This window comes from Tumebacillus flagellatus (genome assembly GCF_000714935.1).
GTDB lineage: Bacteria > Bacillota > Bacilli > Tumebacillales > Tumebacillaceae > Tumebacillus > Tumebacillus flagellatus.
This window is the reverse complement of sequence record NZ_JMIR01000032.1, coordinates 1-55078: the sequence shown is the minus strand read 5'-3', so window position 1 is coordinate 55078 and position 55078 is coordinate 1. Positions and strand designations below refer to the sequence as shown.

The 55078-nt window shown below is 55.4% G+C and carries 69 protein-coding genes, 1 tRNA gene, 1 pseudogene and 1 other annotated feature (1 of these 72 cut by a window edge); of the genes and pseudogenes, 1 reads left to right on the top strand and 70 read right to left on the bottom strand.

The annotated features are described in order from the left end of the window. The 70 genes and pseudogenes from EL26_RS18360 to EL26_RS18015 form a co-directional block, all read right to left on the bottom strand. On the bottom strand, positions 1–81 hold the 5' end (the start) of the coding sequence (locus EL26_RS18360; protein ID WP_038092339.1) for a DNA-directed RNA polymerase subunit alpha. The gene continues 864 nt to the left of window position 1, outside the view; 81 of the gene's 945 nt are visible here — the first part of the coding sequence; it begins with the start codon at positions 79–81; its stop codon lies off the left edge, out of view. Between the two features lie 86 nt (positions 82–167). Beyond that, positions 168–800 carry a 30S ribosomal protein S4 gene (gene rpsD, locus EL26_RS18355; RefSeq protein ID WP_038092336.1) on the bottom strand — a complete coding sequence of 211 codons (633 nt, stop codon included), beginning with the start codon at positions 798–800 and terminating at the stop codon, positions 168–170. An 83-nt stretch (positions 801–883) separates the two neighbouring features. Beyond that, positions 884–1291: a 30S ribosomal protein S11 gene (rpsK, locus tag EL26_RS18350; protein ID WP_038092333.1), complete on the bottom strand. Its 408-nt coding sequence runs from the start codon at positions 1289–1291 to the stop codon at positions 884–886. 20 nt (positions 1292–1311) lie between these two features. Further along, positions 1312–1680 carry a 30S ribosomal protein S13 gene (rpsM, locus tag EL26_RS18345; RefSeq protein WP_038092330.1) on the bottom strand — a complete coding sequence of 123 codons (369 nt, stop codon included), beginning with the start codon at positions 1678–1680 and terminating at the stop codon, positions 1312–1314. Between the two features lie 85 nt (positions 1681–1765). Then, entirely contained in the window at positions 1766–1879 is a 114-nt protein-coding gene (gene rpmJ / locus EL26_RS18340; RefSeq protein ID WP_018131305.1) for a 50S ribosomal protein L36, read from the bottom strand. A gap of 26 nt (positions 1880–1905) precedes the next feature. Further along, positions 1906–2124 (bottom strand): translation initiation factor IF-1, encoded by a 219-nt coding sequence (gene infA, locus EL26_RS18335; RefSeq protein WP_038092324.1) that lies wholly within the window; start codon positions 2122–2124, stop codon positions 1906–1908. A 46-nt stretch (positions 2125–2170) separates the two neighbouring features. Next, a complete protein-coding gene (map, locus tag EL26_RS18330) occupies positions 2171–2917 on the bottom strand; it encodes a type I methionyl aminopeptidase (protein ID WP_038092322.1) in 747 nt (248 codons plus the stop codon). After that, complete coding sequence (locus EL26_RS18325) at positions 2914–3564, bottom strand: adenylate kinase (RefSeq protein ID WP_038092320.1); 651 nt, start codon at positions 3562–3564, stop codon at positions 2914–2916. Before EL26_RS18325 ends, map begins: the two co-directional genes overlap by 4 nt. Before the next feature lie 28 nt (positions 3565–3592). Next, positions 3593–4885: a preprotein translocase subunit SecY gene (gene secY, locus EL26_RS18320; RefSeq protein WP_038092317.1), complete on the bottom strand. Its 1293-nt coding sequence runs from the start codon at positions 4883–4885 to the stop codon at positions 3593–3595. Continuing rightward, entirely contained in the window at positions 4885–5328 is a 444-nt protein-coding gene (gene rplO, locus EL26_RS18315; RefSeq protein WP_038092314.1) for a 50S ribosomal protein L15, read from the bottom strand. The genes secY and rplO overlap by 1 nt, the downstream gene beginning before the upstream one ends. Positions 5329–5360: 32 nt before the next feature. Beyond that, positions 5361–5546 (bottom strand): 50S ribosomal protein L30, encoded by a 186-nt coding sequence (rpmD, locus tag EL26_RS18310; protein WP_038092311.1) that lies wholly within the window; start codon positions 5544–5546, stop codon positions 5361–5363. 15 nt (positions 5547–5561) lie between these two features. Beyond that, on the bottom strand, positions 5562–6059 hold the full coding sequence (gene rpsE / locus EL26_RS18305) for a 30S ribosomal protein S5 (protein ID WP_038092308.1): 498 nt from the start codon (positions 6057–6059) through the stop codon (positions 5562–5564). A 26-nt stretch (positions 6060–6085) separates the two neighbouring features. Then, the gene (gene rplR, locus EL26_RS18300; protein ID WP_038092305.1) at positions 6086–6454 is read right to left on the bottom strand and encodes a 50S ribosomal protein L18; all 369 of its coding nucleotides are present in this window, start codon (positions 6452–6454) and stop codon (positions 6086–6088) included. 66 nt (positions 6455–6520) lie between these two features. Then, positions 6521–7060 carry a 50S ribosomal protein L6 gene (gene rplF, locus EL26_RS18295; protein ID WP_038092302.1) on the bottom strand — a complete coding sequence of 180 codons (540 nt, stop codon included), beginning with the start codon at positions 7058–7060 and terminating at the stop codon, positions 6521–6523. A gap of 30 nt (positions 7061–7090) precedes the next feature. Beyond that, positions 7091–7489 (bottom strand): 30S ribosomal protein S8, encoded by a 399-nt coding sequence (gene rpsH, locus EL26_RS18290; protein ID WP_038092299.1) that lies wholly within the window; start codon positions 7487–7489, stop codon positions 7091–7093. Between the two features lie 34 nt (positions 7490–7523). Then, positions 7524–7709, bottom strand: coding sequence for a type Z 30S ribosomal protein S14 (locus EL26_RS18285; protein ID WP_038092297.1), 186 nt, complete (start codon positions 7707–7709; stop codon positions 7524–7526). Positions 7710–7741: 32 nt separating this feature from the next. Further along, the gene (gene rplE / locus EL26_RS18280) at positions 7742–8275 is read right to left on the bottom strand and encodes a 50S ribosomal protein L5 (RefSeq protein ID WP_052036547.1); all 534 of its coding nucleotides are present in this window, start codon (positions 8273–8275) and stop codon (positions 7742–7744) included. Between the two features lie 35 nt (positions 8276–8310). Beyond that, positions 8311–8640 carry a 50S ribosomal protein L24 gene (rplX, locus tag EL26_RS18275; RefSeq protein ID WP_081857322.1) on the bottom strand — a complete coding sequence of 110 codons (330 nt, stop codon included), beginning with the start codon at positions 8638–8640 and terminating at the stop codon, positions 8311–8313. A gap of 40 nt (positions 8641–8680) precedes the next feature. Beyond that, positions 8681–9049, bottom strand: a complete 369-nt coding sequence (gene rplN / locus EL26_RS18270) for a 50S ribosomal protein L14 (protein WP_038092292.1) — start codon at positions 9047–9049, stop codon at positions 8681–8683. 46 nt (positions 9050–9095) lie between these two features. After that, positions 9096–9359, bottom strand: coding sequence for a 30S ribosomal protein S17 (gene rpsQ / locus EL26_RS18265; protein WP_038092289.1), 264 nt, complete (start codon positions 9357–9359; stop codon positions 9096–9098). Between the two features lie 35 nt (positions 9360–9394). Then, positions 9395–9592, bottom strand: a complete 198-nt coding sequence (gene rpmC / locus EL26_RS18260) for a 50S ribosomal protein L29 (RefSeq protein ID WP_038092287.1) — start codon at positions 9590–9592, stop codon at positions 9395–9397. Further along, positions 9582–10016: a 50S ribosomal protein L16 gene (gene rplP, locus EL26_RS18255; protein ID WP_038092284.1), complete on the bottom strand. Its 435-nt coding sequence runs from the start codon at positions 10014–10016 to the stop codon at positions 9582–9584. Before rplP ends, rpmC begins: the two co-directional genes overlap by 11 nt. 3 nt (positions 10017–10019) lie before the next feature. After that, the gene (gene rpsC, locus EL26_RS18250; RefSeq protein ID WP_038092280.1) at positions 10020–10691 is read right to left on the bottom strand and encodes a 30S ribosomal protein S3; all 672 of its coding nucleotides are present in this window, start codon (positions 10689–10691) and stop codon (positions 10020–10022) included. A gap of 21 nt (positions 10692–10712) precedes the next feature. Beyond that, positions 10713–11054 carry a 50S ribosomal protein L22 gene (rplV, locus tag EL26_RS18245; RefSeq protein WP_038092276.1) on the bottom strand — a complete coding sequence of 114 codons (342 nt, stop codon included), beginning with the start codon at positions 11052–11054 and terminating at the stop codon, positions 10713–10715. Between the two features lie 33 nt (positions 11055–11087). Then, positions 11088–11366, bottom strand: a complete 279-nt coding sequence (rpsS, locus tag EL26_RS18240) for a 30S ribosomal protein S19 (RefSeq protein ID WP_038092273.1) — start codon at positions 11364–11366, stop codon at positions 11088–11090. Positions 11367–11400: 34 nt separating this feature from the next. Then, entirely contained in the window at positions 11401–12231 is an 831-nt protein-coding gene (gene rplB / locus EL26_RS18235) for a 50S ribosomal protein L2 (protein ID WP_038092270.1), read from the bottom strand. Positions 12232–12260: 29 nt separating this feature from the next. Beyond that, positions 12261–12554 (bottom strand): 50S ribosomal protein L23, encoded by a 294-nt coding sequence (gene rplW / locus EL26_RS18230; RefSeq protein ID WP_038092267.1) that lies wholly within the window; start codon positions 12552–12554, stop codon positions 12261–12263. Further along, on the bottom strand, positions 12554–13177 hold the full coding sequence (gene rplD, locus EL26_RS18225; RefSeq protein ID WP_038092265.1) for a 50S ribosomal protein L4: 624 nt from the start codon (positions 13175–13177) through the stop codon (positions 12554–12556). Before rplD ends, rplW begins: the two co-directional genes overlap by 1 nt. 32 nt (positions 13178–13209) lie before the next feature. Next, positions 13210–13833, bottom strand: a complete 624-nt coding sequence (gene rplC, locus EL26_RS18220; protein WP_038092262.1) for a 50S ribosomal protein L3 — start codon at positions 13831–13833, stop codon at positions 13210–13212. Positions 13834–13864: 31 nt separating this feature from the next. Next, positions 13865–14173 carry a 30S ribosomal protein S10 gene (gene rpsJ / locus EL26_RS18215; RefSeq protein WP_038092258.1) on the bottom strand — a complete coding sequence of 103 codons (309 nt, stop codon included), beginning with the start codon at positions 14171–14173 and terminating at the stop codon, positions 13865–13867. Positions 14174–14558: 385 nt separating this feature from the next. Further along, a complete protein-coding gene (gene tuf / locus EL26_RS18210; RefSeq protein WP_038092255.1) occupies positions 14559–15746 on the bottom strand; it encodes an elongation factor Tu in 1188 nt (395 codons plus the stop codon). A 35-nt stretch (positions 15747–15781) separates the two neighbouring features. Then, entirely contained in the window at positions 15782–17857 is a 2076-nt protein-coding gene (gene fusA / locus EL26_RS18205) for an elongation factor G (protein ID WP_038092251.1), read from the bottom strand. Between the two features lie 99 nt (positions 17858–17956). Next, the gene (gene rpsG, locus EL26_RS18200; protein WP_038092248.1) at positions 17957–18427 is read right to left on the bottom strand and encodes a 30S ribosomal protein S7; all 471 of its coding nucleotides are present in this window, start codon (positions 18425–18427) and stop codon (positions 17957–17959) included. A 54-nt stretch (positions 18428–18481) separates the two neighbouring features. Next, positions 18482–18901 carry a 30S ribosomal protein S12 gene (gene rpsL, locus EL26_RS18195; RefSeq protein ID WP_038092245.1) on the bottom strand — a complete coding sequence of 140 codons (420 nt, stop codon included), beginning with the start codon at positions 18899–18901 and terminating at the stop codon, positions 18482–18484. A 108-nt stretch (positions 18902–19009) separates the two neighbouring features. Continuing rightward, positions 19010–19258 carry a ribosomal L7Ae/L30e/S12e/Gadd45 family protein gene (locus EL26_RS18190; protein WP_038092242.1) on the bottom strand — a complete coding sequence of 83 codons (249 nt, stop codon included), beginning with the start codon at positions 19256–19258 and terminating at the stop codon, positions 19010–19012. Positions 19259–19459: 201 nt separating this feature from the next. Continuing rightward, entirely contained in the window at positions 19460–23125 is a 3666-nt protein-coding gene (gene rpoC / locus EL26_RS18185) for a DNA-directed RNA polymerase subunit beta' (protein ID WP_038092239.1), read from the bottom strand. A 23-nt stretch (positions 23126–23148) separates the two neighbouring features. Beyond that, a complete protein-coding gene (gene rpoB, locus EL26_RS18180) occupies positions 23149–26685 on the bottom strand; it encodes a DNA-directed RNA polymerase subunit beta (RefSeq protein WP_038092236.1) in 3537 nt (1178 codons plus the stop codon). A 222-nt stretch (positions 26686–26907) separates the two neighbouring features. Continuing rightward, positions 26908–27519 carry a class I SAM-dependent methyltransferase gene (locus tag EL26_RS18175; protein ID WP_038092233.1) on the bottom strand — a complete coding sequence of 204 codons (612 nt, stop codon included), beginning with the start codon at positions 27517–27519 and terminating at the stop codon, positions 26908–26910. A gap of 123 nt (positions 27520–27642) precedes the next feature. After that, positions 27643–28008 carry a 50S ribosomal protein L7/L12 gene (rplL, locus tag EL26_RS18170; protein ID WP_038092231.1) on the bottom strand — a complete coding sequence of 122 codons (366 nt, stop codon included), beginning with the start codon at positions 28006–28008 and terminating at the stop codon, positions 27643–27645. 52 nt (positions 28009–28060) lie between these two features. After that, the gene (gene rplJ / locus EL26_RS18165) at positions 28061–28549 is read right to left on the bottom strand and encodes a 50S ribosomal protein L10 (RefSeq protein WP_038092229.1); all 489 of its coding nucleotides are present in this window, start codon (positions 28547–28549) and stop codon (positions 28061–28063) included. 22 nt (positions 28550–28571) lie between these two features. Then, positions 28572–28716, bottom strand: a sequence feature (ribosomal protein L10 leader region). Positions 28717–28785: 69 nt separating this feature from the next. After that, the gene (gene rplA / locus EL26_RS18160; protein WP_038092227.1) at positions 28786–29472 is read right to left on the bottom strand and encodes a 50S ribosomal protein L1; all 687 of its coding nucleotides are present in this window, start codon (positions 29470–29472) and stop codon (positions 28786–28788) included. Between the two features lie 106 nt (positions 29473–29578). After that, on the bottom strand, positions 29579–30004 hold the full coding sequence (gene rplK, locus EL26_RS18155; RefSeq protein ID WP_038092224.1) for a 50S ribosomal protein L11: 426 nt from the start codon (positions 30002–30004) through the stop codon (positions 29579–29581). 113 nt (positions 30005–30117) lie between these two features. Further along, positions 30118–30654, bottom strand: a complete 537-nt coding sequence (gene nusG / locus EL26_RS18150) for a transcription termination/antitermination protein NusG (protein WP_038092400.1) — start codon at positions 30652–30654, stop codon at positions 30118–30120. A 68-nt stretch (positions 30655–30722) separates the two neighbouring features. Next, complete coding sequence (secE, locus tag EL26_RS18145; protein ID WP_052036546.1) at positions 30723–30968, bottom strand: preprotein translocase subunit SecE; 246 nt, start codon at positions 30966–30968, stop codon at positions 30723–30725. Positions 30969–31000: 32 nt separating this feature from the next. Then, positions 31001–31150, bottom strand: a complete 150-nt coding sequence (rpmG, locus tag EL26_RS18140; RefSeq protein ID WP_038092222.1) for a 50S ribosomal protein L33 — start codon at positions 31148–31150, stop codon at positions 31001–31003. Positions 31151–31349: 199 nt separating this feature from the next. Next, a tRNA-Met gene (locus EL26_RS18135) sits at positions 31350–31425 on the bottom strand. Positions 31426–31520: 95 nt separating this feature from the next. Further along, positions 31521–32168 (bottom strand): RNA polymerase sporulation sigma factor SigH, encoded by a 648-nt coding sequence (gene sigH, locus EL26_RS18130; protein WP_081857319.1) that lies wholly within the window; start codon positions 32166–32168, stop codon positions 31521–31523. An 86-nt stretch (positions 32169–32254) separates the two neighbouring features. Next, on the bottom strand, positions 32255–32767 hold the full coding sequence (locus tag EL26_RS18125; RefSeq protein ID WP_038092220.1) for an NYN domain-containing protein: 513 nt from the start codon (positions 32765–32767) through the stop codon (positions 32255–32257). A 15-nt stretch (positions 32768–32782) separates the two neighbouring features. Next, positions 32783–33517: pseudogene (gene rlmB, locus EL26_RS18120) on the bottom strand (23S rRNA (guanosine(2251)-2'-O)-methyltransferase RlmB); the annotation flags it as partial. Positions 33518–33793: 276 nt separating this feature from the next. After that, entirely contained in the window at positions 33794–34243 is a 450-nt protein-coding gene (locus EL26_RS18115) for a Mini-ribonuclease 3 (RefSeq protein WP_081857317.1), read from the bottom strand. 5 nt (positions 34244–34248) lie between these two features. Further along, a complete protein-coding gene (gene cysS / locus EL26_RS18110; protein ID WP_038092217.1) occupies positions 34249–35637 on the bottom strand; it encodes a cysteine--tRNA ligase in 1389 nt (462 codons plus the stop codon). After that, entirely contained in the window at positions 35618–36292 is a 675-nt protein-coding gene (cysE, locus tag EL26_RS18105; RefSeq protein ID WP_038092215.1) for a serine O-acetyltransferase, read from the bottom strand. Before cysE ends, cysS begins: the two co-directional genes overlap by 20 nt. A 340-nt stretch (positions 36293–36632) precedes the next feature. Continuing rightward, on the bottom strand, positions 36633–38075 hold the full coding sequence (gltX, locus tag EL26_RS18100) for a glutamate--tRNA ligase (RefSeq protein ID WP_038092211.1): 1443 nt from the start codon (positions 38073–38075) through the stop codon (positions 36633–36635). Between the two features lie 50 nt (positions 38076–38125). Further along, positions 38126–38602 (bottom strand): 2-C-methyl-D-erythritol 2,4-cyclodiphosphate synthase, encoded by a 477-nt coding sequence (gene ispF, locus EL26_RS18095; protein ID WP_173424629.1) that lies wholly within the window; start codon positions 38600–38602, stop codon positions 38126–38128. Beyond that, complete coding sequence (ispD, locus tag EL26_RS18090) at positions 38599–39297, bottom strand: 2-C-methyl-D-erythritol 4-phosphate cytidylyltransferase (RefSeq protein WP_038092207.1); 699 nt, start codon at positions 39295–39297, stop codon at positions 38599–38601. The genes ispF and ispD overlap by 4 nt, the downstream gene beginning before the upstream one ends. Before the next feature lie 105 nt (positions 39298–39402). Further along, a complete protein-coding gene (locus tag EL26_RS18085; RefSeq protein WP_152559316.1) occupies positions 39403–39780 on the bottom strand; it encodes a hypothetical protein in 378 nt (125 codons plus the stop codon). Between the two features lie 68 nt (positions 39781–39848). Beyond that, the gene (locus EL26_RS18080; protein WP_038092202.1) at positions 39849–40325 is read right to left on the bottom strand and encodes a hypothetical protein; all 477 of its coding nucleotides are present in this window, start codon (positions 40323–40325) and stop codon (positions 39849–39851) included. 49 nt (positions 40326–40374) lie between these two features. Continuing rightward, positions 40375–41130, bottom strand: a complete 756-nt coding sequence (locus EL26_RS18075) for an enhanced serine sensitivity protein SseB C-terminal domain-containing protein (RefSeq protein ID WP_038092199.1) — start codon at positions 41128–41130, stop codon at positions 40375–40377. A gap of 38 nt (positions 41131–41168) precedes the next feature. Continuing rightward, complete coding sequence (locus EL26_RS18070) at positions 41169–41609, bottom strand: hypothetical protein (RefSeq protein WP_038092196.1); 441 nt, start codon at positions 41607–41609, stop codon at positions 41169–41171. 15 nt (positions 41610–41624) lie between these two features. Then, complete coding sequence (locus tag EL26_RS18065; RefSeq protein WP_038092194.1) at positions 41625–43280, bottom strand: WXG100 family type VII secretion target; 1656 nt, start codon at positions 43278–43280, stop codon at positions 41625–41627. 115 nt (positions 43281–43395) lie between these two features. Then, a complete protein-coding gene (locus tag EL26_RS18060; RefSeq protein WP_038092191.1) occupies positions 43396–44496 on the bottom strand; it encodes a PIN/TRAM domain-containing protein in 1101 nt (366 codons plus the stop codon). Between the two features lie 98 nt (positions 44497–44594). After that, the gene (locus tag EL26_RS18055; protein ID WP_038092189.1) at positions 44595–45083 is read right to left on the bottom strand and encodes a CarD family transcriptional regulator; all 489 of its coding nucleotides are present in this window, start codon (positions 45081–45083) and stop codon (positions 44595–44597) included. 174 nt (positions 45084–45257) lie between these two features. After that, positions 45258–45986: a CDP-diacylglycerol--serine O-phosphatidyltransferase gene (gene pssA, locus EL26_RS18050; protein WP_052036551.1), complete on the bottom strand. Its 729-nt coding sequence runs from the start codon at positions 45984–45986 to the stop codon at positions 45258–45260. 47 nt (positions 45987–46033) lie between these two features. Next, positions 46034–47113, bottom strand: coding sequence for a DNA integrity scanning diadenylate cyclase DisA (gene disA, locus EL26_RS18045; RefSeq protein ID WP_038092184.1), 1080 nt, complete (start codon positions 47111–47113; stop codon positions 46034–46036). 6 nt (positions 47114–47119) lie between these two features. After that, positions 47120–48496 carry a DNA repair protein RadA gene (gene radA, locus EL26_RS18040; protein WP_038092181.1) on the bottom strand — a complete coding sequence of 459 codons (1377 nt, stop codon included), beginning with the start codon at positions 48494–48496 and terminating at the stop codon, positions 47120–47122. A gap of 195 nt (positions 48497–48691) precedes the next feature. Then, positions 48692–51139, bottom strand: a complete 2448-nt coding sequence (locus EL26_RS18035) for an ATP-dependent Clp protease ATP-binding subunit (protein WP_038092178.1) — start codon at positions 51137–51139, stop codon at positions 48692–48694. 71 nt (positions 51140–51210) lie between these two features. Then, positions 51211–52281 (bottom strand): protein arginine kinase, encoded by a 1071-nt coding sequence (locus EL26_RS18030; RefSeq protein WP_038092175.1) that lies wholly within the window; start codon positions 52279–52281, stop codon positions 51211–51213. A gap of 3 nt (positions 52282–52284) precedes the next feature. After that, on the bottom strand, positions 52285–52869 hold the full coding sequence (locus tag EL26_RS18025; protein WP_038092172.1) for a protein-arginine kinase activator protein McsA: 585 nt from the start codon (positions 52867–52869) through the stop codon (positions 52285–52287). Positions 52870–52905: 36 nt separating this feature from the next. Further along, positions 52906–53370: a CtsR family transcriptional regulator gene (locus tag EL26_RS18020; protein WP_038092169.1), complete on the bottom strand. Its 465-nt coding sequence runs from the start codon at positions 53368–53370 to the stop codon at positions 52906–52908. A gap of 166 nt (positions 53371–53536) precedes the next feature. Beyond that, positions 53537–54193 carry an HAD family hydrolase gene (locus EL26_RS18015; RefSeq protein WP_038092166.1) on the bottom strand — a complete coding sequence of 219 codons (657 nt, stop codon included), beginning with the start codon at positions 54191–54193 and terminating at the stop codon, positions 53537–53539. A 121-nt stretch (positions 54194–54314) separates the two neighbouring features. On the opposite strand from EL26_RS18015, the gene EL26_RS18010 reads away from it, so the two are divergent. Beyond that, on the top strand, positions 54315–54890 hold the full coding sequence (locus tag EL26_RS18010) for a TetR/AcrR family transcriptional regulator (RefSeq protein ID WP_038092164.1): 576 nt from the start codon (positions 54315–54317) through the stop codon (positions 54888–54890). Positions 54891–55078: the final 188 nt, after the last annotated feature.

Sequence of the window (55078 nt, the reverse complement as noted above, 5' to 3'; positions counted from 1 at the left end):
CGGTTCTACCACGAATTTCCCATACGAACCGTTTTCGTTGATTTCGACAGTCTCAATTCTCGGCTTTTCAATTTCAATCATGCACGTAACCCTCCTTCACGACAACTCGAACAATCTGGTGTGAGACCAAGGCTTTGAGGGTGAAGATCTGCCGAGTCACTCAAATCTTAGCGGGAGTAAAGTTCGACGATCATTTGTTCTGCAACAGGAACGTCGATCTCGTCACGTGCCGGAACGCGAACGATGCGCGCAGACTTGGTGTTCAGGTCTCTCTCGAGCCAGGTCACGGCTGCTTTGGATTCAGCAGCTTCCACGAGTTCCTTCACGCGCGGAGACTCGAGGGACTTCTCAGCGAACGAGATAACGTCGCCGACATTGGTCAAGAAGGACGGAATGTCTACGCGTTTGCCGTTCACGAGGAAGTGACCGTGCTTGACGAGCTGACGAGCTTCCGGACGGGAAGCAGCGAAGCCCAGACGGTACACCACGTTGTCCAGACGGCTTTCGAGGATCTGAAGCAGCGTTTCACCCGTAATCCCTTTGCGGCGGGATGCTTCTTCATAGTACCCACGGAATTGTTTTTCCAAAACGCCATATACGCGGCGAGCTTTTTGTTTCTCGCGCAACTGAGTGCCGTACTCGGACACTTTCTTGCGAGCCGATGCAGCGCCATGTTGGCCCGGTGCATACGCACGGCGGTCGATGGCACATTTGTCGGTGTAGCAACGTTCGCCCTTCAGGTAGAGTTTCACACCTTCACGGCGGCAGAGACGGCATACAGAACCGGTGTATCTTGCCATTCTAGTTTTGACACCTCCTGTTAGGATTATACTCTCATACCGAAAGTTTCCCGGTCAAAAAGATGGGCGAAGCGCCCGCGCGATTAAACGCGGCGGCGCTTCGGCGGACGGCAACCGTTGTGCGGGATCGGGGTTACGTCCTTGATCATGGAAACTTCGAGACCAGCTGCTTGCAGGGAGCGGATTGCAGCTTCACGACCTGCGCCCGGACCTTTGACGAAGACTTCGCAGGTCTTCATGCCATGTTCCATTGCAGCTTTCGCAGCGGTTTCAGCAGCCATTTGCGCAGCGAACGGAGTCGATTTACGGGAACCTTTGAAGCCGGAGCCGCCGGCGGTTGCCCAGGAAATCGCGTTGCCTTGCAAGTCGGTGATGGTGACGATGGTGTTGTTGAAGGTGGACTTGATGTGAGCGACGCCAGCTTCAACGTTCTTACGGTCACGGCGCTTGGTGCGGGTTGCGACCTTACCACGTGCTTTGACTTTTGCCATTTGCTAAATTTCCCCCCTTATTATTTCTTCTTACCTGCTACAGTGCGGCGCGGACCCTTACGGGTACGAGCGTTGGTCTTGGTGCGTTGACCGCGAACCGGAAGACCACGACGGTGACGGATGCCACGGTAGGAACCGATCTCGATCAGGCGCTTGATGTTCAGCGCGATTTCACGGCGGAGGTCGCCTTCAACCTTAACGGTTTTGTCGATGTACTCACGCAGTTTGTTCACTTCTTCTTCGGTCAGATCCTTGACGCGTGCGTCTTTGTTAACGCCGGTCGCTTCGAGGATTTGGTTGGCGGTCTTACGGCCGATGCCGAAGATGTAGGTCAGAGAGATCTCGACGCGCTTGTCGCGCGGAATGTCGATACCAGCAATACGTGCCATGTCCTTGATTACACCTCCCAAGAGTTTGGTTCAATGATGAGATTTATTGAAAACAACGAGCGGCAGCCGCAGCGCAAGTTGCGGATTAACCCTGTTTTTGCTTGTGTTTCGGGTTTTCGCAGATAACCATAACGGCACCTTTGCGACGAATGATCTTGCATTTTTCGCAAATCGGTTTTACAGACGGCCGTACTTTCATCGCGATTTCCTCCTATCCGTAAGTCCTTATTTGTAGCGGTAGGTGATCCGTCCGCGCGTCAGGTCGTACGGAGACAACTCAACGGTCACACGGTCCCCCGGTAGAATTCGGATGTAGTGCATCCGGATCTTGCCAGATACGTGTGCGAGCACTTTATGACCGTTCTCCAGCTCCACACGGAACATTGCGTTCGGGAGGGGTTCGATTACTTTCCCTTCCACTTCGATGACATCGTCTTTCGCCACCTGGTTCACTCCCTTTCGGACTTCATCTGTTAGTCTGGTCTCCCAATTATGCCTTCGTGAGAATCTCCGCGACATCTTCCCCGACAACCACTGTATGTTCAAAGTGAGCTGCTAAGGAACCGTCCGCTGTAACAACGGACCAATTGTCTTGGAGAGTGCGGGTTTCGTGACTTCCGACATTCACCATCGGTTCAATCGCAAGTGTCATGCCCGCCGCGAGCACGGGGCCGCGCCCAGCAGGGCCATAGTTGGGGATAGACGGGTCTTCGTGCATCTTTTGCCCAATGCCGTGACCAACGTATTCGCGCACGACCGAAAAGCCGTTGTCTTCCACGTACGTCTGGACAGCGTGGCCGATATCAGAGAGCCGGTTGCCGTCGCGTGCCTGCTCAATCCCTTTGTAGAGAGATTGCTCCGTCACATCCAACAACTTTTGTGCCGTCTCACTGATCTCGCCAACACCCCAAGTCCAAGCCGAATCACCGTGGAATCCATGGATGTTCGCGCCGATGTCGATGGAGATGATATCTCCCTCTTCAAGTGCGCGGTTTCCCGGAATACCGTGGACCAACTCATCGTTCACAGAAGCACAGATAGAAGCCGGATACCCGTGGTATCCCTTGAAGGAAGGAAGCGCCCCTTGTTTGCGGATGAAGTCATCTGCAATCTGGTCAAGCTCCTTCGTGGTAATCCCCGGTTGAAGTGCAAGGCAGCACTCCTTGTGAGTCAACGCCACGATCCTTCCGGCATCGCGCATCAGATCCAACTCTACCTTGGACTTACTGACGATCATTCTACACCTCGTAGAATGGAAGAGATTTGGCTGTAGACCTCATCGATGGACTGTTCGCCATCAATCGTGCGCAGCAGTTCCTTTCCGTCGTAGTACGACAGAATCGGTTCCGACTGCTTGATGTTCACATCCAATCGCGTCGCTACGACATCTTCGGTATCGTCCGAACGTTGGAACAGTTCACCGCCACATTTGTCGCATTTGCCTTCCGTTGCCGGAGGGTTGAACACGACATGATACGTAGCTCCACAGGACTTGCAGATCCGACGACCTGTCAATCTCGCCAGCAAGTTTTCACGCTTCACGTGCAAGTTGATGACGACATCGATCTTACGACCGAGGTCGTTCAGCATTGCATCCAATGCTTCCGCTTGTGCCAGAGTGCGCGGGAAGCCGTCGAGCAGGAAGCCTTTCACAGCGTCCGGCTTTTGAAGACGGTCTCGCACGATCCCGATGGTCACCTCATCCGGCACCAACAGACCCTGGTCCATGAACGATTTAGCTTCAAGCCCAAGAGGAGTAGATTCTGCAATAGCCGCCCGGAACATGTCTCCGGTAGAGATATGCGGGATCCCAAACTCGGCTACGATGCGCTCCGCTTGCGTCCCTTTCCCTGCACCGGGGAGACCCATAAAGATGACTTGCATTTCTTCATCCCTCCATGGATTCTATCCATTATCTGTTCCGGATAAAACCTTTGTAGTGGCGTTGCAGGAGCTGGCTCTCGACTTGTTTCATCGTGTCCAGCGCAACCCCGACCACGATCAGAAGACCTGTGCCGCCGAAATACATATTCAATCCGGATACATTCATGAAAATAACCGGCAACGCCGCAATCGCAGCGAGGTAAATCGCGCCTGCGAGCGTGATGCGGTTCATGACCCGAGTGATAAACATCTCCGTCGGTTTCCCTGGGCGAATGCCCGGTATGAAACCGCCGTTCTTCTTCATACCGTCTGCAAGTTGTTGCGGATTGATCTGCACGAACGTGTAGAAGTATGTGAAGAAGATGATCAAAAGTACTTCGAGCGATACATACAAGGGATGACCCGCGCCCAAATTCGCTTTGATCCAATTCGTCACCGTGTTCGCCGGCAGGAACTGCGCGATCGTCATCGGGAACGTCAGGAGCGAAGAAGCGAAGATGACCGGAATAACCCCGGAAGCATTAACTTTAAGCGGGATGTGCGTCGATTGGCCACCGTACTGTTTCCGGCCGACTACGCGCTTGGCGTATTGAACCGGAACTCGGCGAACGCCTTGGTAGATAAACACAATCGCTGCGATGATCAGCACGACGCCGACAATCAGCAAAGCGAGTTTGACGATAGACATGCCAATCGGTGCATCGCTGGTAAACCAGCCTGCATAGATTTGGCGCGCACCGCTCTCAACTCGTGCGATGATGCCGGCGAAGATGATGATCGAAATCCCGTTGCCGATCCCTTTGTCGGTGATTTGCTCACCGAGCCACATCAAGAAAGCCGTACCCGCCGTCAGCGTGATCGTGATCAGCGCGTACGAAGTCCAGCTCGTGTCAACCAGTAGTCCGGCGACCGTTCTGCTGAACGTTACCGTGAGACCGAAAGCTTGGATCAAACCGAGAACAATCGTACCGTACCGGGTGATCTGCGCCAATCTCTTACGGCCAGCCTCCCCCTCTTTTTGCCACTCCTCAAACTTCGGGATAACACCCATCGCGAGAAGTTGCACGATGATCGATGCCGTGATGTAGGGGGTGATACTCATCGCGAAGATGGAGTAGTTCTGAAGGGCCCCCCCGGAGAACGTGTTCAGCATCCCAAACAGTGGATTGCTGGCAGCCGAAGCGCTCGCCAGAACACTCGCGTTTACATTCGGGACCGGGATAAAGCTCCCGATCCTGAAGACCAAGATCATCAGCAGAGTGAAGAGAATCCGGTTGCGAAGATCAGAGACTTTCCAGATGTTCGAGATCGCCGTGAACATTAGATCACCTCAGCCTTACCGCCAGCTGCTTCGATCTTCTCGATAGCAGACTTGGAGAAGCCATTCGCTTGAACGGTAAGAGCTACGGTGATGTCGCCGTTGCCCAGAATCTTCACGCCGTCTTTGAGAGACTTGACGATTTTAGCTTCTTTGAGCAATTCCGGGGTCACAACAGTGCCCGCTTCAAACTTGTTCAGTTTGGAGACGTTCACTTCTACGAGTTCGGTAGCGAACACGGAGTTGTTGAAGCCACGCTTCGGCAGACGACGGAACAAAGGAGTTTGACCGCCTTCGAAACCGAGTCGAACGCCGCCGCCGGAGCGAGCGTTTTGACCTTTGTGACCTTTACCGGAGGTTTTGCCGGTACCGGAACCAATACCACGGCCGAGACGCTTGCGGGTGTGCTTGGAGCCAGCAGCCGGGGAAAGTTCATGCAGTTTCATGGAGTTGCACCTCCTTTTTCTATAGTACGTACTTATGCTTCGATTTCTTTAGCTTCCACGAGGTGGGAGACTTTGTTGATCATGCCGCGGATCTGCGGGGTATCGTTGTGGACCACGGTTTGGTTCAGCTTGCGCAGACCCAGGGTCTTAACGGTAACCTTTTGATCTTCCGGGCGGCCGATCGGAGACTTCTTGAGGGTGATTTCCAATTTCGCCATTGTAATTTCCCCTCCTTAGCCCAGGATTTCTTCCAGAGACTTACCACGCAGCTTAGCAACGTCTTCCGGGCGCTTCAGGCGCTTCAGACCGTCGATGGTTGCGTGAACCATGTTCATGGAGTTGGAAGAACCGAGAGATTTGGTAACGATATCTTTGACGCCTGCGAGCTCGAGAACTGCACGAGCCGGACCGCCAGCGATAACACCAGTACCTTCTTTAGCCGGCTTGATCAGGACTTCGCCTGCGCCGAACTTGCCGAGGATTTGGTGCGGAACGGTCGTACCTACGAGCGGTACGTACACGAGGTTTTTCTTTGCATCGTCGATGCCTTTGCGGATTGCGTCCGGCACCTCAGCAGCTTTGCCGAGACCAGCGCCTACGTAGCCGTTGCCATCGCCAACGATGACCAGCGCGGAGAAGCTGAAACGACGACCGCCTTTAACGACTTTCGCTACGCGGTTAATCGCAACGACTTTTTCAGACAGTTCGAGAGAGTTCGGATCGATACGCACTGAGTTTTCCCTCCTTCTTACAAAGATTAGAATTCAAGACCAGCTTCGCGAGCTGCGTCAGCCAGAGCTTGGATACGGCCGTGGTAGAGGTAACCGCCGCGGTCGAATACAACTTCCTTCACGCCTTTTTCCAGAGCGCGTTTCGCAACGAGGGCGCCGACTTTTTGAGCCGCGTCGATGTTGCCGCCGTGAGCGATGGAACCTTTCAGTTCCGGGTCAACGGTGGAAGCTGCAGCCAGGGTGGTGCCGGTCGCATCGTCGATCAGTTGAGCGTAGATGTGCTTGGTCGAACGGAATACGTTCAGACGCGGACGAAGAGCGGTACCCGCAACTTTGCGACGTACGCGAACGTGACGACGCTTACGAGCTTTATTCTTGTCACCTTTGGTGATCATCGAGTTTCACTCCCTTCATGCACTCATGCAACCCGCAGAGGAATCGCATGAGAGGCCAGGTGTCTATTACTTCTTACCGGTCTTACCGACTTTGCGGCGGATGACTTCGCCCTCATACTTGATACCTTTGCCTTTGTACGGCTCCGGTTCGCGCAGGGAGCGGATCTTCGCAGCCACTTGGCCGACTTGTTCTTTGTTGATGCCCTTGATAACAACCTTGGTTTGAGCCGGAACATCGAATTCGATGCCTGCTTCCGGTTCGATCTCTACCGGGTGAGAGAAACCGAGGGAGAGGGTCAGTTTGGTGCCGGACTTCGCAGCACGGTACCCGACGCCGACGAGTTCGAGGTTTTTCTCGAAGCCCTTGGTGACGCCTTCGACCATGTTGTTCAGAACGGAACGGGTGGTGCCGTGCAGGGAACGGTGCAGTTTGTTGTCGGTCGGACGTTCTACGACGAGGCTGCCCTCTTCCTGCTTGATGATCATGTCTTTATGGAATTCGCGGGTCAGGGTACCTTTCGGGCCCTTGACGGTGATCACGTTGGCGTTGTTGGTGTACTCAACGCCAGCCGGGAGTGCGATTACTTTTCTACCGATACGAGACACAGTTACACCTCCATTCTTTGAGACAGTTTATTACCAAACGTATGCGAGAACTTCGCCGCCGACTTGAGCTTTGCGAGCGTCTTTGTCGGTCAGGATGCCTTGCGAGGTGGAGAGGATCGCGATCCCCAGGCCGCCCAGGACGCGCGGAATTTCGGTCGATTTCGCGTATACGCGCAGGCCCGGTTTCGAGATGCGCTTCAGGCCGGTGATAACGCGTTCTTGGTTCGCACCGTACTTGAGGAATACGCGGATAACGCCTTGCTTGTTGTCCGGAATGAATTCAGCGTCGCGGATGAAACCTTCAGCTTTGAGGATTTCTGCGATGGCTTTCTTCAGGTTGGAACCCGGGATCTCAACTTTCTCGTGGCCCACAGTGTTCGCATTCCGGATACGGGTCAGCATATCAGCGATCGGGTCAGTCATAACCATTGTGGAATTACCTCCTTCCCTTACCTTCTATCGATTACCAGCTTGCCTTCTTAACGCCCGGCAACTGGCCTTTGTAAGCGAGTTCGCGGAAGCAGATCCGGCAGATGCCGAACTTCCGCAAAACCGAGTGCGGACGACCGCACACGCGGCAACGAGTGTATGCGCGGGTGCTGAACTTGGGCGTACGTTGTTGCTTGACAACCATAGCTTTACGTGCCAATGTCCATACCTCCTGTTCTTTGTTTGCGGAAATTAGGCTTGACGGAACGGAGCGCCCATCAGACGCAGGAACTCACGTGCTTCTTCGTCGGATTGTGCGGTGGTAACGAACACGATGTCCATACCGCGCACTTTGTCAATTTTGTCGTACTCAACTTCCGGGAAGATGAGCTGTTCTTTCAGACCGAGGGTGTAGTTGCCACGGCCGTCGAACGCTTTCGGAGAGATACCGCGGAAGTCACGAACGCGCGGGAGTGCGACGTTGAAGAGCTTGTCGAGGAAGTGGTACATGCGGTCACCGCGGAGGGTAACTTTTGCACCGATCGGCATGCCTTCACGAATTTTGAAGCCTGCGATCGATTTCTTCGCCTTGGTGATAACCGGCTTTTGACCGGAGATCAGCTGCAGGTCTTCAACAGCGGAGTCGAGTACTTTCGCGTTTGCGACAGCTTCACCGAGACCCATGTTGATTACGATCTTCTCAAGCTTCGGAACTTGCATCACGGACTTGTATTCGAATTTGTTCATCAGAGACGGAACAACTTCATTTTTGTAGAACTCTTGCATACGAGCCACGAGGTTTTTCCTCCTTTCTTGCGAGATTACTTATCGAGGGATTCGCCGGACTTTTTCGCGTAACGCACTTTCGTGCCGTCTGCGAGGATCTTCTTGCCGATGCGGGTTGCGCCGCCGGTTTTCGGATCGACAATCGCGACGTTGGAAGCGTGAATCGGCGCTTCCTTCTCAACGATGCCGCCTTGCGGGTTGACCTGGTTCGGTTTGGTGTGACGCTTCACAATGTTCACGCCTTCTACCAGAACGCGGCCTTCGGACGGGTAAGATTCGAGGATGGTCCCCTTCTTGCCTTTGTCCTTGCCCGTAAGAACGATGACGTTATCGCCTTTTTTCACGTGCAATTTTGCTTTTGCCATGGAGCTGCTACACCTCCTCAGGTGTTTTCGTTACCACTTATTAGAGAACTTCCGGTGCGAGAGACAGGATCTTCATGAAGTCCTTGTCACGCAGTTCGCGAGCGACCGGACCGAAGATACGGGTACCGCGCGGGGACTTGTCTTCTTTGATGATGACGGCTGCGTTTTCGTCGAAGCGGATGTAGGTGCCGTCTTTGCGACGAGCGCCGGACTTCGAACGAACGATGACAGCTTTTACTACGTCACCCTTCTTGACAACGCCTCCGGGCGTTGCGCTTTTCACCGAAGCGATGATGATGTCACCGATGTTCGCGCTCTTACGGTTAGAACCGCCGAGCACGCGGAAGCACATGATTTCCTTCGCGCCAGAGTTGTCTGCTACGACCAGACGAGATTGCGGTTGAATCACGTTTGGTACCTCCCTTCAGATTGAGCTTGGGAACCGATCTATACGATTAGAGGATGATAGCTTCCTCTACAACTTCAACCAGGCGCCAGCGCTTGTCTTTGGACAGCGGGCGGGTTTCCATGATCTTGACGATATCGCCGATTTTCGCGGTGTTGTTTTCATCGTGAGCCTTGAACTTCTTGGTTACGATGACCAGCTTCCCGTAGAGCGGATGTTTCTTCTGCTCTTCGATTGCTACAACGATGGTTTTGTCCATCTTGTCCGAAACGACTTTACCAGTACGAACTTTGCGGTAGTTGCGTTCGCTCATCTTTATCCTCCTTCCTTCCACTGAGAGTCAGAGATTTAGCCGATGCCCAGTTCACGCTCGCGGAGGATCGTCTTCGCACGAGCGATATCTTTGCGCACTTCACGAATGCGCATCGGATTGTCGAGTTGACCCGTTGCCAGCTGGAAGCGCAGGTTGAAAAGCTCATCCTTGAGTTCGTTCACTTGCGTTTCGATCTCGACGGTGGACAAGTTACGGATGTCATTAGCTTTCATCTGCCTCACCACCCACTTCTTCACGTTTTACAAACTTGCACTTGATCGGCAGTTTGTGCATTGCAAGGCGCATTGCCTCACGAGCAATTTCTTCAGAGACGCCAGCCAGTTCGAACATTACGCGGCCCGGCTTAACAACCGCTACCCACTTCTCCGGGGAACCTTTACCAGCACCCATACGGGTTTCAGCCGGTTTTGCAGTTACCGGTTTGGACGGGAAGATCTTGATCCATACTTTACCGCCACGACGGATGTAGCGGGTCATCGCGATACGAGCTGCTTCGATTTGGCGGTTGGTAACCCAAGCCGGTTCGAGAGCCTGCAAGCCGTATTCGCCGAAGGAGACGGATTCGCCGCCTTTGGTGCGACCAGCCATCGTGCCACGGTGTTCTTTACGGTGTTTTACGCGCTTCGGGAGCAACATGGATTACTTACCTCCTTCTTCAGCAGCTTCTTTCTTAGCGCTGCGAGTCGGCAGGACTTCACCACGGTAGATCCATACTTTAACGCCGATACGGCCGTAGGTGGTGTGTGCCTCTGCGGTAGCGTAGTCGATGTCTGCACGGAGGGTGTGGAGCGGAACGGTACCTTCGGAGTAACCTTCGGTACGAGCGATTTCAGCGCCACCGACACGGCCGGAGACTTGGACTTTGATCCCTTTTGCACCGGAACGCATGGTGCGTTGGATCGATTGTTTCATTGCACGGCGGAATGCGATACGGCGCTCAAGCTGTTGAGCGATGTTTACCGCTACCAGTGCAGCGTCGAGATCCGGATGCTTGATCTCGGAGATGTTGATGTGCACGCGCTTGCCGGTCATTTGAGAGAGCGTGTTGCGGAGGTTATCAACCTCAGCGCCGCCCTTGCCGATCACCATGCCCGGTTTCGCGGTGTGGATGTTCACGTTGATGCGGTTCGCTGCGCGTTCGATTTCTACGGAAGAAACGGAAGCGTCCTTCAGACGGTTCAGAACGTATTCGCGAACTTTGATGTCTTCATGCAAAAGTTCGGTGTATTCCTTCTTGTTTGCGAACCACTTGGATTCCCAATCGCGGATGATACCCACGCGAAGGCCTACGGGATTAACCTTTTGTCCCATCCTTTTATCCCTCCTTCTTGATTACTTGGTGGTTTTTTCGCCGAGTACCACGGTGATGTGGCTGGTGCGCTTGTGGATACGGAACGCACGGCCTTGAGCACGCGGGCGGAAACGCTTCAGGGTCGGACCTTGGTCAACGAAAACTTCGGTGACGTACAGGTTCTCGAGGTCCAGGTTGAAGTTGTGGTCTGCGTTCGCCAGAGCGGAGTTCAGAACCTTTTCAACAACCGGGGATGCAGCTTTCGGGGTGTACTTCAGAATCGCGAGTGCTTCCGAAGCTTTCTTGCCGCGGATCAGGTCCACGACCAGGCGAACTTTACGCGGTGCGATACGCACGTAACGAGCGACTGCTTTCGCTTGCATGTAATAACCTCCTCTCTACCGATCATATAAAAACTAACGGCGAGACGTTTTTTCGTCAGCTCCGTGACCTTTGTAGGTACGGGTCGGAGCGAATTCACCCAACTTGTGACCGACCATATCCTCGGTGACATACACCGGAACGTGTTTGCGACCATCGTACACTGCGAAAGTGTGGCCGATGAATTGCGGGAAGATCGTGGAACGGCGGGACCAGGTCTTGATAACCTTCTTGTCGCCGGCAGCGTTTTGCTCCTCAACTTTTTTCATGAGGTGATCGTCCACGAACGGGCCTTTCTTAAGCGAACGAGACATGCGGGGAACCTCCCTTCCTTATGCAATGGAGAGATTACTTCTTGCGACGGCGTACGATGAACTTGTCGGAAGCCTTCTTCTTCTTGCGGGTTTTCTTGCCGAGGGTCGGTTTGCCCCACGGAGACATCGGGGATTTACGACCGATCGGAGCGCGACCTTCACCACCACCATGCGGGTGATCGTTCGGGTTCATGACAACGCCGCGGACGGTCGGGCGTACACCGCGATGACGGTTACGGCCAGCTTTGCCGAGGTTGACGAGTTCGTGGTCGAGGTTGCCTACTTGACCGATGGTCGCACGGCACTCGGAACGGATGAGGCGAACTTCGCCGGAAGCGAGACGAACGTGGCAGTACTCGCCCTCTTTCGCGAGGAGCTGAGCTTCTGCACCGGCAGCGCGAGCGATTTGACCGCCCTTGCCAGCTTTCAGTTCGATGTTGTGGATCATGGTACCAACCGGAATGTTTGCGAGCGGCAGTGCGTTACCGACTTTGATGTCAACGTCGGTGCCGGACTGGATGGTGTCGCCAACTTTCAGGCCTACCGGAGCGAGGATGTAACGCTTCTCGCCGTCCGCGTAGTTGATCAGCGCGATGAAGGACGTGCGGTTCGGGTCGTATTCAACAGTAGCAACGCGGCCCGGAATGCCATCTTTGTTACGCTTGAAGTCGATTACACGGTACTTACGCTTGTGCCCGCCACCTTGATGACGAACGGTGGTTCTCCCTTGGTTGTTTCGGCCACCTTTGGAATGAAGCGGCTCGAGAAGGGATTTTTCCGGTTTATCGGTCGTGAGTTCTTCGTAGGTCAGTACCGACATGAAGCGGCGACCCGGCGAAGTCGGTTTATACTTCTTGATACCCATGGTTTTCCCTCCTTCTAAAAGGTCTTAGATTAAGCGCCTTCGAAGAAGTTCAGCGGCTTGGAATCCGAGGTAAGGGTGACGATCGCCTTTTTCCACTCGGAAGTACGGCCTACGAAACGGCCAACGCGCTTTTTCTTGGACGGAACGCGGAGGGTGTTAACCTTCTCGACGGTTACGCCGAAGATTTCTTCGATCGCTTTCTTGATTTCGGTTTTGTTCGCTTTGAGGTCAACCTCGAATGCGAACTTGTTCTCTTCCATCAGGTCGGTGGTGCGCTCGGTGATAACCGGACGCTTGATGATGTCGCGCGGGTTCTTAGACATTATGCGAACACCTCCTCGACTTTTGCCACAGCGTCCTTGGTGATGACGAGGGCGTCGTGATGGATCAGATCCAGAACGTTGATGCCGACAGCGTCGACAACTTTCACGCCCGGGATGTTGCGAGCGGAGAGTGCGAGGTTTTGATCGGCGTCCAGGGAGACGATCAGCGCCTTCTTCTCAACTTTCAGGTTGGAGAGGATCTTCACCATTTCTTTGGTTTTCGGAGCTTCCAGGTTCAGAGCATCCAGTACGATGATCTCGTTTGCGTTCACTTTGGAAGAGAGCGCAGATTTGAGAGCCAGACGACGGACTTTCTTCGGAAGTTTGTAAGCGTAGGAGCGCGGGGTCGGACCAAATACGGTACCGCCACCTACCCATTGCGGTGCACGGATCGAGCCTTGACGAGCACGACCAGTACCCTTTTGACGCCACGGCTTGCGACCGCCGCCGCGAACTTCGGAACGACCTTTAACGTCGTGCGTACCGCGACGCAGGGATGCGAGTTGCATGATAACTGCTTCGTGAAGCACATGAGTGTTCGGGTTGATCCCGAAGATGGTTTCGGACAGTTCAATGTCACCGACTTGAGCGCCGGTTACGTTGTATACAGCCACTTTCGGCATGAGGGGTCTCCTCCTTTCCTCAAGGAATGTATTTATTTGCCGCTTTTCACAGCGGTCTTAACGGTTACATACGAGTTCTTCGGACCCGGTACGGAACCTTTGACGAGCAGCAAGTTGCGTTCGGTATCAACCTTCACAACTTCGAGGTTTTGTACGGTGATGCGTACGTTACCCATTTGGCCCGGCAAGGTTTGGCCTTTGAAGACACGACCCGGGTTGATAGAACCGAGGGAACCCGGACGACGATGGTAACGGGAACCGTGAGCCATCGGGCCGCGGGATTGGTTGTGGCGCTTGATCGCACCAGCAAAACCCTTACCTTTGGAAATACCGGTTACGTCGATTACGTCACCAGCTGCAAAGACATCAGCTGCGATCGTCTGACCGACTTCGTAAGCGGAGAGATCAACACCGCGCAGTTCGCGAACGTAGCGCTTGGGCGTGGTGTTTGCTTTCGCAGCGTGGCCGGATTCCGGCTTGTTCACGTTTTTCTTATCTGCAAAACCGAGCTGTACCGCTTCGTAACCGTCGTTCGCCAGGTCTTTCTTCTGAAGAACAACGTTCGGGCCAGCTTCGATGACCGTTACCGGAACGACGTTGCCGTCTTCGGTAAACACTTGGGTCATGCCGAGTTTGCGTCCCAAGATACCTTTCATGTGTGACACCTCCCTGAGGTCGAAAAATTACTTACAGTTTGATTTCAATATCAACGCCGGACGGCAGGTCCAGACGCATAAGGGCGTCCACAGTTTGCGGAGTCGGATTGACGATGTCAATCAGACGCTTGTGCGTACGCATCTCGAATTGCTCACGAGAGTCCTTGTACTTGTGCGGAGCACGCAGGATCGTGATGATCTGCTTCTCAGTCGGAAGCGGGATCGGACCCGATACAGAAGCACCAGAGCGCTTCGCGGTGTCTACGATCTTCTCAGCAGAAGTGTCGAGGATTTTGTGATCGTAAGCTTTCAAACGGATGCGGATTTTCTGTTTTGCCATATGAATTCCCTCCTTTTCGCCCATTTACTTGGACATACTCCGCAAGAATTTAACCTGATCGGTGCCGCATATGGCGAATCCGGCACTTCAGCAACCTCTTGCATCATCGCAGTCAAAACACCAGCACACAATATGAAAGTATACTACCTATCCTCCCAAAACACAAGCACCAGAGCCTGGTGTTTCGTGATTTTATGCATAGAACTTCTTGGTAGAAGGTATCTATTTATGAAACACACGAACGCGTTGTCATGGCATCGGTAGGACACTTCAATGATTCTACAGGACAAATGCCCAAAAGTCAACGTCCCCACATAAAAAACTTCTCTATAAAAAAAGAACGAACTCCGAGGAGTTCGTTCTTTTTGGCAGCAACTCGTTTGAGTTACTTAATGATGGAAGCTACAACGCCTGCGCCAACGGTGCGGCCGCCTTCGCGGATTGCGAAGCGGGTGCCGTCTTCGAGAGCGATCGGAGCGATCAGCTCAACTTCAACGGTGATGTTGTCGCCCGGCATAACCATTTCAACGCCTTCCGGCAGGGAAACGACGCCGGTTACGTCGGTGGTGCGGACGTAGAATTGCGGACGGTAGTTGGAGAAGAACGGGGTGTGACGGCCGCCCTCTTCTTTGGTCAGAACGTAAACTTCTGCTTTGAAGACGGTGTGCGGCTTGATGGAAGCCGGCTTGCAGAGTACTTGGCCGCGCTCGATGTCTTTGCGGTCAACACCACGGAGCAGAGCACCGATGTTGTCGCCTGCTTGAGCGGAGTCGAGAAGTTTGCGGAACATCTCGATACCGGTAGCAACGGTCTTGCGGGTTTCTTCTGCGATGCCGACGATTTCAACTTCGTCGCCGACTTTCAGAGCGCCACGTTCTACACGGCCGGTAGCAACGGTACCACGACCGGTGATGGTGAACACGTCCTCGACCGGCATCAGGAACGGCTTGTCGGTTTCGCGGGTCGGTTCCGGGATGTAGGAGTCAACAGCTTCCATGAGTTCATGGATTTTGCCTTCCCATGCAGCGTCGCCTTCGAGAGCTTTCAGAGCGGAGCCTTTGATGACCGGGATGTCATCGCCCGGGAATTCGTACTCGGAGAGCAGGTCACGGATTTCCATTTCAACCAGCTCGAGGAGTTCTTCGTCGTCAACCATGTCGCACTTGTTCATGAAGACAACGATGTACGGAACGCCTACTTGGCGGGAGAGCAGGATGTGCTCGCGGGTTTGCGGCATCGGGCCGTCAGCTGCGGAAACGACGAGGATCGCGCCGTCCATTTGAGCTGCGCCGGTGATCATGTTTTTAACGTAGTCGGCATGTCCCGGGCAGTCAACGTGTGCGTAGTGACGAGCGTCGGTTTCGTATTCAACGTGAGCGGTGTTGATGGTGATACCGCGTTCGCGCTCTTCCGGAGCTTTGTCGATGGAACCGTAGTCCATAGCTTGTGCACCGCCGGTTTTTGCCAGAACGGTGGTGATTGCTGCGGTCAGAGTGGTTTTACCATGGTCGACGTGACCGATGGTACCGATGTTAACGTGCGGCTTGTTACGTTCGAACTTAGCTTTTGCCACTGTGGGTCAACTCCTCTTATCGGATGGGTTATAAATTATTCGCCTTTGGATTTGGCGATAATTTCTTGCGAGATAGACTTCGGCGCTTCTTCGAATGCGAAGAACTCCATGGAGTATTGGCCGCGGCCTTGGGTACGGGAACGCAGGGAAGTTGCGTAACCGAACATTTCGGAGAGCGGTACGAAACCGCGGACGACTTGTGCGCCTGCGCGTGCTTCCATACCTTCGATGCGACCGCGACGGGAGTTGATGTCACCCATGATGTCGCCCATGTACTCTTCCGGAACGATAACTTCGACCTTCATGATCGGCTCGAGGATGACCGGGTCAGCCTTCTGAGCACCAGCCTTGAGGGCCATGGAACCTGCGATTTTGAACGCCATCTCGGAGGAGTCGACGTCATGGTAGGAACCATCGACGATGGTTACTTTCATGTCGATCAACGGGAAGCCTGCGAGGATACCGTTTTGCATCGCTTCTTGTACACCATTGTCGACTGCCGGGATGTATTCACGCGGAACAACACCGCCGACAACCTTGTTCTCGAAGATGTAACCTTGGCCGCGCTCAAGCGGTTCCAGTTCGAGCCAAACGTGACCGAATTGACCCTTACCACCGGATTGGCGAACAAATTTACCTTCGATTTTGGTGTGCTTTTTGATCGTCTCTTTGTAAGCAACTTGCGGCTTACCAACGTTGGTTTCAACTTTGAACTCGCGTTGGAGACGGTCAACGATGATTTCGAGGTGAAGCTCACCCATACCGGAGATGATGGTTTGACCCGTCTCATGGTTGGTGTAGGTGCGGAAAGTCGGATCTTCCTCCGCAAGCTTGGACAGAGCGATACCGAGTTTGTCTTGGTCCGCTTTGGTCTTCGGTTCGAGGGAGAGGTCGATAACCGGCTCCGGGAACACCATGGACTCGAGGATAACAATGTTCTTCTCGTCGCACAGGGTATCGCCGGTGGTGGTGTCCTTCAGACCGACAGCTGCCGCGATGTCACCGGAGTAGACGGTTTGGATCTCTTCACGGTGGTTTGCGTGCATCTGAACGATACGGCCGATACGCTCACGCTTGTTCTTGGTCGAGTTGAGGACGTAAGAACCTGCGTTGATCGTGCCGGAGTATACGCGGAAGAAGGAAAGTTTGCCGACGAACGGGTCGGTCATGATCTTGAACGCCAGAGCTGCGAACGGCTCTTCGTCGGAGGACGGGCGTTCAGTTTCTTCGCCGTCTTCGGTGACACCCTTGATTGCCGGGATGTCGATCGGAGCCGGCATATAATCAACGACAGCATCCAGCATCGGTTGTACGCCTTTGTTCTTGTAGGAAGAACCGCAGATAACCGGGATGATCTGTACGTTAATAACACCTTTGCGCAGAGCTGCTTTGATTTCCTCTACGGTGAATTCTTCACCTTCGAGATATTTCATCATCAGCTCTTCGTCAAGTTCAGCAACAGCCTCAACCAGGTTGTTACGCCATTGTTCAGCTTTTTCCTTGTACTCAGCCGGGATTTCGGTCTTTTCCGAGGTTTTGCCGAGGTCGTCGGTGTAGATGATCGCTTCCATGGTGACCAGGTCGATCATACCGAGGAATTGATCTTCTGCGCCGATCGGCAGTTGAATCGGCACAGCGTTCGCTTTGAGGCGGTCGCGCATCATGGATACGCAACGCTCGAAGTCTGCACCGATGATGTCCATCTTGTTGACGTAGGCGATACGCGGAACGTTGTACTTGTCCGCTTGGCGCCATACGGTTTCGGATTGCGGTTCAACGCCACCCTTTGCACAGAAGACGCCTACGGAACCGTCAAGAACGCGCAGGGAACGTTCAACCTCTACGGTGAAGTCCACGTGACCCGGCGTGTCGATGATGTTGATTCGGTGGCCATTCCATTGAGCGGTGGTCGCTGCAGAGGTGATGGTGATACCACGCTCTTGCTCTTGAACCATCCAGTCCATGGTCGCTGCACCTTCGTGAACTTCACCGATCTTATGAACGCGGCCGGTGTAGAACAGAACGCGCTCGGTCGTCGTGGTTTTACCCGCGTCGATATGCGCCATGATCCCAATGTTTCTCGTTTTTTCTAACGGAAACTGACGTGCCATGATTGACATCCTCCTCTCTTGCTATGTGATGTTAGGTATAGAAAGGCGCTCGGACAGATCGTGAAGATCCATCCGACCACGCGCTTCAACGTACCAATCCTACCAGCGGTAGTGAGCAAACGCTTTGTTCGCTTCCGCCATTTTGTGCATATCTTCGCGACGCTTCACGGAGCCGCCAGCGTTGTTCGCTGCGTCCATGATTTCGTTCGCGAGCTTTTCTTCGATGGTTTTCTCGTTGCGCTTACGGGAGTAGTCAACGAGCCAGCGAATGCCGAGGGTGGTGCGGCGTTCCGGACGAACTTCGATCGGAACTTGGTAGTTCGCGCCCCCTACGCGGCGAGCTTTAACTTCGAGAACCGGCATGATGTTCTTCATAGCGGTTTCGAAGACTTCGAGCGGATCGTTACCGGTTTTTTCACGGATACGATCAAATGCACCGTAAACTGCGTTTTGAGCGGTGCCTTTCTTACCATCGTACATGAGCTTATTGGTCAGGCGGGTGACAAGCTTGGACCCGTAGATCGGATCCGGCAGAACGTCACGGCGCGGAGCAGGACCTTTACGCGACATGCAATTCGCCTCCTTTCAAGAGTTCTGTAGGTTGTTTCGGCCTAAGCCGTTCGATTACTTCTTCACTTTCGGGCGCTTAGCGCCGTACTTGGAACGAGATTGCATACGGTCTTTAACGCCTGCGGTGTCGAGGGCGCCACGAACGATGTGGTAGCGCACCCCCGGAAGGTCCTTAACACGACCGCCGCGAACGAGAACGACGCTGTGCTCTTGCAGGTTGTGTCCGATACCCGGGATGTACGCGGTAACCTCGATGCCGTTGGTCAGACGAACGCGGGCATACTTACGCAGCGCGGAGTTCGGCTTCTTCGGCGTCATGGTACCTACACGGGTGCAGACCCCACGTTTTTGCGGGGACGGCAGATCGGTTTGCTCCTTGATGAAGCTGTTGTAACCTTTTTGCAGAGCCGGAGCGGTCGATTTCTTCTCGATGCTCTTACGGCCTTTGCGAACCAACTGGTTAATTGTCGGCATGAAACTGCACCTCCTTCTCAAAGTTTCAAGTCCACAGAGCCCGGCGGCTCATTAGACGGCAAATGAAAAAGGTAAATGGCAAACTGGGGGACACCCAGTGTCCAGTACCTATCGTACGACGATGGCTGCGGTGGCGGCGCCAACTTCAATGCCGCATGCAATCCCCAGCTCTCTCATCGTCTCAACCCATGTGATGGGAACGTGATGCTTGTCAGCAAGCAGGGCGACGCGCGACGTTAATCGCGTGTCGGCGTCATGCGCGATGAACAGCTCAACGGCTGTCGATTGCTCGATCGCTTTGGTTGTTTGGTTAAGACCCACCGCAACGTGGCCGGCCTCTCGGATGCGGGTTAGCACTCCGGTACCATCCTTCCTATTGAACACCTCTGTCACTGTTAGGCACACTACGAGATTGTAGCACCTCAACTAATGTAAGTCAACTCTATATGCGGGATCTTCGAAAAAAATTCTCGTACCCCTATGATTTTAACCGTAGAGAAGGCGCTCTGCTACACACAGAGCGCCGTCAACTACGACGATTTTGTGACAAAAAACAAATTAATCGGCGATCGTCTCAACCGTTTCGAGGTCGACGGAATCCAAATCACCGGTCGAGCCTGCAGCAGAATTTGCTTCTGCAACCGTCTCCTCCAGTTCGGTGCCGTCTTCGACCTTGATGTTGCGGTAACGAGACATACCTGTGCCTGCCGGCACCAGTTTCCCGATGATGACGTTCTCCTTGAGGCCCAGGAGGCGGTCCACCTTGCCCTTGATCGCGGCTTCGGTGAGGACGCGGGTCGTTTCTTGGAAGGACGCCGCAGACAGGAAGGAATCCGTCTCCAGCGACGCTTTGGTGATCCCGAGGAGCGCAGGACGCGCAACGGCCGGTTCACCGCCGCCCAAGAGAACAGGCAGGTTCGCGGTCTCAAACTCAAACGTGTCGACATAGGTGCCCGGCAGCAGAGCCGTGTCTCCGGCGTCGGAGATGCGGACTTTGCGGAGCATTTGACGAACCATGACCTCGACGTGCTTGTCGTTGATCTCTACGCCCTGCAGACGGTATACGCGCTGCACTTCACGCAGCAGGTACATCTGCACGCCGTGGATGCCTTTGACTTTCAGCATGTCTTTCGGGTCGATGGAACCCTCGGTCAACTCGTCGCCCGCTTCCACCACTTTACCGACTTGAACGCGAATACGGGAACCGTACGGAACCGGATAGACTTTGACTTCCGCTTCGCCTGTCACTTCGATTTCGCGCTTGTCTTTGACTTCGCGGATCTCGGTGACTTTGCCGTCGATTTCGGTGATGATCGCTTGGCCTTTCGGGTTGCGGGCCTCGAACAACTCCTGGATACGCGGCAAACCTTGGGTGATGTCGTCGCCGGCAACGCCGCCGGTGTGGAAGGTACGCATGGTCAGCTGAGTACCCGGTTCACCGATGGACTGCGCCGCGATGATGCCGACCGCTTCGCCGATTTCGACCATGTTGCCGGTTGCCAAGTTGCGGCCGTAGCACTTGATGCAAACGCCGTGTTGGGTGCGGCAGGTCGTGACGGAGCGGATGTGTACGCGTTCGATGCCGGCCGAGATGATATCGCGGCCCTTTTGTTCGTCGATCAATTCGTTCAAGCCGACGATCAGTTCGCCCGTTTCCGGATGCACGACGTTTTGGAACGCCACGCGGCCGACGATGCGGTCGAACAGTTCCTCGATGACTTCCTTGCCGTCGCGAATTTCTTCTGCGTACAGACCTTTGTCGGTACCGCAGTCGTCTTGGCGGACGATGACGTCTTGGGCAACGTCAACCAGACGACGGGTGAGGTAACCGGAGTCGGCGGTACGCAGAGCGGTATCCGCAAGACCTTTGCGGGCACCGTGGGTCGAGATAAAGTACTCGAGGACGGTGAGGCCTTCGCGGAAGTTCGACTTGATCGGGAGCTCGATGATACGACCGGACGGATTCGCCATCAAACCGCGCATCCCTGCGAGCTGAGTGATCTGCGAAACGTTACCGCGCGCACCGGAGTGAGCCATCATGTAAATCGGGTTGTAACGGTCCAAGGAGTCCATCAGAACTTTGGTGATTTCGTCCTTGGCTTTCGACCAGATCGAAATGACGCGGTCGTAGCGCTCGTCGTCGGTGATCAGACCGCGACGGAACTGGCGGGTGACGGTGTTGACTTTGCCTTCCGCCTCGTCGAGGATTCTGTACTTGTCTTCCGGAACGATGATGTCCGCGACGGAGATCGTGATGCCGGCACGCGTCGAGTATTTGAACGCGAGCTGCTTGATCTTGTCGAGGATCTCGGAGGTCATGGTCGTGCCGTAGATGCGGAAGCACTCGCCGATGATCGAGCCGAGGAATTTCTTGGTGACCGCTTCTTGCGGCGGAATCTTGGCAACTGCCGCACGCAGGTCGGCGCCTTTTTCGTGAACGAAGAATTCATCCGACAGACCTTTGAGCAGGTTGTCGTTCTTCGAATGGGTGATGAACGGGAAATCTGCCGGGAAAATTTCGTTGAAGATGATTTTGCCGACAGTGGTGATCAACATTGCACTTTGCTGTGCTTCGGTGAAAGACGCTTTGCGAACTTCCTTCGCCGGAATGAGGATGCGGGTATGCAGACCGACTTGCTTTTCGTCATACGCCATCATCGCTTCGTTTGCGGAGCGGAAGACGCGGCCTTCGCCAGGCATACCTTGACGATCCATCGTCAGGTAGTAGGAACCGAGGACCATGTCCTGCGTCGGAGTAACGACCGGCTTGCCGTCCTTCGGGTTGAGGATGTTGTGCGCTGCGAGCATCAAGAGACGCGCTTCCGCTTGTGCTTCGGCAGACAGCGGAACGTGGACAGCCATTTGGTCGCCGTCAAAGTCCGCGTTGTACGCCGTACAAACGAGCGGGTGCAACTTGATGGCACGGCCCTCGACGAGGGTCGGCTCGAACGCCTGAATCCCCAGACGGTGAAGGGTTGGTGCACGGTTGAGCAGAACCGGGTGTTCCTTGATGACGTCCTCGAGAACGTCCCAGACTTCAGCGGACACGCGTTCGACTTTGCGCTTCGCGGACTTGATGTTGTGCGCGAGGCCTTTGGCGACGAGTTCCTTCATAACGAACGGCTTGAACAGCTCGAGCGCCATCTCTTTCGGCAGACCGCACTGGTACATGCGCAGGTGCGGGCCGACGACGATAACGGAACGGCCGGAGTAGTCAACGCGCTTCCCGAGCAAGTTCTGACGGAAACGTCCTTGCTTGCCCTTGAGCATATGCGAAAGGGACTTCAGCGGACGGTTGCCAGGACCGGTGACCGGACGGCCGCGGCGGCCGTTGTCGATCAGAGCGTCAACTGCTTCTTGCAGCATGCGTTTCTCGTTTTGCACGATGATGTCCGGAGCGCCCAGGTCGAGCAGGCGCTTCAGACGGTTGTTCCGGTTGATGACACGGCGGTACAGGTCGTTCAAGTCGGAGGTCGCAAAGCGGCCGCCGTCGAGTTGGACCATCGGACGCAGTTCCGGCGGAATAACCGGAAGCACGTCGAGAATCATCCAAGACGGATCGTTGGAGGACGCACGGAACGCTTCCATTACTTCCAGACGTTTGATGGCGCGGTTGCGGCGTTGGCCTTGCGCGGTCTTGAGCTCTTCTTTCAGTTGAACGACTTCTTTCTCGACTTCAACTTGGAGCAAGAGTTTCTTGATCGCTTCAGCGCCCATGCCGGCTTCAAACGCGTAGCCGTACTTCTCGCGATAGGAGCGGTACTCCTTCTCGGAGAGCAGTTGCTTGTATTCCAGCGGGGTTTCACCCGGAGAGGTGACCACGTAGGAAGCAAAGTAGATGACTTCTTCGAGCGAGCGCGGGCTCATGTCAAGCACGAGGCCCATGCGGCTCGGGATGCCCTTGAAGTACCAAATGTGAGAGACGGGGGCCGCGAGTTCGATGTGGCCCATCCGTTCCCGACGGACTTTCGCGCGGGTGACTTCTACGCCGCAGCGGTCACAAACGACGCCCTTGTAACGCACGCGTTTGTATTTGCCGCAATGGCATTCCCAGTCACGGGTCGGTCCGAAGATTTTTTCGCAGAACAAGCCTTCTTTTTCCGGTTTGAGGGTCCGGTAGTTGATCGTCTCCGGCTTCTTGACTTCCCCGTGCGACCACGAACGGATCTTCTCCGGGGATGCCAGACCGATCTTCATGTACTCAAAGTTGTTGACGTCCAACAAGGGGCCTACCTCCCTTTTCGTACTTACTCTTCGCCGACTTCACGCGCGCTCAAATTCAGGTTCAACTTCTCGCCCGAATCGTCTTCTTCATCGCTCTCACGCATGACGATCTCTTGCTCGTCTTCGGAGAGGATCTTGACGTCCATGCCAAGCGATTGCAGTTCTTTGATCAAGACTTTGAACGATTCCGGAACGCCCGGTTCCGGCACATTCTCGCCCTTGACGATCGCTTCGTAGGTCTTCACGCGGCCGACCACGTCGTCCGACTTGACAGTGAGGATCTCTTGGAGGGTGTACGCGGCACCGTATGCCTCGAGCGCCCAGACCTCCATCTCCCCGAAGCGCTGACCGCCGAACTGCGCCTTACCACCGAGCGGCTGCTGGGTGACGAGGGAGTACGGACCGGTGGAGCGTGCGTGGATTTTATCATCAACCAAGTGGTGCAATTTCAGCATGTACACGCAACCGACGGTGACGCGGTTTTCAAACGGTTCACCGGTGCGGCCGTCGTACAGAACTTGCTTGCCGTCGCGCGGCAAGCCCGCTTCTTCCAAGGTGTCGAACACGTCGGATTCACGCGCGCCGTCGAAGACCGGCGTTGCGACGTGGATGCCGAGGTAACGAGCTGCCATGCCCAAGTGGGTCTCCAGAACCTGACCGATGTTCATCCGCGACGGGACGCCCAGCGGGTTCAGGACAACTTGTACCGGAGTGCCGTCGGAAAGGAACGGCATGTCTTCTTCCGCCATGATGCGGGCGACGACACCCTTGTTCCCGTGGCGGCCTGCCATCTTGTCGCCTTCGGAGATTTTGCGCTTTTGCGCGATGTAGACGCGCACGAGCTGGTTGACACCCGGCGGCAGTTCGTCGCCGTTGTCGCGGGTGAACACTTTGACGTCGACGATGATGCCGGCGCCGCCGTGCGGTACGCGCAGCGAGGTGTCGCGGACTTCACGGGCTTTTTCCCCGAAGATGGCGTGCAGGAGGCGTTCTTCTGCCGTCAGTTCGGTGACGCCCTTCGGCGTAACTTTGCCGACGAGGATGTCGCCAGCGTCGATTTCGGCACCGACGCGGATGATGCCGCGCTCGTCGAGGTTCTTCAGCGCTTCATCGCCAACGTTCGGGATGTCGCGGGTGATTTCTTCCGGACCGAGCTTGGTGTCGCGCGCTTCCGCTTCGTATTCCTCTATGTGGAGCGACGTGTACACGTCTTCCTTGACGAGTTTTTCGGAGAGGAGAATCGCGTCCTCGTAGTTGTACCCTTCCCAGGTCATGAACGCGACGATGACGTTCTTGCCCAGAGCCAGTTCCCCGTTGTCGGTCGCCGGACCGTCCGCGATGATCGTGCCCTTGGTGATGGTTTCACCTTGCTGAACGATCGGACGCTGGTTGATGCAGGTCCCTTGGTTGGAACGGGTGAACTTGAGGAGCTTGTATTTGTGCAGGTCGCCGTTGACCAGGCGGCCGTCCACGTTCTTCTGCTCACGAACCCAAACTTCGTTCGCCGCAACGCGCTCGACGAGACCGTCGTGACGAGAGACGAGAGTGGAGCCGGAGTCTTTCGCTGCTTTGTGTTCCATCCCGGTGCCGACAAACGGAGCGGCCGGCTTCAGGAGCGGAACGGCTTGGCGTTGCATGTTGGAACCCATCAGCGCACGGTTGGCGTCGTCGTTCTCAAGGAACGGGATGCAAGCCGTTGCGACGGAGACGACCTGACGCGGCGAGACGTCGATGTAGTCGACGCGCTCCGGCGCGAGCAGCAGGGTCTCTTCCTTGTAGCGAACGACAACTTGCTCGTCGATGAGTTTTTTGTTCTCGTCGATGCCTGCGTTCGCCTGTGCGATAACGTAGTTATCCTCTTCGTCCGCCGTCATGTAGTGGACGACGTCGGTCAATTGGAGGGTCTCCGGGTCTACTTTGCGGTACGGAGTTTCGATGAAGCCGTACTCGTTGATCCGCGCATACGTGGAGAGGTAGTTGATCAAGCCGATGTTCGGACCTTCCGGGGTCTCGATCGGGCACATCCGGCCATAGTGAGAATGGTGGACGTCGCGGACTTCGAAGCCTGCGCGCTCACGGGTCAGACCGCCCGGGCCGAGCGCCGAGAGACGACGCTTGTGCGTCAGTTCTGCCAGCGGGTTCGTTTGGTCCATGAACTGCGAGAGCTGCGAGGAGCCGAAGAATTCCTTGATCGCCGCGATGACCGGACGGATGTTGATCAACGCCTGCGGCGTGATCGCGTTCGCGTCTTGGATCGACATGCGCTCGCGGACGACGCGCTCCATCCGGGAGAGACCGATGCGGAACTGGTTGGTGAGCAATTCACCGACCGAACGCAGACGGCGGTTGCCGAGGTGGTCGATGTCGTCGGTGTTGCCGACGCCGTGCAGGAGGTCCATGAAGTAGGAGATCGATGCCAAGATGTCGGACGGCGTGATGTGCTTCACGTTTTTGTCGACGTTGGCGTTGCCGATGACCTTGATCACTTTGCCGTCTTCACGCGGCGAGAAGATCTTGATCTCTTGCAAACGGATGTTCTCTTCCTCCACGACACCGGAAGTGGACTTGTAATCCACGTAGTTGACGGAGTTGTTCTCAAGCGCCGGCAGGATTTTGTCCAGCAAGCGGCGATCCAGAACGGAACCCGCCTCCGCGATGATCTCGCCGGTGGTCGGGTCGATCAGCGTCTCAGCCAGACGTTGGCCGAGCAAACGGTTCTTGATATGTAACTTCTTGTTGATCTTGTAGCGGCCGACGTTTGCGAGGTCGTAGCGCTTCGGATCAAAGAAGCGGGAAATCAGCAAGTTGCGGGCGTTCTCCAGAGTCGGCGGTTCGCCCGGACGCAAGCGCTCGTAGATCTCAAGCAGCGCTTTCTCCGTGTTCTCGGTGTTGTCTTTGTCCAGCGAGTTGCGCAGGAACTCGTCTTCACCCAGCAAGTTCAGAATCTCAGCGTCTGTCGAGAAGCCCAATGCGCGCAAAAGCACCGTCACGGGGATCTTCCGCGTACGGTCGATGCGGACATAGATGATGTCCTTCGCGTCGGTCTCCAACTCCAACCAAGCGCCACGGTTCGGGATGACGGTCGCGGTGTACGCCTTCTTCCCGTTTTTATCGATCTTGGTATTGAAGTAGACGCTTGGGGAACGAACCAGCTGGGAGACAATGACACGCTCGGCACCGTTGATAATAAACGTACCGGTGTCTGTCATCAGCGGGAAATCACCCATAAAGACTTCCTGCTCCTTCACTTCACCGGTCTCGCGGTTGATCAAGCGGACCTTGACACGCAAAGGCGCAGCGTAGGTTACGTCGCGCTCCTTCGACTCATCGACCGAGTATTTCGGTTCCCCCAGGCTGTAATCCACAAATTCCAGGACCAGGTTCCCCGTAAAGTCTTGAATCGGAGAGATGTCTTGGAACATCTCTTTCAAACCTTCGTCAAGAAACCATTGATAGGACTTCTGCTGGATCTCGATCAGGTTCGGCAGTTCCAATACTTCTTCGAGGCGCGCATAGGTTCTGCGTTGCCGTTTGCCGTATTGCACTAGTTGTCCCTTCAAATCTGTCACCCCTCATACCTTTGGTCGACATTTGATACCAAAAAAATAAAATGCGAGTACGCTATGTAAACACATTTCTTGGTAAACCACGTAATATTCATTCGTAACCAGAAACCCTGCAAACCATACCCCCTACAGAGACAAAGCATGCAGTGTAGGATTACGCATTAAACAACTATACAACAACGAATCTGGCGTGTCAACAAATTCTTGGCACAGATTCTAAGGGTTGGTTTGCGGACCACGGCAACGGAAAATCCGGAATCCGGCATCCCGCGCGACATCTTCTACGTCTTCGAACAACTCTTCCAACCGCTTCTTCGCAGACGGCGCGCCTTGCTTTTTTTGAATCACCACCCACAGCTCGCCGCCGTCCGTCAGATGATCTACGGCACCTTCAAAAATCGAATGCACCACTTGCTTGCCCGCCCGGATCGGCGGATTGGTCAAGATCACGTCAAAGCGGCGTCCTTGCACTTGCTCATAGCGGTCGCTGACCAGCACTTCCACGTTGGAAATCCCGTTGGCTTGTGCGTTGCGGCGCGCCAACTCCACCGCGCGTTCGTTCACGTCCACCATCGTGACCCGACCGTTTGCGGCAAGCTTTGCCGCCGTCAGACCGATCGGCCCGTAGCCGCACCCGACATCGAGAACGTCCGCGTCGTCCGGAATCTCCATCGTTTCAATCAACAGATCGCTGCCAAAGTCCACGCCGGATTTCGAAAACACTCCGGCATCCGTCCAGAACACAAATTCCTGCCCCCGCAATGTCACGCGGATGGCGCGCAGGTCATGCTCAACCGTCGGTTTGTTCGAATAATAGTGGTCACTCACGGGCGCACACCCTCCCTCACCTACATTAGGTTACCCATTTTCCAGTACTTCTAGTAGCTGCCTCGTATGTAAAAAAACACCCGACCGCGTGGGCCGGGTGCTTTTTGAGGAGCAAAAGTGAAATTACTTCACTTCTACGGAAGCGCCAGCTTCTTCGAGCTTCGCTTTCATAGCTTCTGCTTCTTCTTTGGAGATCTTTTCTTTCAGCGCCTTCGGAGCGTTGTCAACGATTTCTTTCGCTTCTTTGAGGCCCAGGCCGGTCAGTTCGCGAACGACTTTGATAACGTTGATTTTGGAAGCGCCAGCGTTGTTGAGGATGACGTCGAATTCGGTTTGCTCTTCAACAGCAGCAGCAGCAGCGCCGCCAGCAACTGCAACCGGAGCTGCAGCGGAAACGCCGAATTCTTCTTCGATTGCTTTAACGAGTTCGTTCAGTTCGAGAACGGACATACCTTTGATCTTTTCAAGGATATCAGCGGTGTGAGACATTGAGAAAAACCTCCTAATAGGTTGTAGTTTTGTTTGTTACGCAAGAAATTGCTTACGCTTCTTGTTTCTCTGCCACTTGCGAAACTGCGTATGCGAAGTTGCGCATCGGAGCTTGGAGAACGGAGAGAAGCATGGAGAGGAGACCCTCTTTGCTCGGCAGTTCAGCCAGAGCTTGAACTTCGGAAGTACCGATGACTTTACCTTCAATGATGCCCGCCTTCAGCTCGAGAGCTTTGTGGGTTTTTGCAAAATCATTGAGGATACGCGCCGGAGCGACAACGTCATCCTTGGAGAACGCGATTGCGTTCGGGCCGGTCAGGAATTCGTTGACTTCGCTCAAGTTGACTTGCTCAGCAGCGCGACGGGTCATGGTGTTCTTCAGAACTTTGAACTCGATGCCAGCGTCACGGAGAAGCTTGCGGAGTTCGGTGACTTCGCCAACGGTCAGACCGCGGTAGTCAGCAATGATCGTGGAAACGGAACCTTGCAGTTTTTCTGCAATTTCGTTGACGATCGTTACTTTTTCTTCACGGATACCCATCGTTACACCTCCTATTTTGATGTCGTCGCAGACAAAAGCCCTCGCAGTTGACCTACGAGGGCATACGTTTCACAACCAAGGTGAATCGATGTTCGTCCTCGGCGGGGTATTAAGCGAAGCCATTCAGCTTGCGCACCCGCTGTCTACGGTCGCAGCATATTCAGTTGCAACAGGACATATCTTATCATGCTTGGTTTTGAAAGTCAAAGCGGAAATTGCTGGTTGGGTACAAACCCTTACTTCTGCGGGTTTACTTTCACGCCCGGGCCCATGGTGGAGGAGAGGGTGATGTTGCGCAGGTAGGTACCTTTCGCAGCAGCCGGTTTCGCCTTCACGATGGTGTCGAGGAGGGTGTTGTAGTTGTCCAGCAGTTTTTCGTTATCGAAGGAGATCTTGCCGATCGGAGCATGGATGTTACCTTGCTTGTCGACGCGGTATTCGATCTTACCCGCTTTGATCTCGTTGACAGCTTTGGTTACGTCGAAGGTGACGGTACCGGTTTTCGGGTTCGGCATCAGACCTTTCGGACCGAGCACGCGACCGAGCTTACCAACAGATGCCATCATATCCGGGGTTGCGACGACAGCATCAAAATCGAACCAACCTTGGTTGATCTTGTTGATCATGTCCTCTTCGCCCACGAAATCAGCGCCTGCCGCTTCCGCTTCCTTCGCTTTCTCGCCTTTTGCAAAGACGAGGACGCGTTGGGTTTTACCGGTGCCGTGCGGCAGTACAACCGCACCACGGATTTGTTGGTCAGCTTTCTTCGGGTCTACGCCCAGACGGAAAGCGACTTCGACGGTTTCGTCAAACTTTGCGCGAGCGGTTTTCTTGACCAGCTCGAGCGCTTCTGCCGGCTCGTATTGAACGTTGTTGTCCACGAGCTTCGCAGCTTCTGCATATTTCTTACCTTGTTTCGGCATTTGAAAGTTACCTCCCTCATGTGGTTATAGCGGTAGAAAAAACCTCCCACGAATAAGGGTTGGCAGAGTCACGACCCCGCCAACCCGCGAAGAAAATCGAAGAGGGTTAGTCTTCGATGATGATGCCCATGGAGCGTGCAGTACCTTCGACCATACGCATAGCGGATTCAACATTCGCTGCGTTGAGGTCGGGCATTTTGGTTTCCGCGATTTCACGGACCTTATCACGCTTAACGGTTGCAACTTTCTTCTTGTTCGGTTCACCGGAACCCGACTCGATCCCTGCTGCTTTTTTGAGCAGGACGGCAGCCGGCGGGGTCTTCGTTTCGAAAGTGAAAGAGCGGTCTTCATACACGGTGATAACAACCGGAATGATGAGACCCGCTTGTTCTGCGGTACGAGCGTTAAACTCCTTGCAGAACCCCATGATGTTTACCCCAGCCTGACCGAGAGCCGGACCAACCGGCGGTGCAGGGGTGGCTTTCGCTGCCGGAATTTGCAGCTTCACGAGTTTCATAACCTTTTTAGCCACAACAGACACCTCCTTCTAGAAAGAATGTGGTTCAACGGGAACAGAAGCCCCTCCCACTAAAAACAGGTCTACGATGGCAGGACCATGATAGACCAAACTTTAACCGAAGTAGATTATAGCTTCTCGACCTGATCAAAGTCAAGTTCGAGCGGGGTTTCGCGTCCGAACATCGAGACCAAAACCTTGAGCTTCGCCCGATCGGCGTCGATCTCTTCGATTGACCCTACGATGTTGGCAAACGGGCCGTCGGTGACGCGCACCGCTTCCTTCAGCGCAAAATCAACGGGTTTACGCGCTGCAGCATCCACGCCCATCTGCTTAAGAATGGTGCGGACTTCAGACGGCATGAGCGGGGTCGGCTTGGAACCGGCGCCCGTAGAACCCACAAAGCCTGTGACACCCGGCGTATTACGCACAACGTACCAAGAGTCATCGGTCATAATCATTTCGACGAGGACATAGCCCGGGAAAACTTTCCGCATAACGGATTTCTGCTTCCCGTTTTTGATTTCCGTTTCCTCTTCCACAGGGACGAGGACGCGGAAGATCTTGTCTTCCATCTCCATGGAGACGACACGTTTCTCCAGGTTCGTTTTCACCTTGTTTTCATAACCAGAATAGGTATGGACGACATACCAGCGTTTCTCCAACTGTTCCATGTACGCGAGGGCAGGATGCCCTTCCCCCCTAAGTTTGGTAAGTGTGTTTCGGCTTGTCCTTACTTGTCCAAGCCGAGAAGGCGCAACAGATAACTGACGCCAAGGTCGAACGCAAAGATCAAGAGAATCATGAAGACGCAAGTGCCAAGCACCACGCTCGTATAGCTCAACAGCTCTTTGCGGTTCGGCCAGCGGACGCGCTTCAACTCGCCCCAAGAGTCTCGGAAGTAGTATCCGATTCGCTTGAAGAAGTTCGGGCGACGTTCTTGATTGGCTTCAGTTGCGACCGTAGATGATCCTGCCATACGTGTTCACCCCTTGTCCGAGTGCTACACCATTAGCGGGTTTCGCGGTGCGCAGTGTGAGAGTTGCAGAACTTGCAGTACTTCTTCAACTCGATGCGGTCCGGGTTGTTCTTCTTGTTCTTCTTGGTGATGTAGTTGCGTTGCTTGCAATCGGTGCAAGCAAGAGTAACGTTCACGCGCATCTATGGACACCTCCTACTAATTGGATGCTTTTATACTCATACTATTCCATTAAGACATGGATACCTATCTAAATTAGCATACCAACAAGTCCGTGTCAACCTGTCACCTTATGCATGATATCCAAGATCTTGCCAACCTATACTTACAAAAAGAGAGACACACGCACTCTCGCGTGTCTCTCTCTCATGTACAAACGGTTGGTTGCGGGGACAGGACTTGAACCTGCGACCTTCGGGTTATGAGCCCGACGAGCTGCCAACTGCTCCACCCCGCGATAGGATCGGCTGGGTCCGAGTTTCGCAAAAAACGCTTCCCTCAGCCGACAAAAAACAGTATACCACAACGGTCAACATAACGCAAGTAGTCAATTTAATTGACATTCCGCACTTCCAGGTAGCGTTCCAGCTTTCGCTTCACGCGCTGCAAGGCGTTGTCGATCGACTTGACATGACGTTTCAAATCGACGGCGATCTCTTGGTACGAGCGGCCGTCGAGGTAGAGCATGAGAACTTTGCGCTCCAGATCGCTCAAAATCTCGCCCATGCGGACTTCGATGTCGTCGAATTCCTCTTGGTTGATGATCAGCTCCTCCGGGTCGGTGACGCGGGAGCCGCAAATCACGTCAAGGAGCGTGCGGTCTGAGTCTTCGTCGTAAATCGGTTTATCCAGGGAAACGTAGGAGTTCAAGGGGATGTGCTTCTGTCTGGTAGCGGTCTTGATTGCGGTGATGATTTGCCGAGTGATGCACAGTTCGGCGAATGCCTTGAAAGAGGCAAGTTTATCATCGCGGAAATCGCGGATCGACTTGTACAAGCCGATCATACCCTCTTGGACGATGTCCTCGCGATCCGCACCGATGAGGAAGTAGGAGCGTGCTTTCGCGCGCACGAAGTTCTTGTACTTATTGATCAGGTGTTCAAGCGCTTCGTCGTCGCCCTGTCGGACGAGTTCGACTAAGTCCTCGTCGGACATGACTTCGAGGTCTATCGATTGACCTGTAGTTACATGACTAGCCAACTCTCATCCCTCCGACTATAGGCGTGCCGCCGAGAATGAGACTATTATACTTTATGTAATCTAGCAGGGTCAATTGCTAACTTCCGTCATTTCCTTCTCCACTTTTCGAACATTTCCCGAACTTCGGGGGACAAATGATTTCCAAGGCGATTGGACCCCGGAGTCAAGTCTTCCACCCTCTCTTCGATTTCCTTCTTCGCCTCCTGCACGTCGATGCGCAGTTCGCGCGCCGAGATGCGGAGGGCCCCGCCGCCAAACGTCACCTGTTGCTCGACATAGTCGCTTGTCGCCACAAAGATATGGCGGCGGACTTTCTCCCGTTCCAACTCATAGACCAGCCGCTCGATCAGTTCGTCGGCCGTCTCCAATTCCTTCGTGTACAGCAACTGGACGCCTCCGACCCGCTCCTCCGTCTGCCCGCCGCGTTTTAAGTGGGCATCAAAGACGACGATCACCTCGCGCCCGGTGATCGCCCGATACTCCTTGAGATCGTCCAGCAGTTGATCCCGCGCCGCTTCCAGACTCTGCGCTTTCAGAGCGCGCAGTTCCGGCCAGTCCCCGATGATGTTGTACCCGTCAACGATGAGGACTTCACGCATGATCGCAGAGGCTGCCTAGCGCTTCTCGCCGCGCTGGCGCAGCACTTCATAGAGCAAAATGCCGGTTGCCACGCCCGCGTTGAGCGATTGGACTTGTCCGATCATCGGGAGGCGCACGAGATGGTCGCAGCGTTTTTTGACGACTTCTCCGAGCCCTTTGCCTTCGTTGCCGATGACGAGCACGGTCGGGACGGTCATGTCGACTTGGTGATAGAGCTTCTCGCCGTCCACATCGGTGCCGACGACCCAGTAGCCCATCTTCTTGAGCGATTCGATCGCTTGCGAGATGTTCGCCACGCGCGCCACCGGAATGTGCTCAATCGCGCCGGCAGACGCCTTGGCGACGGTTGCGGTGAGCGGAACGGCACGGCGTTTCGGGATGACGATGCCGTGTGCGCCGACGCCGTCCGCCGAACGCAGGATCGAGCCCAAGTTGTGCGGGTCTTCGATTTCGTCAAGCACGATGATCAAGCCCGGACGCGGGGAGTTGTTCGCCGCTGCCACGATGTCTTCGAGCTCCACATAATCTTTTGCCGCGATGTAGGCGATAACGCCTTGGTGGTTGCGGCCTTCGGAAATTTGATCGAGTTTGTTCTTCGGCACGGTTTGCACGACGATGGAAGCTTGGCGCGCTTTGGAGAGAATCTCCATGACCGACGAGCCGGTTGCGCCCTCCGCCATGAGGATTTTGTTGATCGTGCGCTCCGCTTTCAAAGCTTCCAGCACCGGGTGACGGCCTTCGACTTGCTCGTTGGCGTTCGCTGCCGCCTCTTCCGCACGCGGGGCGCGGCGCTCTTGGCGTTCACCCCGATTCTCAAAACGGTCGCGGTTGCCGCGGTCAAATCCGGCACGCCCGCCGCGAGCGCCGCGCTCTTCGCGTTCGCCGCCCTCGTCGCCCGCGACGAATTTCGCTTTGCCCGCAAAGCGGTCTGCGCCGCCTGCTCGTCCGCCGCGGCCCCCTGCTGCTTTTTTCGCGCGCGCTGCTTGGGAAGGGTATTTTCTCATAGTATCAGTCTCCTCTACGGTCTAGTTGTCTTGGGACTCCAGCCATTCAATCGAGCGGGAAGCCAGTTCCTGCAAGCGGTCAAAGCGCCCGTGCAGGTACAGATAGCCCAGCAAACTCTCAAAGCCTGTCGCATAGCGGTAGTCGATGATGTCGCCGTTCTTGGGCGTCGACCCCGACTTGGCGTTGCGTCCGCGCTTGACGACGGCCAGTTCCTCTTCGGACAAGCTCTCCGTCAAGTAATGCAACACGTCCGCTTGCGATTTCGCTTTCACATAGTGCGTTGCATATTTGTGCAGGCGGTTCGGCTGCATCTCGCCCTTGCACAGCAGGTGCTGGCGGACAAACATCTCCCAGACCGCGTCGCCCATGTAGGCGAGCGCGAGTCCGGGCATTTCGTTCGGTTTTTTCACAAGCGGGGTGATCGGGGCGAGCCCCTGCACCCGGCTGTGGTTGTCGCAGTCGGTGTTCATCTCTCTCACTTCCGTCTCCAACGAATCCCTTGCGGCGTGTCTTCCAGCACGATGCCCATCGCGGTCAGTTGATCGCGAATCTCATCGGCCCGTGCCCAGTTTTTGCTCTTGCGCGCTTCGGTGCGCTCGGCGATGAGCGCTTCGACCTCGGCGTCCAAATCCGCTTCTTCGGCCGCCAGCGGCACCGCCAGCACGCCCATCAACTCTTCCAAGATCGTCAGGTACGCCTGCAGCGCCCCGCGCTCCACCGTCTCTTGGCGGAGGTACTTGTTGGCATCGCTGACGAGTTCAAAAATCGCCGTGATGCCGTCGGCCGTGTTGAAGTCATCATCCATCGCCGCCGTAAATTGGCCGCGGAACTGTTCAACGTCCACCTTATCAGCATCGCCGTCGACCGCCGTCTCTAGTCGATGCGTAAGGTTGGCATAAGAAGAGCGGATGCGATCCAAGCCGTTTTGCGCGTTCTCCACCAGTTCTTCCGAGAAGTTGACCGGGTTGCGGTAGTGCGCCGACAGCAACAGGAAGCGCAGCACGCCGCCTTCGTACTTCTCCAACAACTCGCGCGTTGTGAAAAAATTACCTGTCGACTTGGACATTTTCTCGTTGTTCAAGTTCACAAACTCGTTGTGCATCCAATACTTGGCGAGCGGTTTGTGCGTGCACGACTCCGACTGGGCGATCTCGTTCTCATGGTGCGGGAACGTCAAGTCCACCCCGCCGCCGTGGATGTCGATCTGCTCGCCCAAGTGTTTGCGGATCATCGCCGAGCACTCGATGTGCCAACCCGGACGGCCTTCGCCCCACGGGGACGGCCAGGCGATCTCGCCGGGTTTCGCCGCTTTCCACAGCGCGAAGTCGGCGGGGGCTTTTTTCTTGTCGTTGACGTCGACGCGGGCGCCCGCCACGAGGTTCTCCATCGTCTGTTTGGAGAGCTTGCCGTAGTCTGCGAACGTTTGTTCGGAGAAGTACACATCGCCGCCCGATTCATACGCATGACCGGTCTCGATAAGCTCCGCGATCATCGCGATGATCTCGCTCATCTCTTCGGTCACGCGCGGGTAGAGGTCGGCGCGCGTGACATGCAACGCTTCCACGTCGGTAAAAAACGCCTCCACATACTTGTCGGCCACTTCCTGCGGCGATATTCCTTCTTCCAACCCGCGCTTGATGATCTTGTCATCGACGTCGGTGAAGTTCATCACATACTTGACGTTGTAGCCGCGGTATTGCAGGTAGCGGCGCACTTGGTCAAACACGACGAACGGACGCGCGTTCCCGATGTGAAAAAAATTATAGACGGTCGGGCCGCACACGTACATGTTGACATCGTTCCCGTTCAACGGTTGAAAGGGTTCTTTCTGCCTGGACAGGGTGTTATAGACTTGAATGGACATCGGTCTGTTCTCCCCTTGCTTGCGACTGTTGTAGTTTTTCCACTTCCGACTTCAAATCATCAATCTGCTGCTGCATCTGTTTGACGATCTCCATGACCGGGTCGGGCATGTTGCATTGGTCAAATTGATCCACGCGCTTGCCGTCCTGCATGATCACTTTGCCGGGAATGCCGACGACCGTGGCGTTGGGCGGCACTTCGCGCAAGACGACGGAGCCGGCGCCGATCTTCGAATTGTCGCCGATGGTGAACGAGCCGAGCACTTTGGCGCCGGATGCCACCATGACGTTGTTGCCGAGCGTCGGGTGACGCTTGCCTTTTTCCTTGCCCGTTCCTCCGAGCGTGACACCTTGGTAGAGCGTGCAATCATCGCCTACGATGGCGGTTTCCCCGATCACAACGCCCATCCCGTGGTCGATAAACAAGCGGCGGCCGATCTGCGCGCCGGGGTGAATCTCGATCCCCGTCAACCAGCGTCCGAACTGCGACACCAACCGAGCGGGTGTTCGCCAGCCCCAACTCCACAGCTTGTGCGACCAGACATGAAACCAAATCGCATGGAGCCCCGAGTAGGTCAAAAACACTTCAAAAGAACTCCGCGCAGCCGGGTCGTTTTTCATGACCGTTTGTATATCCTCTCGAATCCTTGCAAACATGTGGTGTTTCCCCCCTCTTGCTGTCTCTCCCAGATGAAAAAAGCCCGCCTCTGCCGGATGGACAGAGACGGGCTGTATACGCCGTGGTTCCACTCTGCTTGGTCTCCCCGTCTCGCATGCACACGACGGTGCACAGGGGTCGACCCGCTCGAAGACCCGGTAACGGGGGTCAGGCGTCGGGCATTGCCTCCCGCGAACAACAAGGCGCATTTCACGGGTCGTCTCCTCGCTCCCACTTCCAGCCTCGACGTCGTCGTCTCGGTGGGAACTCTCTGGCAGGTCGTGCCGCGCTACTTTTCCTTGTTCGACATCTTTCTTGGTGTTTCGAGATCGTTCTCTGTTATTGTACCAGTTGGGTCAGTCGATTGACAACTTTTTCACGGCCCAAAAGCGCGAGGGTGGTGTTCAAGTCGCGGCCGTGCACCTGTCCGGTCGCCGCGACGCGCACCGGCATGAACAGCTGCTTGCCTTTAAAGCCGGTTTCTTTCTGCACTTCTTTGAGCGCCGCTTGGATGGCGGACGGCGTGAATTCGTCCAGACCTTGCGCCTTGTCGCGGAACGCCGCCAAGACGGTCGGCACCGATTCTTCGCCGAGCACCGCTTTCGCTTCTTCATCGTATGCAACTTCGGTGTCAAAGAACAACGCCGCATGCTCGGTGATTTCCGCAACGGCGTTCAGGCCGTCCTTGTACAGTTCGACGAACTGCGAAACCCACGCGCGGTCATAGTCAGCGCCGAGGAAGCCCGCTTTTTGCAAAAACGGAACTGCCAAGTTCACGATGCGGTCAAGATCGGCGGCTTTGATGTACTGGCCGTTCATCCATGCCAATTTGCCGGAGTCGAAGATCGCGCCCGACTTCTGCACGCGCTCAAACGAGAACTGCTCGACCAATTCGTCCAGCGTAAACATCTCTTGCTCGCCGCCCGGCGACCATCCGAGAAGTGCGAGGAAGTTGAGGATCGCTTCCGGCAGGTAGCCGAGTTCTTCGTATTGCTCGATGAATTGCACGATCGACTCGTCGCGCTTGGAGAGCTTCTTGCCGGTTTCGTTCAAGATCAGCGGCAAGTGCGCGAACTCCGGCACCGTCCAGCCGAACGCTTCGTAGATCAACAGTTGGCGCGGGGTGTTCGAGAGATGCTCTTCGCCGCGCACGACGTGTGAAATTTTCATCAGCGCGTCGTCGACGGTCACGGCGAAGTTGTAGGTCGGCACGCCGTCCGATTTCACGATGACGAAATCGCCGATGCCGTTCGATTCGAATTCGATGTCGCCGCGGATCATGTCGTGGAATTTCAGCACATGATCGTCCGGCACGCGGAACCGTACGGTCGCTTTGCGCCCGGCTGCTTCGTGCGCGGCTTTTTGTTCTGCGGTCAGATGGCGGCACTTGCCGAGGTAGCGCGGCAGTTCGCCACGGGCGCTGAGCTCTTCGCGTTCTGCTTCCAGCTCTTCTTCGGAGCAGTAGCAGTGGTACGCTTTGCCTTCTGCGAGCAGTTGGTCGGTATGACGCTGGTAGATGTCGAGGCGCTCCATGCAGGAGTACGGGCCGTACTCTCCGCCGACGCGGGGGCCTTCGTCCCAGGGCAGGCCGAGCCATTCAAAGCCGTTCATGAACCCGACGTCCGCGTTTTCCTTGTTGCGGGCTTGGTCGGTGTCTTCGATGCGCAGGATGTAGGTGCCGTTGTGTTTTTTGGCAAACAGGTAGTTAAACAGCGCGGTGCGTGCACCGCCGATATGTAAGTGCCCGGTCGGGCTCGGTGCATATCTCAAGCGAACAGTCACGTTGCATGCCTCCAAGGTCTTCTAATTTGGGTTTCTCCCCCAAAAGTATATCACTTTTTCAAAAGCAGCACGACCGCCTGCGCCGCCATGCCTTCTTCGCGGCCGACGAATCCGAGTTTCTCGGTCGTGGTGGCTTTGACGTTGACTTGGTCCAGGTCTGCGCCCAGTTCGCGCGCCAACACGCCGCGCATCTCGTCGATGTAAGGGCGCAGTTTCGGGCGCTGCGCCATGATGACGCAATCGAGGTTGCCGAGAGTATAGCCGCGCTCGGTGGCGAGGCTCCAGACGTGGGAGAGCAGTTTCACAGAGTCGGCGCCCTTGAAGCGCTCGTCCGTGTCCGGGAAGTGCAAGCCGATGTCGCCGAGCGCCAGCGCGCCGAGGATGGCATCCTTGACGGCGTGAAGCAGTACGTCGGCGTCGGAGTGTCCGAGCAGGCCTTTTTCATGCGGGATGGTCACCCCGCCGAGGATCAGCGGGCGGCCTTCCACGAGTTCATGGACGTCGTAGCCCATTCCGATTCGCATCATTGAATGTCAATCTCCTTTCGAGCTCGCCACAACGCTTCGGCGATCACGAGGTCCTCCGGCGTGGTGACTTTGAGGTTGGAGTAGAGCCCTTCGACCATCGAGACCGGGTAGCCGGCCCACTCGACGAGCGAGGCGTCGTCCGTTCCGGTGTAGCCCGCCTCCCAGGCGCGCATGTGCGCTTCGGCGAGCCATTCGCAGCGGAAGGCTTGCGGGGTGTGCACGGCCCAGAGGTCGGAGCGCTGGAGGGTTTCGCGGACCTGTCCTTGGTCGACGCGCTTGATGGTGTCTTTGACTTTGACGCCGAGCGTGGCGGCCCCGAACATTTTCGCGGCGGTCAGGACGGCTTCGACTTCCTCCGGCGTGACGAGCGGCCGGGCGGCGTCGTGGACGGCGACAAATTCAGTGTCGTGCAACAGCGCGGCGATGCCGTTGCGAACGGAGTCTTGGCGTTCGCGTCCGCCGGCGACGACGTCGCCGATTTTTGACAGATAGTACGCTTCGATCAGTTCGGTGATGTACGGTACGTCTTCTGACGCCACGACCAGCACGATCCGGTGGACCGTCGGGCAGGCTGCCAACGTTTGCAGCGTACGCACGAGAATCGGCGCACCGTCGAGGGGCAGGTATTGTTTTTTCATCGCACTGCCCATCCGCGTTCCGCTTCCGGCTGCGACGACGATCACTTCCGTTTGCATGGGGTTTCATCCCTTCACGTTAACAAGTACAAGTCTAGCCTTATTCATACAGCAAAATTCGGCGTTTGTCTATTGGGGAAGGGGAAAAAAGGGAGCTTGAGGGCTCTATTCAAATCCCAAAATCGGATCCTTGATCAGAATCAACCGCTCAACTTCATCTGGACTCACCACTTTTGAGCAAAGACCTGGTTCCACCATTTCGAATCCCAGCTCTCTAGCCTCAGCCAAACCTTCAAATCCTGAGTGCATGAGATTGATGTTCCGATCTCCCGTCTCATTCGCGTGGAACAGCAGCCCTCTGTACACTGCTTGATACAGAATATCGTAGGCATCTTCCACTTCGTAGGTCGGCACCGTTTTCACATACAAGCCAGGGCGTCTTTCTGTAAACCCATACCGTAGAACAACCGGAACTGTTTTTACGAAACCCGCGTACGAAATCAATTGGATTTTTTGAAAAAAGGACAGCTTCATCTCGGTCATTCCGATATCCTTGGTATTCACGGCCTTTGTAAACCGCAAATTGACCGCTTTTGCTCTTCGGTTTCACATCATCTCTCCTCATCCGGCCATCTTTCAAACTGAACGATTTGTTCGACTGTTACTGCCGTCGGAAGGACAAAACCCTTGTTCGGTTTTGCCTTTAAACGCAATTCTTCTATATCCTCCATCGGTACGTGTTTTTCAAAGTACCATCGGTCTGCAAACTTGAATCCAATCGCGACTGCTTCGTTAGAGCCTTCCAAGCCATTGTGTATCAAAAACGCTATCCCATCCTTTATGTTTTCAACTTCAAACTGCAGCCCTCGGTACAAGGCATATAAGGTATATCGGTAGACGGATTCTACTTCCTCCGTTTTGACTACCTTTTTATACTCACCTGGAAGCCACCCCCGAGGCACAAATCCTTCACATTGAGTCTCAGGATCTGAAGATAACAACATATAGTCCCCTGTATTTGGATCACTTGATAATTCATACTCTTTTCCTCGGTGCATTGCGTAGTCAACATATTGTTTATATTTCATCAGTTCTCCTCCTCTCCCCATGTACGGTCTCCATTTGAAAAAAGGAGCCCTACGGCTCCTTGGTGTAGATCGGTGTTGTTTTGTCGAGCAGATAGCGGGCGACTTCGCGGGTGTCGTCCGGGGTGAGGCGGTAGACGTCCAGTTGCGGGGCGTCCGGGAGGGATGCGCGGATCTGGGATTGGATGTCGAGCGTGAGTTCGAGGAACTTCGCTTCCGACGGACCTGTCCATACCAGCCCAAGCAAGGGGTGCGGCGGGTGGGTGGAATCAGTGATTGCGATCATCCCCAAGTACGCCGTTTGGATTTCAGGGCGTGTCGGGAAAAAGTCCTCCAGTGCTGCGAGCAACGCCTCCGGTTTTTCCTTCGGGGTGCCGAAGTAGGTGGCGGGCTCGTTGGTATTTTCACCCGGCTCTTGAGCGGCTGCGGCTTTCGGCGGGAGTTCGAAGAGAACTCCCGCTTGGAGAGCGCGGCGTTCGAGTGCGTCGAATTCCTTGCCGACGTCGGTGAACGGATTCAGGACGACGGTGATCTCCGACCCGACGCTCGGGAAGACCTCGCGGACAGGGAGGAGAACGACCGTTTCGTGCTCCGCTTCAGGCACAACCGAGCGGAAAAGTCCCTCAGAGGAAAAGCACGGAAGCAAGGTACGACCGGCGGCTTCATAAAAAGAGAGGTGGTACGTGTCATCCGTCTCATCCATGCGCCCGATGAAGTAGAGCTCGGCGTCCCAGAGGGCTTTGTAGAAGTCCGGGCGCATGGTGGGGGTTTGTTTGGCTTGAGTTAAGAGTTTGGTGAGTTCCGACATTTTCGGGTACCTCCTCATCACATTTCCCGATTACTCACTTACCGAATAATTTCTGGCATCCCCGGCGGCAACTCGAACCCCCACAACGGATTTACTATCGTGTGAAATTCATCAATTTTATCCACAGGGACATCTTTGACAAACTCCCACCGATCGACAAACTTAAAGCCAAGTGCTTCAGCTTCCTCAGACCCTTCCAATCCAATGTGAATCAAATAGGCGACCTTTTCCTTAATATTCTCCACCAGAAAAGATTTCCCGCCATACACTGCGTAATTATCGTAACGGTAGGCCGAATCCAACTCTTCTTTCTTTACTACTTTTTTATAAAAGCCAGGGAGCTCTTCCCACGGAACAAAACCTTCCTGTTGAGAATCTGCATTTGGTGATACTAACAGACGCTCTCCCGTATAAGCATCCATGGACAGTTCGTATTCCTTACCCCGATACACCGCAAACGTTCCATCTTTTCTTTCCATGTCAACATCCCTCGCTTACCAATTAGGTTCTAACACTTGCCACTGCTTTTTGCCAAGATATCGAGCCAACACGACCTGATTACCGTTTTCATCAATTCTGTAAATCTCAGAACCAATATTCAATTTGTCAAACCCGTCTTTAATCATATCAAATTCCGGGATCAGCCCCTTGCCTGCTGCAAAAGCATTCCCCAAAAACGGGAATTTTTCTTTAATCACTTGTACGTTATCTTCAAAAGGAGGCCTATACATCCCGGAGTTTTCCAAATTGTAGCGTAAAGCATAGACTGGTCCTTCCATGAACTGATCGTTCTCATCCAGATAACCATTCGGATACTTTTGGTTAAAATACGGATTCGGCTGATCGGGATGATGCGGGTCGTTTCGACGGTTGTAGTCCAACCGCAATTCTTCTTTGATCTTTCTTGGCGTATCAAGATGCGCTACATCTTGATACCGTGCCGTGAAACCAAAAACTCTATCGGTGCCCTTGTTCAAAATATCTTGCACCTTATCTCTGCCTATGATCTTCTGCATAACAACGCCATCTTCTAATTTCAGCTCAGAACGAACCCGTTTAACAAGGCTTTGACCCTCCACATCATTCCAATGTTCCTGCAGCGGCGCGTTCTTCAACTCGATAAATTCCTGCAGGTCCATATTCACCCCAAACTTTTTTAGAATGTCTGGAACCTCTGATGCAAAGGGTTGTCCGATTCGAGTTGACAGTTGCTCGGGTGAAAACGGGGCGTGATTATCTTTGATTTTATACGCCCTCTCAAGGTTCCCGTTCTCCTTCATCGTCCCCGCATCCGCGATGCGTTCTACCGTCGATGCCTCTTCCGCGATCTTTCCCGCCTTCGCCACCTTCAGAGCGTCGACGACTTTGTCGGCACCTTTGTCGCCGATGATGCCGAGGACGATGTTCCCGACCGCTTTCCCGAACCACTCCCCACGGGAATAGGCGTCGCCGTTGACGACATCATGGTTCCAAGACTCGGAGATCGATCCCCAGATCGCTTCCGCCGTTTGGATTGGGTGCTCCACCATCTGCTCCAGTCCCTCGATGGTCTTGTCCAAGTGCACGACCGAGTCGATCAAACCGCCGACCGTATCCACCACCGACTCCACCAGCCCCGCGATCACCCCGCCTGTGCCTTCGTAGGCGCTCTCCAGACCGTGGAGCAACTCGTGCCACCAGCCTTTGTCCTGGGCGTAGAAATGCAGGGAATGCAGGCTTTGCAAGATCCCCCCGAACGCTTGCGAAGCGGTGTAGTCCGCTTGGCTCGCTTCCATCTCCGCTTGGTTTTTCAAGCCGCGAATGTGCAGGCTTAATTGCCTCCGCTCATGCGCGTTCTCTTCCCCTTGCAAGGAAGACAACTCCCATTCCAACGTCTGAATCTGCTGCTGCAAACGCTCCACTTGCTCCATCGTCCACGCCAGTTGGTTCATCGCGCTGTTCGCCTGCTCCAAAAACCCTGCCGCTTTGTTCAAATCCTCGATGATCACCGCCACCGCTTTGGCAAACGCCAGCGCCGCCATCCCCCTCCAATGGGACAACGCTTCCACTTCGCTGCTCTTCAACCGGCTGGCTTTCGTCCGCAAATCGGACGCCCCGCCCGCAAATCGGCTGGCGGCATACCGCAGACTCCCCGTGTTGACATGTATCACGCACCCAGACCTCCATCCCGCTCTCAGTTCTCTCTCATTTTCTTCTAATTCTAACAAAAAAACGCTTCACTCGTCACGGGACGAATGAAGCGTTTCTGGTTGTTGACTTAAAAAACTACAGCGCTCTCTCCAGCGCTTTCGGCTTGGCGAAAATCATCCGGCCGGCGCTCGTTTGGAGCACCGACGTCACCAGCACTTCAAGGCGCGTGCCGATGTACTCGCGTCCGCCCTCTACGACGATCATCGTGCCGTCATCGAGGTAGCCGACGCCTTGGTTGTATTCCTTGCCGTCCTTGATCACTTGGACGTGAATCTCTTCCCCCGGCAAAACCACCGGCTTTACTGCGTTGGCGAGGTCGTTGATGTTCAACACCGCCACCCCTTGGAGCTCGCAGACTTTGTTCAAGTTGAAGTCGTTGGTCACGACCTTGCCCGAGATGTTCTTGGCGAGGCGCACCAGCTTCGAATCGACCTCTTGGATGTCGTCGAAGTCGATCTCCATGACTTGCACCTTGATCTTGAGTTCCTTCTGGATCTTGTTCAAGATGTCCAAGCCGCGGCGGCCGCGGTTGCGCTTGAGCACGTCGGACGAGTCGGCGATGTGCTGCAACTCTTCCAGCACGAACGACGGGATGACCAGCACGCCGTCGAGGAAGCCGGTTTTGACGATGTCGGCGATCCGACCGTCGATGATCACCGACGTGTCGAGCAGCTTCGCGTCGCCCGGACGGAGTTTCTCCTCGCCCTTTTTGTCCTTGTCCTTGTCTTTGTCCTTCTCCTTGTCGCGGCCGAAACGACCGGCGAAGAAGTTCATGAAGTCCTCGCGCTTCGAGAAGAAGAAGCGATACCCCATGTACGCCAAGAGGACGCTTGCGAAGAACTGGACCACGCTGCCGACGACGGGTATGAGTGCTATTGCGGGCGCCATCAGATAGGCGATAATAAGACCGGCCACCATACCGAATGCTCCGGCCAACACGTCGGAAAACGGGGTTTTCAGCAACTTCTCTTCACACCACTTGATCAACGTCACCACATAGTCGACTACCCAACTCGTCGCCAAGATAAACAACGAGCCTCCCAACACCGCTCCGAAGATCGGATGCGAAAACGGATTGGAGTCGAGCTGAATCCAACTGAACAACTCGGGCGCGAATTGGTACCCGAGCACGATCCCGATCACTGCGAAAAACAAATGCACGATTCTCTTCAGCACAGGACGTCACCTCCTCTATAGATGCCATTATAGACAATCATGCGCCCCAAGAAACGCGTTTGTGCGAGTTTGTCAAGAAGATTTAACAAAAGAAGACGTCACGAAGACGTCTTCTTGGAGAGTGCATGAAACATATTCTCCAGTTCCTCTTCGCCGGCGGGGCCGACCAACAACAACTCGCTGACCAAGATGTGTTTCGCCGTGTCATACATTTTGCGCTCGCCGGTGGACAGTCCCTTCTCCCGCTCAAAGTACAACAACTCGCCCAACACGTCGGCCACTTCGTAGATGTCGCCGCCCTTGAGCTTGTCGAGGTTCTCGCGGTACCGCTTGTTCCAAGATTCGTTCATCCGCTCTTTCTCTTCGCGCAAGATGCCGAGCACTTGGTCCACATCCGCTTCCACAATCGTCTCCCGGATGTTCAGCGTGTCGATCTTCGAAACGGGAATCATCACTTTCATCTCACCGTACGGCATGCGCAGAATGTAATACTGCTCAACCTGACCGAGAAATTCCTTGTCCTCAATCGCCTCGATGATGCCGGCGCCATGCATAGGATACACAACACGGTCTCCGATTTTAAACACTGACGCACCCCCATCTTGGTGGCATTTCTGTGTCTCATGATAGCACAAAAGCGGTATTCGGTCAAATTTTAAAATTATTATCCTACCATATTCAGACACCATTCGTCAACAGCTTGTTTTTTTATGTCGAAAAAAACGCAGTCCCTTGAAGGAAGGGAGCTGCGTTTTGCCCGGCTACTTGGCTATTTGTTCGTATTCCTCACGTGTGCTTTCGCTTCCTTTTTTCGCCTTCCGTTTGCCGTTTTTTTTTAAAACGCCGTAGAAAGCGTACACCGCCAGCGGCAGGAAGACCAGCTTCGTCGCGTGCTGCGGGAACAACCAGAACACGAACGCCACGATGACGATGATCGCCGGCACGATGTAGTACGCGGAACGCGGAACGCCGACTTTTTTGAAGTTCGGGTACTTGATGTTCGAGACCATCAGGTACGCGAGGAAGAGCATGAACAGCGGCATCCAGATCGTCTTCGCCGGAATCGCGTCGTGGTAGAGCGCCATCGTGGCGAGCACCCCGCCCGCTGCCGTGATCGGAAGCCCGACGAAGTAGTTCGGCGTGCCGGTGGCGACGTTGAAGCGCGCCAGGCGCAACGCTCCGCAGATCGGGAAGACCGCCGTGATCACGGTGCCGATCCAGCCGATTTCGTTCAGGACGACCCCGTACATGATGAACGCCGGCGCCACGCCAAACGAGATGACGTCCGAAAGCGAATCCAGCTCTTTGCCGAATTCACTTTGTGCATTCAAAGCGCGGGCTACGCGACCGTCAAGGCCGTCGAGCAGCATGCCGATGATGACCAACAGGGCCGCCCACGCGAAATTGCTCTTGAAAGCAACGATGATAGAAATGATGCCCAAAAATAAGTTCCCGACGGTAAACAAGCTCGGTAACGCACGTCTTACGATCATGATGTGTACCTACCTCCCTATCCCCTGTAACCCCCACTGCTTGTTTAGATGTGCCGGTCGATGAACACTTGTTCGGAGATGCGCTTGAGCCCTTCCTTGATGGCGCGGGCGCGCACTTCGCCGATGCCTTCCACGTCGTCGAGTTCCTCGATCGAAGCGTGCAAGATGCGCGGCAGAGCGTCAAACGTGTCCACCAGATTCTCAATGACAGGTTGCGGCAGTCGCGGGATCTTGTTCAAGATGCGATAACCGCGCGAGGAAACGGGTTCTTCGGTAATGTTAATATTCCCGGTGTACCCCAGAACTCTCACCAATTGCAGACTTTCCAGCAATTCATCAGAAGTCAGCGTATGCAGCTCCGACAAAATCTGATGCGGCGTGACGTCGAGCGTCTCTTTGCAATAGTCTTTGACCAACAGATACGCTTCTTCGTCCACTTTGGACACCAGCTCTTCCATCTGCATGGAGATCAGACGGCCTTCGGTGCCCAGTTCCGTGATGTACCGGCGAATTTCAGACTTGATGCGCAACACCATCTCGATGCGCTGCATGACGAGCGCGACTTCGTGCAGCGTGACCAGCTCTTCGAATTCCAGCGCGCTCAAGTTGGTCAGCGCTTGATCCAAAACTGATTTGTACTTCTCCAGCGTGTTGATCGCTTGGTTGGCTTTGGTCAAGATGACGCCGATGTCCTTCAGCGTATAACGGAAATTCGATTGGTAGAGCGTAATCACGTCGCGGCGCTGCGAAATGCACACGACGAGGTGACCCGTCTGTTTGGCGACGCGCTCGGCGGTGCGGTGGCGCGTGCCGGTCTCAAACGAGGGAATCGACGGATCGGGATTCAACTGGGTGTTGGCGTAGAGGATCCGCTTGCCGTCCTCCGAGAGGATGATCGCGCCGTCCATCTTCGCCAATTCATACACAGAGGCCGCGGAAAATTCGCAGTTGATCGAAAATCCGCCGTCTACGATCTCCATCACCTGCGGGGAGTTGCCGATGACGATCAAGGCCCCGGTCTTGGCCCGCAGAACGTTCTCCAACCCTTCACGCAACTGGGTGCCAGGTGCGATGAAGCGGAGGATCTTGTTGATAAGGGTGTCTTTTTTCATGTCATCACGCATAACCCGTCATCCCCCTAATGCTACTTGGAACGCCTCCTGTACCGTTTCAACTCCGATCACTTTCACGCCAGCCGGGGGCTGCCATCCGCGCAGGTTCTTCGTGGGGAGAATCACGCGGGTGAAGCCGAGCTTCATCGCCTCGCGCACGCGCTGTTCAATGCGCGAGACGCCGCGCACTTCGCCGGTCAAGCCGACTTCGCCGATGTAAACGTCGGTCGGCGGCATCGTCTGCTCGCGAAAGCTCGACGCGAGCGCCAGCGCGATGCCGAGGTCCACGGCCGGCTCGTCGAGGCGCACGCCGCCTGCGACGTTGACATACGCGTCCTGCGATTGCAGGTACAAGCCCATGCGCTTCTCCAAGACCGCCATGATCAGCGAGACGCGGTTGTGATCCAACCCCGTCGCCATCCGGCGCGGGGTCCCGTACGAAGACGGTGTGACCAGCGCTTGGATCTCGACCAGCACCGGGCGCGTGCCCTCCATGCTGGCGATGACGCAAGAGCCCGCCACTCCGTGCGGACGTTCAGATAGAAACAGCTCCGACGGATTGACCACTTCCTCCAGCCCCTTCTCGCGCATCTCGAAGATGCCGATTTCGTTGGTGGAGCCGAAGCGGTTTTTCACGCCGCGCAAAATCCGATACGTGTGATGTCTTTCACCTTCAAAATAGAGGACGGCGTCGACCATATGCTCCAACATGCGCGGCCCGGCAATCGCCCCTTCCTTGGTGACGTGGCCGACGATAAACGTGGCCAAGTTCAAGGTCTTGGCGATGCGCAGCAAAAAGGCGGTGCACTCCCGCACTTGACCGACACTGCCCGGCGCCGATTGCAGGCCCGGACGGTACACGGTCTGGATCGAGTCGATGATAAGAAAATCTGGGTTGTGCGTCTTGATATGCGACTCGACGCGTTCGAGATCCGTCTCCGGCAGAATGAGCAGGTTTTCACTGAGTGACCCCAGGCGGTCGGCGCGCAGTTTGATCTGTTTCGCCGATTCCTCCCCGGAGACGTACAACACGCGGCGGCCTTGCGTCGCGATGGCGTTCGAGGTTTGCAGCAAGAGCGTGGATTTGCCGATGCCGGGGTCTCCCCCGACCAGCACCAACGACCCGCCGACGATCCCGCCGCCCAAAACCCGGTCAAATTCGCCGTATCCGCTGTGTGTACGCGCCTCCTCCACGGTGTCGATCTCGGTGATCCGAGTGACCCGCGCAGGTTCGGACTGCAAGTGCGCAAGCGCCGCATGCGAGGGGGCCGACGCCGGCGCGGCGACCTCTTCGACCATGGTGTTCCATTGGCCGCATCCCGGACATTTGCCCATCCATTTGGGGCTTTCATACCCACAGTCTTGGCACACAAATTTTGATTTATACTTTGCCATACGTGTCCCCTATTCGTCTCTGTCATACAAAAAGGTTCCAATCTCCATCATATACGAAAGACAAGCACGCAACAAGGGACCTAAGTAGATGATACGCAGCGAACCCCCAAGAGTTTCGTACTGAGGAGTCGATTTTGAAAAAAAAACCCCGCCTCCGCCACAAAAGGCAGCGGATACGGGATTTTTTGATCGGCATTAGGCTTGTTGCGGTTCTTCTTGTTCGGCAGCGCCTTGGTTTTTGACGGTGAGTTTGCCGTCTTCGGTGTCGATCTTGACGAGGTCGCCCTTCTTGACGTTGCCCGAGAGCATCGCTTCGGAAAGCTGGTCCTCGATGTGGCGCTGGATGGCGCGCTTGAGCGGACGCGCGCCGTACTGCGGATCGTAGCCTTCCTTGGCGAGGAACGCCTTCGCTTCGTCGGTGAGCACGAAGTGAATGTCGTTTTCGCGCAGGCGTTTCTTGAGGTCTTCGGACATCAGGTCCACGATCTCGCGGATGTGTTCTTCTGCGAGCGGATGGAACACGATGGTGTCGTCGAGACGGTTCAAGAACTCCGGACGGAACTGTTTCTTCAGTTCGTCGAGCACGCGGTCTTTCATGTCGGTGTAGTCGGCTTCACGGGAAGCGGTGAACCCGAGCGCGCCGCCCTTGCGGATCGTTTGCGCGCCGACGTTGGACGTCATGATGATCACCGTGTTGCGGAAATCGACGGTGCGGCCCTTGGAATCGGTCAGACGGCCGTCGTCCAGCACTTGCAGCAGCACGTTGAACACTTCCGGGTGCGCTTTTTCCACTTCGTCAAACAGCACGACGGAGTACGGCTTGCGGCGGACTTTCTCGGTGAGTTGGCCGCCCTCTTCGTAGCCGACATAGCCCGGAGGCGCTCCGACCAGACGGGCGGTGCTGTGGCGTTCTCCGTACTCGGACATGTCGATGCGGATGATCGCGTTCTCGTCGCCGAACATCGCTTCCGCCAACGCTTTTGCCAGTTCTGTTTTCCCCACCCCGGTCGGGCCGAGGAAGATGAAGGAGCCGATCGGACGCTTCGGGTCTTTCAGACCGGCGCGGGCGCGGCGGATGGCGCGGGAGATCGACTTGACCGCTTCGTCTTGGCCGATGACGCGGTCATGGAGGATCTGCTCCAAGTTCAAGAGGCGCTCCGACTCTGCTTCCGCCAGCTTCTTGACCGGAACGCCGGTCCAAGACGCGACGATTTCCGCGATGTCTTCGGCGGTGACGACCGAGTCTTTTTTGACTTGCGTTTGTTGCCATTCGGATTTGCGGGATTCCAGCTCTTCACGCAGTTTTTGCTCCTTGTCGCGCAGAGACGCCGCTTTTTCAAACTCCTGCGATTGCACGGCCGATTCCTTCTCCGAGCGGATCTCTTCGAGCTTTTCTTCGAGTTCCTTCAGGTTCGGCGGCTGGGTGTACGTGCGCAGGCGGACGCGGGAAGCCGCTTCGTCGATCAAGTCGATCGCTTTGTCCGGCAAGAAGCGGTCGGTGATGTAGCGGTCGGACAGTTTGACGGCCGCGTCGATCGCTTCGTCGAGAATCTTGACGCGGTGATGCGCTTCGTAGCGGTCGCGCAGCCCTTGGAGGATCAAAATCGCTTCTTCCTTGTTCGGCTGGTCGACGTTGATCGGTTGGAAGCGGCGTTCCAGCGCTGCGTCCTTCTCGATGTGCTTGCGGTACTCATCCAGCGTGGTCGCGCCGATGCACTGGAGTTCGCCGCGGGCGAGCGACGGCTTGAGGATGTTCGACGCGTCGATCGCACCCTCGGCGCCGCCTGCTCCGATCAAGGTGTGCAGTTCGTCGATGAACAGAATGATGTTGCCCGCTTGACGGATTTCATCCATGATCTTCTTCAGGCGGTCTTCGAATTCGCCGCGGTACTTGGTGCCCGCGACGACGGTGCCCATGTCCAGCACCATCACGCGCTTGTTGCGCAGGGTTTCCGGAATTTCGTTGTCGACGATGCGTTGCGCGAGACCTTCGGCGATGGCGGTTTTGCCGACACCCGGCTCCCCGATCAGCACCGGGTTGTTCTTGGTGCGGCGGGAGAGCACTTGGATCACGCGCTCGATTTCGTTGGCGCGGCCGATGACCGGGTCAAGCTTTTGGTCGCGCGCCATCTGGGTCAAGTCGCGAGCCAGAGAATCGAGCGTCGGAGTGTTCGCCGCCTGCGCGTTCTCTTGGTGCGATTCATGGGTGTCGCCGCCGAGCAGTTGGAGCACTTGCTGGCGGGCTTTGTTCAGCGAGACGCCGAGGTTGGCGAGCACGCGGGCTGCCACGCCTTCGCCTTCGCGGATCAAGCCGAGCAAGATGTGCTCGGTGCCCACGTAGTTGTGGCCGAGTTTGCGCGCTTCGTCAATGGAGAGCTCGATGACTTTTTTGGCGCGCGGGGTGTAGGCCATGCCGGCCGATTGACCGGGGCCGCGGCCGATGATTTTTTCCACTTCCTTTTGAACTTTGTCGCTGGAGAGCCCCAGCGAAACCAGGGATTTCGCTGCGATGCCTTCGCCCTCGCGGACGAGGCCCAACAGGATATGCTCAGTGCCGACCCCGGAGTGACCGAGGCGGCTCGCTTCTTCTTGAGCCAGTGCTAACACTTTCTGTGCGCGTTCCGTAAAACGTCCAAACATCATGGGTTCCACCTCCATAGTACTTCGATCATATTCCAAGACAAAGGGACATTATGCTTGGCAAGATGCCGGGGTTAAATCCGCCCTTCATCCATTTGCAAACGTTCGCGGACGAGCGAGGCGCGCCGCCAATCCCGCTCTCCCGGAGCCAGTTCCGCCCCGTGAAATTTTTGCAGGAAACCGGGTTGGGTCATCACCATCAGCTCTTTGAGGATGTTTTTGCTGACGCCCTTGATCACGCCGAGGTCGATGCCGAGGCGCACATCGGAGAGACGTTGCATCGTCTCTTTGGAATCGAGCCGTCTCGCGTAGGCGAGGATGCCAAACGAGCGGGCGATGCGGTCTTCGATCACTTCGCGGTTTTCGTTGAGCAGGAAGTGACGGGCGGACTGTTCGTGCTCGATGATCTTGCGCACGACCGAATCGAGGTTCAAGATGATCTCCTCTTCCGACTGGCCGAGCGTGATCTGGTTCGAGATCTGAAACAGATTGCCGACCGCTTCCGTGCCTTCGCCGTAGACGCCGCGCACGACGAGCCCGACTTGGCCGAGCGCCGAGAGCACGCGGTTGATCTGCTGCGTGACGACGAGCGCCGGCAGATGCAGCATGACGGACGCCCGGATGCCGGTGCCGACGTTCGTCGGGCAGGCGGTCAGATAACCGTAGCGGTCGTCAAACGCGTAGTTCAAACGAGCTTCCAACAAGTCGTCCGTCTCGTTGGCGAGCGCCCAGGCTTCGCGCAGTTGCAGGCCCGGGAGCAACACTTGCAGGCGCAAGTGATCTTCCTCGTTGACCATGATCGAGACTTCCTCGTCGTCGCGCAGGACGACCGCGCCTCGACGGGCGTGTTCGACGAGCGAGGGCGAGATCAGATACTTCTCGACCAACGCTTGGCGGTCCACATCTTCCACGTCGCGCAGGGGGAGGATCTCGTAGCGTCCTTTTTCAGCAAAAGCCGGAGATTCCACCGCTTGGCGGACGGCGTTTAGAACTTCCTCCGATTGCGCTTCATTGGCAAGCAACGGAAAGGGAATGTCGCGCAAGTTGCGGGCGATGCGGATGCGGGTGGAGATTACGATGTCCGAGTGCGGACCTTCTTCTTGCATCCAGCGGGACGCGTCACGAACAAAGTCTGAAATCGACATGGTTCACACCCCCTCCCCGCTGTTGCCCTGGACCCCGCGTTCCAACTCGTGGATGCGGTCGCGCAGAACGGCTGCTTCCTCGAAGCGCTCGGCACTGATTTTTTGTTGCAGTTCGGCGCGGAGCTCTTCGATTTGTTTTTTGATCTTGATCCGGCCGCCGGCGCGCTGCGGAACTTTGCCCGTGTGGGCGGTGGCCCCGCCGTGAATGCGGCGGACGAGCGGCTCAAGGTGGTTCTCAAACGTTGTATAACAATCGGCACAGCCAAATCGGCCCAACTGAGCGAACTGCGGATAGCTGAGTCCGCAGGTGGCGCAACGTTTCGGCCCTTGCTGGGTCTGGATGCCTTTGCTCATGGGAGTGGCTCCCTGCGTTTCGAAGCCGAGAAGCCCGGACAGCAGGTTCTGGAACGAAAAAGCAGGTTCACCAAAAGGATTCGTCCCAAATCCGGGACTACCAAAGGATTTCATCATCACGTCGCCTTTTTCACGGGCGCAGGATTCACACAGATGAAATTCCTGTTTCGTGTTGTTGAGGATCTTCGTGAAGTGCACGGTGGCATCACGTTGGTTGCATTCCTGGCAGATCATTTGGCGTCTCCTCCTCCTGTACAGCTTGAGGTCGGGTCATCCCTTGAGGATGGCGACGAGCATTGCCGACAATTGACTGGCCCGCACTTGGTCGCGCAGCTGTGGAGACAGCGCGATGATGTCACTGCAGATCACCGCACGCATCATCAGGACCTCGCGCTCGGTCAGCACTTTTTCCTCGAGAAGCCGTTGGAGAAACCCTTCCGCTTCCCGGGCGGTCAAAGAGCTGCCGATGATGTCGAGAATCGCGCGGTGCAACGCGTTGTTCCCCCGGTCGAGTCCGACCCGTTGGATGCGGATGTACCCGCCGCCGCCGCGTTTGGATTCCACAACATAGCCCTTCTCAATGGTAAAGCGTGTGGAGATCACGTAGTTGATTTGGGAGGGCACACAGTGAAAGGTGTCGGCCAACTCGCTTCGCTTGATCTCAACGATGCCTTCATGTGAGTTGGTGAGGATGGTCTTCAGGTGATTTTCAATGATGTCGGAGATGTTGCGCATGGTGCCCGCTACCTCCCTCCTCCTGATCATTGACTTTGACTAACTTTGACCTTCATGTCTTCATTATATGTACGACCGGGCAAAATTCCAAGAGTCATCTCTCTTCACTTTGCCCAGTTTTGAGGGGGAATAATCCGATTTTGCGGTGGAAGCAGGGTCGTTTCTTTTATTTTCTTTCTATTTGACTATATTTGACCTTGATCAGAAGTTGATCAAACGATGTGATAAGGAGATCGGCCCCGTCGAGTTCGTGCGCGTTGCCGAATCCGAAGTCGCAGCCGATCGTGAGGAGAAAGTTTTTCTTGCCGGCGGTGATGTCCGATTTGCGGTCGCCGACCATGGCGGTTTTTTTCTCGTTGAGGTGTTGTTCTTGGAGGATGAGGTGGACGAGTTCTTCTTTTTTCTCCGTTTTGTAGGCGCCGGCGCAGTATAGTTTGTCAAACAGCGGGGCGAGGCCTTGCGTTTCGATCACGGTCTCCACATAGCGCAGTTCTCCGTTCGATGCGGTAAAAAGTTTGACGCCGCGCTCGCGGAGGGTTTGCAGGGTGTTTTTCACTCCCGGGTAGAGGTTGCCCGTTCCGGTTTGCATCAGCTCAATCTCGGCTTTGGCGAGCAGTTCGTTGGCTTTGTCGCGCTCATCCATCGAAGCGTCAGGGAGCAGGGTTTCCCAAACTTCAGGGATCGTCATGCCGAACGTGTTAAGGATCGCCTCGTCAGACGGGAGAGGGCGGCGAAGTTGCTCAAAAGTTTGACGATAGGCCGGCAACGCGACCTTCTCCGTTTGAAACAGCGTTCCGTCTACATCGAAGATTATCGCGTCCATGTGCGGGCTCCTTTCCTGTCCAATTAAAGATGGACTTGAATATGACTTGACTGAATCAGGGAATACCAAGTATGATTCTTTGTTATAGAGTGTCCGGAACGTGACAAGGAGATGAGAAGACATGGCTTCCAATAAATACGAAGAAATCACCAAGGCCGCGGTCATGCTGTTTGAGCGCAAGGGCTACCACGCGACTTCGGTGCAGGACATTGCCGACGAGGTCGGTTTGCAAAAAGGCTCTCTCTACCACTATATCACCTCGAAGGAAGACCTGCTCATGCAGCTCGCACACCGTTCGATCAGCGAGTTCAACGGGCAGATGGAGGAAATTCTCAAGAATGCGTCGCTCACCAACCGCGAGCGTTTGCACTTAGCGATTGAAAACCATTTGAAGTACGTGACCAAGAACGTGCAGCTAACGACCGTCCTGCTGCGCGAAGCTTTCTCGCTGGGAGAAGACCAGCACCAAGTCATTCAGGATTTGACCGACAAATACCTCAACCTCTGGACGCAAGTGATCGAGCAAGGCATCGCAGCAGGCGAGTTCCGACCGGTTCACGCGCGGATTACGGCGCTGTCGATCCTCGGTTCGATCAACTGGGTGTACCGCTGGTACAAGGAAGGCGGCAAACTGACCGCTTCCGATATATCGAAACTGTACTCCGACCTGTTCTTGGACGGCATTGAAAACCGATAAGCAAAAAAGACCCGCTCCGTTGGTTCGTCTCTGGAGCGGGTCTTTTTGTCGGGCGGACGGGCCGTTTTGTCTTGTTTTGTCGATTTGGTAAAAAGAGCCCGATCCGCAATGGATCGAGCTCTTCTCTGTTGCCTCGCGACGTCCTACTCTCCCGGGACCCTGCGGTCCGAGTACCATCGGCGCTGGAA

What these genes read in the sequence shown, in the direction of transcription:
- rplP (WP_038092284.1), bottom strand. Translation starts at nt 10,016, where the DNA reads ATGTTGCTCCCGAAGCGCGTAAAACACCGTAAAGAACACCGTGGCACG.
- rplA (WP_038092227.1), bottom strand. Translation starts at nt 29,472, where the DNA reads ATGCCGAAACAAGGTAAGAAATATGCAGAAGCTGCGAAGCTCGTGGAC.
- rpsK (WP_038092333.1), bottom strand. Translation starts at nt 1,291, where the DNA reads ATGGCAAAAGTCAAAGCACGTGGTAAGGTCGCAACCCGCACCAAGCGC.
- fusA (WP_038092251.1), bottom strand. Translation starts at nt 17,857, where the DNA reads ATGGCACGTCAGTTTCCGTTAGAAAAAACGAGAAACATTGGGATCATG.
- rpsC (WP_038092280.1), bottom strand. Translation starts at nt 10,691, where the DNA reads ATGGGACAAAAGGTTAATCCCGTAGGCCTTCGCGTGGGTATCATCCGC.
- rpsH (WP_038092299.1), bottom strand. Translation starts at nt 7,489, where the DNA reads ATGGTTATGACTGACCCGATCGCTGATATGCTGACCCGTATCCGGAAT.
- disA (WP_038092184.1), bottom strand. Translation starts at nt 47,113, where the DNA reads ATGCGTGATGACATGAAAAAAGACACCCTTATCAACAAGATCCTCCGC.
- rpsL (WP_038092245.1), bottom strand. Translation starts at nt 18,901, where the DNA reads ATGCCGACAATTAACCAGTTGGTTCGCAAAGGCCGTAAGAGCATCGAG.
- rplR (WP_038092305.1), bottom strand. Translation starts at nt 6,454, where the DNA reads ATGATCACCAAAGGTGACAAGAATAAAGCTCGTAAGCGTCGTCACGTT.
- radA (WP_038092181.1), bottom strand. Translation starts at nt 48,496, where the DNA reads ATGGCAAAGTATAAATCAAAATTTGTGTGCCAAGACTGTGGGTATGAA.
- rplJ (WP_038092229.1), bottom strand. Translation starts at nt 28,549, where the DNA reads ATGGGTATCCGTGAAGAAAAAGTAACGATCGTCAACGAAATTGCAGAA.
- secY (WP_038092317.1), bottom strand. Translation starts at nt 4,885, where the DNA reads ATGTTCACGGCGATCTCGAACATCTGGAAAGTCTCTGATCTTCGCAAC.
- rplX (WP_081857322.1), bottom strand. Translation starts at nt 8,640, where the DNA reads ATGGCAAAAGCAAAATTGCACGTGAAAAAAGGCGATAACGTCATCGTT.
- EL26_RS18020 (WP_038092169.1), bottom strand. Translation starts at nt 53,370, where the DNA reads ATGCGCAACATCTCCGACATCATTGAAAATCACCTGAAGACCATCCTC.
- rplW (WP_038092267.1), bottom strand. Translation starts at nt 12,554, where the DNA reads ATGTCTAAGAACCCGCGCGACATCATCAAGCGTCCGGTTATCACCGAG.
- EL26_RS18035 (WP_038092178.1), bottom strand. Translation starts at nt 51,139, where the DNA reads ATGATGTTTGGACGTTTTACGGAACGCGCACAGAAAGTGTTAGCACTG.
- rpsD (WP_038092336.1), bottom strand. Translation starts at nt 800, where the DNA reads ATGGCAAGATACACCGGTTCTGTATGCCGTCTCTGCCGCCGTGAAGGT.
- EL26_RS18085 (WP_152559316.1), bottom strand. Translation starts at nt 39,780, where the DNA reads ATGACCGAGATGAAGCTGTCCTTTTTTCAAAAAATCCAATTGATTTCG.
- map (WP_038092322.1), bottom strand. Translation starts at nt 2,917, where the DNA reads ATGATCGTCAGTAAGTCCAAGGTAGAGTTGGATCTGATGCGCGATGCC.
- rpsM (WP_038092330.1), bottom strand. Translation starts at nt 1,680, where the DNA reads ATGGCACGTATTGCTGGTATCGACATTCCGCGCGACAAGCGCGTCGAG.
- EL26_RS18115 (WP_081857317.1), bottom strand. Translation starts at nt 34,243, where the DNA reads ATGAACACCGACTGCGACAACCACAGCCGGGTGCAGGGGCTCGCCCCG.
- rpmD (WP_038092311.1), bottom strand. Translation starts at nt 5,546, where the DNA reads ATGGCGAAATTGGAAATCACCCTCAAGAAGTCTCCGATCGGCCGCCCG.
- rpmC (WP_038092287.1), bottom strand. Translation starts at nt 9,592, where the DNA reads ATGAAAGCTAATGACATCCGTAACTTGTCCACCGTCGAGATCGAAACG.
- EL26_RS18010 (WP_038092164.1), top strand. Translation starts at nt 54,315, where the DNA reads ATGGCTTCCAATAAATACGAAGAAATCACCAAGGCCGCGGTCATGCTG.
- rpmJ (WP_018131305.1), bottom strand. Translation starts at nt 1,879, where the DNA reads ATGAAAGTACGGCCGTCTGTAAAACCGATTTGCGAAAAATGCAAGATC.
- rpsS (WP_038092273.1), bottom strand. Translation starts at nt 11,366, where the DNA reads ATGTCTCGTTCGCTTAAGAAAGGCCCGTTCGTGGACGATCACCTCATG.
- EL26_RS18075 (WP_038092199.1), bottom strand. Translation starts at nt 41,130, where the DNA reads ATGTCGGAACTCACCAAACTCTTAACTCAAGCCAAACAAACCCCCACC.
- rplB (WP_038092270.1), bottom strand. Translation starts at nt 12,231, where the DNA reads ATGGGTATCAAGAAGTATAAACCGACTTCGCCGGGTCGCCGCTTCATG.
- cysS (WP_038092217.1), bottom strand. Translation starts at nt 35,637, where the DNA reads ATGTCCATTCAAGTCTATAACACCCTGTCCAGGCAGAAAGAACCCTTT.
- secE (WP_052036546.1), bottom strand. Translation starts at nt 30,968, where the DNA reads ATGGCAGGATCATCTACGGTCGCAACTGAAGCCAATCAAGAACGTCGC.
- cysE (WP_038092215.1), bottom strand. Translation starts at nt 36,292, where the DNA reads ATGTTTGCAAGGATTCGAGAGGATATACAAACGGTCATGAAAAACGAC.
- rplV (WP_038092276.1), bottom strand. Translation starts at nt 11,054, where the DNA reads ATGCAAGCGAAAGCAGTCGCTCGTTACGTGCGTATCGCACCGCGTAAA.
- rplO (WP_038092314.1), bottom strand. Translation starts at nt 5,328, where the DNA reads ATGAAACTGCATGAACTTTCCCCGGCTGCTGGCTCCAAGCACACCCGC.
- rpsG (WP_038092248.1), bottom strand. Translation starts at nt 18,427, where the DNA reads ATGTCGCGTAAAGGTCCTGCTCCGCGCCGTGACGTTCTGCCGGATCCG.
- EL26_RS18125 (WP_038092220.1), bottom strand. Translation starts at nt 32,767, where the DNA reads ATGCGTGAAGTCCTCATCGTTGACGGGTACAACATCATCGGGGACTGG.
- EL26_RS18030 (WP_038092175.1), bottom strand. Translation starts at nt 52,281, where the DNA reads ATGTCGATTTCAGACTTTGTTCGTGACGCGTCCCGCTGGATGCAAGAA.
- EL26_RS18025 (WP_038092172.1), bottom strand. Translation starts at nt 52,869, where the DNA reads ATGATCTGCCAGGAATGCAACCAACGTGATGCCACCGTGCACTTCACG.
- rpsJ (WP_038092258.1), bottom strand. Translation starts at nt 14,173, where the DNA reads ATGGCAAAACAGAAAATCCGCATCCGTTTGAAAGCTTACGATCACAAA.
- rplD (WP_038092265.1), bottom strand. Translation starts at nt 13,177, where the DNA reads ATGCCGAAAGTGGCTGTATACAACGTAACCGGCGCTCAAGTCGGTGAC.
- rplL (WP_038092231.1), bottom strand. Translation starts at nt 28,008, where the DNA reads ATGTCTCACACCGCTGATATCCTTGAAAAGATCAAAGGTATGTCCGTT.
- EL26_RS18325 (WP_038092320.1), bottom strand. Translation starts at nt 3,564, where the DNA reads ATGCAAGTCATCTTTATGGGTCTCCCCGGTGCAGGGAAAGGGACGCAA.
- ispF (WP_173424629.1), bottom strand. Translation starts at nt 38,602, where the DNA reads ATGATGCGAATCGGAATGGGCTACGACGTCCATGAACTCGTGGAAGGC.
- rplE (WP_052036547.1), bottom strand. Translation starts at nt 8,275, where the DNA reads ATGCAAGAGTTCTACAAAAATGAAGTTGTTCCGTCTCTGATGAACAAA.
- rplC (WP_038092262.1), bottom strand. Translation starts at nt 13,833, where the DNA reads ATGAAAGGTATCTTGGGACGCAAACTCGGCATGACCCAAGTGTTTACC.
- ispD (WP_038092207.1), bottom strand. Translation starts at nt 39,297, where the DNA reads ATGCAAACGGAAGTGATCGTCGTCGCAGCCGGAAGCGGAACGCGGATG.
- EL26_RS18070 (WP_038092196.1), bottom strand. Translation starts at nt 41,609, where the DNA reads ATGGAAAGAAAAGATGGAACGTTTGCGGTGTATCGGGGTAAGGAATAC.
- EL26_RS18080 (WP_038092202.1), bottom strand. Translation starts at nt 40,325, where the DNA reads ATGAAATATAAACAATATGTTGACTACGCAATGCACCGAGGAAAAGAG.
- rpmG (WP_038092222.1), bottom strand. Translation starts at nt 31,150, where the DNA reads ATGCGCGTGAACGTTACTCTTGCTTGCACCGATTGCAAGCAACGCAAC.
- rpsQ (WP_038092289.1), bottom strand. Translation starts at nt 9,359, where the DNA reads ATGAGCGAACGCAACTACCGCAAAGTTCGTACTGGTAAAGTCGTTTCG.
- EL26_RS18015 (WP_038092166.1), bottom strand. Translation starts at nt 54,193, where the DNA reads ATGGACGCGATAATCTTCGATGTAGACGGAACGCTGTTTCAAACGGAG.